This window comes from Rhizobium ruizarguesonis (genome assembly GCF_012349115.1).
Lineage (GTDB): Bacteria > Pseudomonadota > Alphaproteobacteria > Rhizobiales > Rhizobiaceae > Rhizobium > Rhizobium ruizarguesonis.
Genome location: NZ_PQIG01000082.1, coordinates 1 through 57,671, shown reverse-complemented (window position 1 = coordinate 57,671; position 57,671 = coordinate 1). Strand labels below are relative to the sequence as shown.

General features: G+C 61.8%; 49 protein-coding genes (1 of these 49 running past the window's edge). 25 read left to right on the top strand and 24 right to left on the bottom strand.

Annotated features, from left to right (window positions below; translation table 11 throughout):
- The 6 genes in view from C3Y91_RS19045 to C3Y91_RS19020 are tightly spaced (at most 40 nt apart) and all read left to right on the top strand, a layout consistent with a single transcriptional unit that may run on beyond the window.
- A protein-coding gene (locus tag C3Y91_RS19045; protein ID WP_024321421.1) for an ABC transporter ATP-binding protein crosses the window boundary here: on the top strand, window positions 1-583 show its 3' portion. The gene continues 173 nt to the left of window position 1, outside the view; 583 of the gene's 756 nt are visible here — the last part of the coding sequence; the start codon falls outside the window, past its left edge; its stop codon occupies window positions 581-583.
- The gene (locus C3Y91_RS19040; RefSeq protein ID WP_018071420.1) at window positions 580-1,308 is read left to right on the top strand and encodes an ABC transporter ATP-binding protein; all 729 of its coding nucleotides are present in this window, start codon (window positions 580-582) and stop codon (window positions 1,306-1,308) included. The genes C3Y91_RS19045 and C3Y91_RS19040 overlap by 4 nt, the downstream gene beginning before the upstream one ends.
- Entirely contained in the window at window positions 1,305-2,219 is a 915-nt protein-coding gene (locus C3Y91_RS19035; RefSeq protein WP_168575689.1) for an ABC transporter permease subunit, read from the top strand. The genes C3Y91_RS19040 and C3Y91_RS19035 overlap by 4 nt, the downstream gene beginning before the upstream one ends.
- Complete coding sequence (locus C3Y91_RS19030; protein ID WP_168575688.1) at window positions 2,216-3,253, top strand: branched-chain amino acid ABC transporter permease; 1,038 nt, start codon at window positions 2,216-2,218, stop codon at window positions 3,251-3,253. Before C3Y91_RS19035 ends, C3Y91_RS19030 begins: the two co-directional genes overlap by 4 nt.
- A gap of 40 nt (window positions 3,254-3,293) precedes the next feature.
- On the top strand, window positions 3,294-4,079 hold the full coding sequence (locus C3Y91_RS19025; protein WP_168575687.1) for a coniferyl-alcohol dehydrogenase: 786 nt from the start codon (window positions 3,294-3,296) through the stop codon (window positions 4,077-4,079).
- Between the two features lie 23 nt (window positions 4,080-4,102).
- Window positions 4,103-5,548 (top strand): aldehyde dehydrogenase, encoded by a 1,446-nt coding sequence (locus C3Y91_RS19020; RefSeq protein WP_168575686.1) that lies wholly within the window; start codon window positions 4,103-4,105, stop codon window positions 5,546-5,548.
- Between the two features lie 152 nt (window positions 5,549-5,700).
- Here C3Y91_RS19020 and C3Y91_RS37985 read toward each other — a convergent pair whose 3' ends face one another.
- The 10 genes from C3Y91_RS37985 to tssH all read right to left on the bottom strand — a co-directional run bounded on the left by C3Y91_RS37985 (window position 5,701) and on the right by tssH (window position 18,820).
- The gene (locus C3Y91_RS37985; protein WP_246780206.1) at window positions 5,701-5,991 is read right to left on the bottom strand and encodes a hypothetical protein; all 291 of its coding nucleotides are present in this window, start codon (window positions 5,989-5,991) and stop codon (window positions 5,701-5,703) included.
- Window positions 5,988-6,878 carry a hypothetical protein gene (locus C3Y91_RS19015; RefSeq protein ID WP_246780205.1) on the bottom strand — a complete coding sequence of 297 codons (891 nt, stop codon included), beginning with the start codon at window positions 6,876-6,878 and terminating at the stop codon, window positions 5,988-5,990. Before C3Y91_RS19015 ends, C3Y91_RS37985 begins: the two co-directional genes overlap by 4 nt.
- A 504-nt stretch (window positions 6,879-7,382) precedes the next feature.
- Window positions 7,383-8,432, bottom strand: coding sequence for a hypothetical protein (locus C3Y91_RS19010; protein ID WP_168575685.1), 1,050 nt, complete (start codon window positions 8,430-8,432; stop codon window positions 7,383-7,385).
- On the bottom strand, window positions 8,429-9,955 hold the full coding sequence (locus C3Y91_RS19005) for a DUF4150 domain-containing protein (protein WP_168575684.1): 1,527 nt from the start codon (window positions 9,953-9,955) through the stop codon (window positions 8,429-8,431). The genes C3Y91_RS19010 and C3Y91_RS19005 overlap by 4 nt, the downstream gene beginning before the upstream one ends.
- Window positions 9,952-11,061 carry a DUF2169 family type VI secretion system accessory protein gene (locus C3Y91_RS19000; protein ID WP_168575683.1) on the bottom strand — a complete coding sequence of 370 codons (1,110 nt, stop codon included), beginning with the start codon at window positions 11,059-11,061 and terminating at the stop codon, window positions 9,952-9,954. Before C3Y91_RS19000 ends, C3Y91_RS19005 begins: the two co-directional genes overlap by 4 nt.
- Window positions 11,062-11,071: 10 nt before the next feature.
- Window positions 11,072-13,336 (bottom strand): type VI secretion system tip protein TssI/VgrG, encoded by a 2,265-nt coding sequence (gene tssI, locus C3Y91_RS18995; protein WP_130665623.1) that lies wholly within the window; start codon window positions 13,334-13,336, stop codon window positions 11,072-11,074.
- Window positions 13,337-13,364: 28 nt separating this feature from the next.
- Window positions 13,365-14,297 (bottom strand): hypothetical protein, encoded by a 933-nt coding sequence (locus tag C3Y91_RS18990; protein WP_246780204.1) that lies wholly within the window; start codon window positions 14,295-14,297, stop codon window positions 13,365-13,367.
- A 9-nt stretch (window positions 14,298-14,306) separates the two neighbouring features.
- Window positions 14,307-15,389 carry a hypothetical protein gene (locus tag C3Y91_RS18985; protein ID WP_174827073.1) on the bottom strand — a complete coding sequence of 361 codons (1,083 nt, stop codon included), beginning with the start codon at window positions 15,387-15,389 and terminating at the stop codon, window positions 14,307-14,309.
- A 141-nt stretch (window positions 15,390-15,530) separates the two neighbouring features.
- Entirely contained in the window at window positions 15,531-16,007 is a 477-nt protein-coding gene (locus C3Y91_RS18980) for an Hcp family type VI secretion system effector (RefSeq protein ID WP_003575677.1), read from the bottom strand.
- Between the two features lie 41 nt (window positions 16,008-16,048).
- The gene (gene tssH / locus C3Y91_RS18975) at window positions 16,049-18,820 is read right to left on the bottom strand and encodes a type VI secretion system ATPase TssH (protein WP_168575682.1); all 2,772 of its coding nucleotides are present in this window, start codon (window positions 18,818-18,820) and stop codon (window positions 16,049-16,051) included.
- A 230-nt stretch (window positions 18,821-19,050) separates the two neighbouring features.
- Here tssH and tssA point away from each other — a divergent pair, with 230 nt between their 5' ends.
- The 14 genes from tssA (at window position 19,051) to C3Y91_RS18905 (ending at window position 37,720) form a co-directional block, all read left to right on the top strand.
- Window positions 19,051-20,127 (top strand): type VI secretion system protein TssA, encoded by a 1,077-nt coding sequence (gene tssA, locus C3Y91_RS18970; RefSeq protein ID WP_130665625.1) that lies wholly within the window; start codon window positions 19,051-19,053, stop codon window positions 20,125-20,127.
- 57 nt (window positions 20,128-20,184) lie between these two features.
- Entirely contained in the window at window positions 20,185-20,709 is a 525-nt protein-coding gene (gene tssB, locus C3Y91_RS18965) for a type VI secretion system contractile sheath small subunit (protein WP_168575681.1), read from the top strand.
- A gap of 130 nt (window positions 20,710-20,839) precedes the next feature.
- Window positions 20,840-22,321, top strand: a complete 1,482-nt coding sequence (tssC, locus tag C3Y91_RS18960; protein ID WP_168575680.1) for a type VI secretion system contractile sheath large subunit — start codon at window positions 20,840-20,842, stop codon at window positions 22,319-22,321.
- Between the two features lie 75 nt (window positions 22,322-22,396).
- Window positions 22,397-23,785, top strand: coding sequence for a type VI secretion system contractile sheath large subunit (tssC, locus tag C3Y91_RS18955; RefSeq protein ID WP_130665626.1), 1,389 nt, complete (start codon window positions 22,397-22,399; stop codon window positions 23,783-23,785).
- A complete protein-coding gene (locus C3Y91_RS18950; RefSeq protein WP_130656471.1) occupies window positions 23,782-24,612 on the top strand; it encodes a type VI secretion system accessory protein TagJ in 831 nt (276 codons plus the stop codon). Before tssC (C3Y91_RS18955) ends, C3Y91_RS18950 begins: the two co-directional genes overlap by 4 nt.
- Complete coding sequence (gene tssE, locus C3Y91_RS18945) at window positions 24,605-25,114, top strand: type VI secretion system baseplate subunit TssE (RefSeq protein WP_130656470.1); 510 nt, start codon at window positions 24,605-24,607, stop codon at window positions 25,112-25,114. Before C3Y91_RS18950 ends, tssE begins: the two co-directional genes overlap by 8 nt.
- The gene (tssF, locus tag C3Y91_RS18940; RefSeq protein WP_130656469.1) at window positions 25,107-26,888 is read left to right on the top strand and encodes a type VI secretion system baseplate subunit TssF; all 1,782 of its coding nucleotides are present in this window, start codon (window positions 25,107-25,109) and stop codon (window positions 26,886-26,888) included. Before tssE ends, tssF begins: the two co-directional genes overlap by 8 nt.
- A gap of 20 nt (window positions 26,889-26,908) precedes the next feature.
- Window positions 26,909-27,910, top strand: a complete 1,002-nt coding sequence (gene tssG, locus C3Y91_RS18935) for a type VI secretion system baseplate subunit TssG (protein ID WP_130656468.1) — start codon at window positions 26,909-26,911, stop codon at window positions 27,908-27,910.
- A gap of 11 nt (window positions 27,911-27,921) precedes the next feature.
- A complete protein-coding gene (locus C3Y91_RS18930) occupies window positions 27,922-29,106 on the top strand; it encodes a type VI secretion system-associated FHA domain protein (protein ID WP_168575679.1) in 1,185 nt (394 codons plus the stop codon).
- Window positions 29,096-30,436, top strand: coding sequence for a type VI secretion system baseplate subunit TssK (gene tssK / locus C3Y91_RS18925; RefSeq protein WP_130656466.1), 1,341 nt, complete (start codon window positions 29,096-29,098; stop codon window positions 30,434-30,436). The genes C3Y91_RS18930 and tssK overlap by 11 nt, the downstream gene beginning before the upstream one ends.
- Window positions 30,433-31,968 carry a type VI secretion system protein TssL, long form gene (gene tssL, locus C3Y91_RS18920; protein WP_168575678.1) on the top strand — a complete coding sequence of 512 codons (1,536 nt, stop codon included), beginning with the start codon at window positions 30,433-30,435 and terminating at the stop codon, window positions 31,966-31,968. Before tssK ends, tssL begins: the two co-directional genes overlap by 4 nt.
- Window positions 31,965-35,432 carry a type VI secretion system membrane subunit TssM gene (gene tssM, locus C3Y91_RS18915; RefSeq protein WP_168575677.1) on the top strand — a complete coding sequence of 1,156 codons (3,468 nt, stop codon included), beginning with the start codon at window positions 31,965-31,967 and terminating at the stop codon, window positions 35,430-35,432. The genes tssL and tssM overlap by 4 nt, the downstream gene beginning before the upstream one ends.
- A 10-nt stretch (window positions 35,433-35,442) precedes the next feature.
- Window positions 35,443-36,816, top strand: coding sequence for a type VI secretion system-associated protein TagF (tagF, locus tag C3Y91_RS18910; RefSeq protein WP_130665630.1), 1,374 nt, complete (start codon window positions 35,443-35,445; stop codon window positions 36,814-36,816).
- Window positions 36,806-37,720 carry a serine/threonine-protein kinase gene (locus C3Y91_RS18905; protein WP_130714241.1) on the top strand — a complete coding sequence of 305 codons (915 nt, stop codon included), beginning with the start codon at window positions 36,806-36,808 and terminating at the stop codon, window positions 37,718-37,720. The genes tagF and C3Y91_RS18905 overlap by 11 nt, the downstream gene beginning before the upstream one ends.
- On the opposite strand, the gene C3Y91_RS18900 is transcribed toward C3Y91_RS18905, so the two are convergent.
- A complete protein-coding gene (locus C3Y91_RS18900) occupies window positions 37,717-38,856 on the bottom strand; it encodes a polysaccharide biosynthesis/export family protein (protein WP_130665632.1) in 1,140 nt (379 codons plus the stop codon). The two genes, C3Y91_RS18905 and C3Y91_RS18900, sit on opposite strands and share 4 nt — an antisense overlap.
- 276 nt (window positions 38,857-39,132) lie before the next feature.
- Here C3Y91_RS18900 and C3Y91_RS18895 point away from each other — a divergent pair, with 276 nt between their 5' ends.
- The 3 genes from C3Y91_RS18895 to cysE all read left to right on the top strand — a co-directional run bounded on the left by C3Y91_RS18895 (window position 39,133) and on the right by cysE (window position 41,573).
- Window positions 39,133-39,492 (top strand): DUF488 domain-containing protein, encoded by a 360-nt coding sequence (locus C3Y91_RS18895; protein WP_130665762.1) that lies wholly within the window; start codon window positions 39,133-39,135, stop codon window positions 39,490-39,492.
- A gap of 228 nt (window positions 39,493-39,720) precedes the next feature.
- Window positions 39,721-40,674: a sulfonate ABC transporter substrate-binding protein gene (locus C3Y91_RS18890; RefSeq protein WP_081274426.1), complete on the top strand. Its 954-nt coding sequence runs from the start codon at window positions 39,721-39,723 to the stop codon at window positions 40,672-40,674.
- Window positions 40,675-40,724: 50 nt separating this feature from the next.
- Window positions 40,725-41,573, top strand: coding sequence for a serine O-acetyltransferase (gene cysE, locus C3Y91_RS18885; RefSeq protein WP_018493616.1), 849 nt, complete (start codon window positions 40,725-40,727; stop codon window positions 41,571-41,573).
- Window positions 41,574-41,681: 108 nt separating this feature from the next.
- Here cysE and C3Y91_RS18880 read toward each other — a convergent pair whose 3' ends face one another.
- Genes C3Y91_RS18880 through C3Y91_RS18855 form a run of 6 tightly spaced genes read right to left on the bottom strand, consistent with a single transcriptional unit; the run spans window position 41,682 to window position 46,713 of the window.
- The gene (locus C3Y91_RS18880; RefSeq protein ID WP_018071408.1) at window positions 41,682-41,978 is read right to left on the bottom strand and encodes a YciI family protein; all 297 of its coding nucleotides are present in this window, start codon (window positions 41,976-41,978) and stop codon (window positions 41,682-41,684) included.
- On the bottom strand, window positions 41,975-42,823 hold the full coding sequence (locus C3Y91_RS18875) for a dioxygenase family protein (protein WP_130656459.1): 849 nt from the start codon (window positions 42,821-42,823) through the stop codon (window positions 41,975-41,977). The genes C3Y91_RS18880 and C3Y91_RS18875 overlap by 4 nt, the downstream gene beginning before the upstream one ends.
- A gap of 19 nt (window positions 42,824-42,842) precedes the next feature.
- Window positions 42,843-43,901 (bottom strand): maleylacetate reductase, encoded by a 1,059-nt coding sequence (locus C3Y91_RS18870; protein ID WP_168575676.1) that lies wholly within the window; start codon window positions 43,899-43,901, stop codon window positions 42,843-42,845.
- 1 nt (window position 43,902) lies between these two features.
- On the bottom strand, window positions 43,903-44,883 hold the full coding sequence (gene tsdA / locus C3Y91_RS18865) for a gamma-resorcylate decarboxylase (protein ID WP_130656457.1): 981 nt from the start codon (window positions 44,881-44,883) through the stop codon (window positions 43,903-43,905).
- 47 nt (window positions 44,884-44,930) lie between these two features.
- Window positions 44,931-46,163: a flavin-dependent monooxygenase gene (locus C3Y91_RS18860; protein ID WP_130665633.1), complete on the bottom strand. Its 1,233-nt coding sequence runs from the start codon at window positions 46,161-46,163 to the stop codon at window positions 44,931-44,933.
- Window positions 46,164-46,173: 10 nt separating this feature from the next.
- Window positions 46,174-46,713: a flavin reductase family protein gene (locus C3Y91_RS18855; protein ID WP_130665634.1), complete on the bottom strand. Its 540-nt coding sequence runs from the start codon at window positions 46,711-46,713 to the stop codon at window positions 46,174-46,176.
- A 200-nt stretch (window positions 46,714-46,913) separates the two neighbouring features.
- Between C3Y91_RS18855 and C3Y91_RS18850 the strand changes: the two genes are divergently transcribed.
- Both C3Y91_RS18850 and C3Y91_RS18845 read left to right on the top strand, forming a co-directional pair.
- Window positions 46,914-47,366, top strand: coding sequence for a MarR family winged helix-turn-helix transcriptional regulator (locus tag C3Y91_RS18850; RefSeq protein WP_018493610.1), 453 nt, complete (start codon window positions 46,914-46,916; stop codon window positions 47,364-47,366).
- Window positions 47,367-47,548: 182 nt separating this feature from the next.
- Window positions 47,549-48,850, top strand: a complete 1,302-nt coding sequence (locus C3Y91_RS18845) for an MFS transporter (protein ID WP_018493609.1) — start codon at window positions 47,549-47,551, stop codon at window positions 48,848-48,850.
- Window positions 48,851-49,042: 192 nt separating this feature from the next.
- On the opposite strand, the gene C3Y91_RS18840 is transcribed toward C3Y91_RS18845, so the two are convergent.
- The 7 genes from C3Y91_RS18840 to ligD all read right to left on the bottom strand — a co-directional run.
- Window positions 49,043-49,942, bottom strand: a complete 900-nt coding sequence (locus C3Y91_RS18840; RefSeq protein ID WP_130765699.1) for a carbohydrate ABC transporter permease — start codon at window positions 49,940-49,942, stop codon at window positions 49,043-49,045.
- Window positions 49,943-49,982: 40 nt separating this feature from the next.
- A complete protein-coding gene (locus C3Y91_RS18835; RefSeq protein WP_018444784.1) occupies window positions 49,983-50,915 on the bottom strand; it encodes a carbohydrate ABC transporter permease in 933 nt (310 codons plus the stop codon).
- An 85-nt stretch (window positions 50,916-51,000) separates the two neighbouring features.
- The gene (locus C3Y91_RS18830; protein WP_018480286.1) at window positions 51,001-52,305 is read right to left on the bottom strand and encodes an ABC transporter substrate-binding protein; all 1,305 of its coding nucleotides are present in this window, start codon (window positions 52,303-52,305) and stop codon (window positions 51,001-51,003) included.
- Window positions 52,306-52,453: 148 nt separating this feature from the next.
- The gene (locus C3Y91_RS18825; protein WP_130665636.1) at window positions 52,454-53,521 is read right to left on the bottom strand and encodes an ABC transporter ATP-binding protein; all 1,068 of its coding nucleotides are present in this window, start codon (window positions 53,519-53,521) and stop codon (window positions 52,454-52,456) included.
- 162 nt (window positions 53,522-53,683) lie between these two features.
- Entirely contained in the window at window positions 53,684-54,670 is a 987-nt protein-coding gene (gene denD, locus C3Y91_RS18820; protein ID WP_130663172.1) for a D-erythronate dehydrogenase, read from the bottom strand.
- 88 nt (window positions 54,671-54,758) lie between these two features.
- Window positions 54,759-55,487: a FadR/GntR family transcriptional regulator gene (locus C3Y91_RS18815; RefSeq protein WP_130665637.1), complete on the bottom strand. Its 729-nt coding sequence runs from the start codon at window positions 55,485-55,487 to the stop codon at window positions 54,759-54,761.
- A gap of 122 nt (window positions 55,488-55,609) precedes the next feature.
- Window positions 55,610-57,671: DNA ligase D (gene ligD / locus C3Y91_RS18810; protein ID WP_168575675.1), on the bottom strand; the 2,062-nt coding region annotated here is incomplete at its 5' end.

Genomic DNA, 57,671 nt, shown 5'->3' with positions numbered 1-57,671 from the left:
CGTGCTTGCCGGCGCCTTCCCGCCGAGTGAGGGAAGCATCACCTTCGACGGCGTCGACGTCACGCGCCGGACGGCGGCGGAGCGCTGCCGGTCCGGGCTCGTCCGGACCCATCAGATTCCCAAGCCCTTCGGCGGCATGACGACTTTTGAGAATGTTTTCGTCGCCGCATCGCACGGCAATGCCGCTAGCCGCGACGAGGCCTATGAGCGCGTGGTGGATTCGCTTTCGCTCTGCGGCATGCTCGGAGTGGCCAACCGCCCCGCCGACACGCTTGGCCTGCTGGATCGCAAACGGCTGGAGCTTGCCCGTGCGCTTGCCACGCAGCCGAGGCTGATGCTGCTCGACGAGATCGGCGGCGGCCTGACCGATGGCGAGGCGAGCGAACTCGTCGAAACCATCCTCGAATTGCGCCGCCGCGGCATCGGCATCGTCTGGATCGAGCATATCGTTCATATCCTCCTGCAGGTGGCGGAGCGGCTGATCTGCATGGACGCCGGCAGGATCATCGCCGATGGCGAACCGAAAACGGTCATGAGCAATGCGGAGGTGGTCAAGGCCTATCTCGGAGGGACACCCGCATGAGCCTTCTCTCCATCCGCGACCTCGATGTCCGCCACGGCCTGCTCCAGGCGGTGCGCGGGGTCAGTTTCGATCTTGCCAAGGGCGAGGTACTGGCGCTGGTCGGCGCAAATGGCGCGGGCAAGACGACGCTGCTGCGCTCGATTGCCGGCGCTCATCTGCCATCCTCCGGCCGCGTCCTTCTCAACGACGAAGATCTGGCCGCCGTCCCGTCCCACAAGCGGATCGCCAAGGGCATCGCCCTGGTGCCGGAAGGCCGGCGCCTGTTTTCGCAGATGACGGTGGAAGAGAACCTGCTTCTTGGAAAGACTTCCGGCCGCAAGGGCGAGTGGAGTATCGATCGTGTCCTCGACGCCTTTCCGAACCTGAAACCCCGCCGTTACGCCAAAACAGGACATCTCTCGGGCGGGGAACAGCAGGCGACTGCGATCGGCCGGGCGCTGATGAGCAATCCCGATATTCTTCTCCTGGACGAGGTCTCGCTCGGACTTTCGCCTCTGGTCGTCGATCGCGTCTACGCCCAGCTGCAGGCGCTGCTCACCTCGGGAACGACCATCGTGCTCGTCGAGCAGGATCTCGCTCGCGCCATGAGCGTGGCAAGCCGGGTCATCTGCATGCTGGAAGGACGCATCGTCCTCGACCGGCCGGCCGCCGTCGTCACGCGCGAGCACGTCACCCAAGCCTATTTCGGATTGCACCGGGCAGCCGGCGAAAGGAGCGCACCGTGATCAACACCCTGCTCCAGGGCATTCTGCTGGGCGGCTATTACGCCGTCATCGCCTGCGGCCTGTCCTTCATGTTCTCGGTCATGCGGATCATCAATCTCGCGCATGGCAGCCTGGCGGTCGCAGCCGCTTACGGGCTGTGGCTGCTGGCCGCCAAATTCGGCATTTCGCCCTTCGCTGGCCTGCTGATCGTGTTGCCGGTCATGGCGGCGGTCGGCTGGCTGTTGCAGCGCTTCATTCTGGAACGTAGCGCCCGCGGCGGCACGCTCTTGCCGATCCTGACGACCTTCGGCCTGTCGATCGTCATCGACAACCTGCTGTTCGAGCAGTTCGGCGCCGACACCCGGTCGCTCGCGCCGTTCATCGGCAACTTGTCCTATGCATCCTGGCAACTGCCGGGCCACATCTTCGTCGGCAAGCTTGCCGTCCTGATGATGGTGACGGCAGTCCTCATTCTCGGCGGGCTGCAGTTCTTCCTGAGCCGTTTTGCCCTTGGTCGCGCGATCCGCGCCACGGCGGAAGATCCCGACACGGCAGGACTGGTCGGTATCGACGCCCGCAGGGTAAACGCCGTCGCCACCGCGATCACCATGGTCACGGTCGGGATCGCCGGTGCTTTTCTCGGGATGCGGGCAACCTTCAGCGCTTATTCCGGCGGCCCGCAGCTTCTCTTCGCCTTCGAGGCAGCCGTCATCGGCGGAGCGGGATCGCTATGGGGCACGCTTGCCGGCGGCATCGTTCTCGGCCTTGCCCAATCGCTCGGCGCCCAATTGCATCCGCAAGGCTTCCTGATCGGCGGCCATGCCGTGTTCCTGCTGGTGCTTTTCGTCAGGCTATCCCGGTTCGGCATGCCGGTTTTCGACAAACTTGGCGCCTTTCTCAAACTGCGCACCCGTCTCCGGAGCCCGACATGAGCCCCAACGCGACTCGTGCCTCCAATGGAATATCGATTGAGCGCTGGACGAAGTCATCGCGGGTGGCGCTTGGCTGCATGGCCGCGGTGCTCGTCCTGCTGATGTTTGCCCCCACTGTCCTCGGCGCCGGCGCGATCGACCGGATGACGGCCCTCTTCATCTATGTGATCCTTGCCGCCATGTGGAATGCGCTGGCCGGTTTCGGCGGGCTCGTCTCGGTCGGTCAGCAGGTGTTCTTCGGCCTCGGCGCCTATTTCACCATCCGGCTTGCGGATGCGGGGCTCAATCCCTTCGTCTCGCTCTTTGCCGCCGCGATCGTGACCGGCGCGCTGTCGATCCCACTTTCGCTGTTCATGCTGCGTCTGAAGGGCGGCGAGTTCGCAATCGGCATGTGGGTGATAGCGGAACTCGCCCACCTGCTCGTCAACCTCGACCGGCTGATCCAGGGGGAAACGGGAACCTCGCTGATCTCGCTCAACGTCTATGACGGCGCAACGCGGCGGGCAACGATCTACTGGCTCGCCTTGATGGCCATGGCCGCACTGCTCGGCGCTCTCTTCATCCTGATGCGCAGCCGCGCAGGTGCAGCCATGCAGGCGATCCGCGACAATGAGGAGGCGGCAATCTCGGTCGGCGTGCGCGTAATCGCAACGAAGAGGCTGCTCTTCGTGCTCGCCGCCTTCGGCATTGCGGTTGCCGGAGGCCTATGGCTGGCGACCGCCACCACCTTCCAGCCGAAGACCTATTTCAGCGTCCAGTGGACGGCCTACATGATCTTCATGGTGCTGGTCGGCGGGATCGGCAAGTTCGAAGGCGCGATCCTCGGCGCCATCCTGTTCTTCGTGATCGAGACCGTCTTCGGTTCAGCCGGCGTCTGGTACCTGATCGGCCTCGGCGCCACCGCCGTGATTTTCTCGCTCTACCTGCCGCGCGGCCTTTGGGGCGAAATAGAGCGTCGCTTCGATTTTCAACTTCTGCCCGTCGGCTACCGGCTGAAATTGCCCGGTCCGCATAAAGTCAAATGGGAAGAATGAGCCGGCTTATTTCCGGATTCTGTTACGAAAGGTGACGTTCATGCTTTTTGGTAAAACAATCCTGGTGACCGGCGTCGCTTCCGGCATCGGCGCCCGCACGGCGGAACTGGCCGGCCAGATGGGTGCCGAGGTCATCGGCGTCGATGTGCGCGAGCCGGTGGGTGGAAGTGCCGCCTTCATCAAGGGTGATCTTTCGACCGCCGCTGGCGTAGCCGACATCGTCGCACAGCTTCCGGCGCGCCTCGACGCGCTCGCCAATGTCGCCGGCCTTTCCGGCAACACCGGTGTCGTCTCGACGCTCGCCGTCAATTTCTACGGGCTTCGCGCCCTGTCGGAAGCCGTGGTACCCCGCCTGCGCGAAGGCGGCGCCGTCGTCAACGTCGCCTCGATTGCCGGCTACGGCTGGCGCGCCAATCTCGAGCGGGCAAAATCCTTGACCGCCATCGAAGGCTTTCCCGAAGTGGCCGCGGTTGTCGCTGAGCACAACCTCAAGGACGAGGAAGGTTACCCGCTCTCCAAGGAGCTGCTGCTGCTTTGGACCATGCGGGCGGCCCATCAGCCGCTGTTCAAGAACCGCGGCATCCGGGTGAATGCGGTCAGCCCCGGGCCGGTGGAAACGCCGATCCTCAAGCAGTTCCGCGCCGTGCTCGGCGACGCCAAAGTCGATAGCGACATTACCCGCGTCGGCCGCGCCGGCACCTCCGCCGATATTGCGCCTGCCGTGCTCTTCCTCTGCTCGGATGGCGCACGCTGGATCAATGGCGCCAATCTTGCCGTCGACGGCGGCCTCGAAGCTTCCATCAACGCCGAAGTCCTCGGCTTCTAGTTCTTGTCCCCAGGAGACCTCCGATGAATATTTCCCTCCTCATAAACGGCGCCGACCGTGCAGCCTCCGGCGGCCGGACCTATGATCGCATCGATCCCTTCACCGAGAAGCTCGCAAGCCGCGCCGCCGCGGCAAGCCTGGACGACGTTGCCGCAGCCGTTAGTGCCGCCTCCGCTGCCTTCGGCGCCTGGTCGAAGACCGGCCCCGGCCAGCGCCGCGCGATCCTGATGAAGGCTGCCGATATCATGGATTCCAAAGTCGACGAGTTTACCACTCTGATGATCGAGGAGACCGGCTCAACCGCGCCCTGGGCCGGCTTCAATGTCATGCTCGCCGCCAACATCCTGCGCGAGGCCGGCGCCATGACGACGCAGATATCAGGCGAAATCATCCCTTCCGACAAACCCGGCACGCTCGCCATGGGCGTTCGCCAGGCCGCCGGCGTCTGCCTGGCGATCGCTCCCTGGAACGCGCCCGTCATCCTCGCCACCCGCGCCATCGCCATGCCGATCGCCTGCGGCAACACCGTCGTCCTCAAGGCCTCCGAACAATGCCCCGGCACGCACCGGCTGATTGCCACAGTGCTGACCGAAGCGGGCCTGCCGGCCGGCGTCATCAACGTCCTCACCAACGCGCCTGAAGATGCGCCTGAGATCGTTGCCGCGCTGATTGCCCATCCGGCCGTCAAACGCGTGAACTTCACCGGGTCGACCAAGGTCGGCAAGATCATCGCCGAGACCTGCGGCAGGCATCTCAAGCCCGCCCTTCTTGAACTCGGCGGCAAGGCGCCGCTTGTTATCCTCGACGACGCCGATATCGACGGCGCCGTCAATGCCGCCATTTTCGGCGCCTTCATGCATCAGGGCCAGATCTGCATGTCGACGGAGCGGATCATCGTCGACGAGACGATCGCCGATCAGTTCGTCGCCAAACTGGCCGCCCGCGCCAGCCAGCTGCCGGCCGGCGATCCGCGTGGGCACGTCGTTCTCGGCTCGCTGATCAGCCTCGACGCAGCGAAGAAAATGGAAGAGCTGATCGCCGATGCGACAGCCAAGGGTGCAAAGCTCGTGGCCGGCGGCAAGCGCTCCGGCACCGTGGTCGAGGCGACGCTGCTCGATCATGTCACGCCCGAGATGCGCGTCTATGCGGAAGAATCCTTCGGCCCGGTCAAGCCGATCATTCGCGTTACCAGTGAGGAAGAAGCCATCCGCATCGCCAACGATACCGAATACGGCCTGTCCTCCGCCGTCTTCAGCCGCAATGTCCAGCGGGCAATGGCCGTTGCGGCGCGGATCGAATCCGGCATCTGCCACATCAATGGCCCGACGGTGAACGACGAGGCGCAAATGCCCTTCGGTGGCGTCAAAGGCAGCGGCTACGGCCGCTTCGGCGGCAAGGCGGCGATCGCCGAATTCACCGACCTGCGCTGGATTACGGTCGAGGATTCCGCCCAGCACTATCCCTTCTGAGCAGGTTTGACAGGCGTCACCGTGCCACGACGCCATTGCGGCCGTGGCACGGCCAACGCTCAGACCGGCGAAAGAGATTTCGCCGGTCTTGGGAAGATGCTTCAGCGCTTCGATATGCCGTGGCGGCGACCGCTACCGCAATCGATCCGAATTCAGCTCTCCAACGATTGAACGATAAGCTTGGCTGCCGCCCGCTTGCGGCCCACACGAATGTCAGCGGCGCCGGTGTCGAAATCCAGGCCGTTTTTCTCGCGCACCTGCCTCAGCCATGTCGGAAAGGCATGAAGATTTCCGCGCCCGAGAACTGGGAAACCGAGATCGTTCCGGTAGTTCTTTGTTTCGCTTTCCGAGAACTCTCCGCGCTCGGCCATGCGCGCGCTCAGCTCCCACTGCCAGTCCGGGTTCGGCCGGATCTGCAATCGCACGACGTTCTTGGCGATCACCGGATGGCCTTCGGTGCCACGCAGCGGTACCGCAATATGGATTTCCCAGTCCTCGTCATCGCCAAATGGCAGGCCCAGCTTTTGCGCCAGGGCGACGGATTCGGTGGCATTGCGGCGAGTGAGCTCAATGTCCTGAGCTGCCGCGCCAGCGAGCGGAAATGCTCTTCGTCAGGCTCGGCATCCGGCAGGACTGTCTCGACATAGCGGTGCAACATCGCACGTTGCTCGACGCGCCGCATAAGATCATATTTGCCCTCAATCATATCGGCAACAAGCTCGGCGCGAGTCGCCTTGTTGAGCAGGCAGATAAACACCATACCCCAGAAGCTGAGATTGGTGACATTATAGAGATCTTCGCCATAACGTCGGTCGTGGCGATAGCCCAGATGCTGGAAAACCTCGAGAATGCGCACCGCCTCGTCGGCAAAGGGAACAAACTTTGCCTTCTTGTCGCGCTGGGCGGGCATCGTCGTATAATTGCCGACCTGCGCGATGAGCTTGAGCCGCGCCTTCAGCGCCTTGGCCGAAATCGTCTCGCCGCTCGGCAGGGCGCCGGTATCGTCGAAACCGAACACGAACAGAAGCTTGTGCCGCCGCGACATCTGGATGACGCCGCCAAGATCGAGAAACGGCAGCATGCGCCGATAGGCCTCGAGCAGCAGCGGCATTTCCTTGTCTCCGACCAAGGGTGCGCCGCCGGCAATGCGCATGAAATGGAAATAGAAATCGATCTGCTCGTTCGGATCGAGCAGCCCGGAAACTTTGGTCGCCAGAGGCCTGATGCGATAATGATTGGCAGGCCAAAATTTCCCCTGGCGCCGATCGGCAAAGGCTTCGTTCTCGTCGGCAATGAATGTCCGCAGCAGCTTTGCGTCGGTGTCGGTCATGGTGTGTTCCTAATGAAGCTTATAGATGTCCAGGGGCACCCGACCGCATTCACTTATCTTCCCAATCCTCAAGCCCGCGTCAAAGCGGGTCTCAGCCGAGTGCATGGCTCAGCAATAGCGCGACGGCGAGCGGAACAATAAGAAAGCATACGAAAGCCGTTAGTACGCGACATTGTCGCCATGCTCATAGAACGTGAATGCATTGCCGTCGTAACGTACGATCATAATTCTTCCTCAGAGCGAACCGGCGCAGCCGGGCCTACCGGCGAACAGAGCGCAAAACATGCTCTTGCTCCACGCGGTAGCAGCCATAAGGCGAGGAAAATTACCGGACGCTACCAGCGGGGATCGTTTGGGATAGAATTTGCTGCTGTCCTCCGACTTCGACCGCAAATGAATAGTAGATCTCGTCAGGCACCCGCGAGACAGCCTCGGAAATTTTCAGTTTTTGATAATGATCAGCCGTATTTTCCCCAGCGTTCCGCCGGTGACGCAAGCCCCGCGTTAAAGATCGGGATGCTCAATCCGTTCCCATTCGCTTCCATCGAAGCGGAAAATATCCTTCTGGCCGACAACCCACAGAACATCACCGACGGCACCGGCATAGAAGATGTATTCACCGCGCAGCTTGGGGAGAGCGGGAGAGAAGCGTCGAAGATCGGAAGTGCCGGGATCGAATTCGAACAGGCCGCCGGGACGAACGCTCGAAGGCAACACAAGTTTGCCTCGATAGGGCGTGATCATGTGAAAAAGATTGAGCTGTTGACGCAGATTGACCGGCGTGAACCCGCGTGGGTTGCTGCCGTGCAGCAGCACGCCTTCGCGCCCGCAGATCCAGACGCTATCCGCATGCTCGATGTGGATGCCCGTCAGCGCGGCTTCCTCAAGATGAACCTTGAGTTCGTGAAGCGCCGAGCCGTCCCAGAAGCACAAGACAGGTTTGGTACCTTCCACGCCGCAGAGATAGATAGCATCATGGCTTAGCCCATTGATGTCGTGGAAGGATATATTCCGAGGCCTCTTCGATCTGGACTCCATAAGCCATTGCAAAAATCGCGGGTCATCTGTCGGGGGCGCCGTTTTGCTGAGACGAGCGTGAGCGTCAGGATCGAACAACAGATTATTGGTCAATATGCGCCATTGGTTCGGCTGGTTTCGCACATATATCTGCCCCCCATTGCCGGACGAATAGAGCGTATCTTCGATCCTTGCCAAGGCGAGCATGCGACCATGGCCTTTGGCACCGTCAATCCAAGTGCCGGCTCCGATCATTCTTTCGATTGCTCCACTGGAAAATACGTCAGAAATCACCTCTCCTTCCGAAGACATCACGACATAGTCATGGCTATCCGCCGAAGAAATGATTCTCTCTACATGTGCGGCAACCTTTCGATCCTCCCATTGCGATCCACCACCCGACCGGTCGTATTTCCATACGACAGAGTCTGGCTCGTAGAGGTCAGAGCTTTCCACCACCGACGATACCAGCAGCGACTGCTCGCTCGCAGCACATGCCCGCGTCAGTTCAGACTTTTCAATAAGAGCTTCCGTCATTTTTTATACTTACCGTTCGATAGGATTTTCATCGTTTCTTCCGGGATATCCTGGACGCGCTGAAGAGCCCTCAGTCGTTGGTTCTTATTACTGTTAGCGAATTCATCGTTCACAGCCTTGACAATCTGCTCAACGCAATCCGGCCGTACCGCGGACATTGCTATGATCGACTCTCGCTTCACATCGTCAAGGGTCGCCGTATAGAGAGGATTCGACGTCGCGCCAATGTTCTCGATTGCCCCATCCGCCAAATGACTTTCGTTATGCTCGGTTCCGGATGTCCGGGCATTGCCCACAACGCAGATACTCTGACCTTCCCAGTAGCCGGGCATCGTATCGATGCGCTTTGAGCCAACTATACCCTCTTCGCGTGTACCCCATCGTAAGGTCCAATCAGGCACAATATGATGGGCCTGCATGCCGATGCTCTTGCAGATCGGCTCCATCTTTTTGTAGGTGTCGACACGGCATCTTCGCTTTTCGCGGTCCTGCTCCACGCGTACGGTTTCAGGAACCGGCAAGGGTTGCGGGAGTTGTTGCTGTTCTTCCTGACTACGCTTGTGCCGTCGGTAGGCTTCAATCTGCTCGTTGTACCACCGCTGAACATCGCGATTGTAGCCATGTTCGAAAGGATCGAGAAGGGAACGTGCTCGTTCGTTAAGCTCCTTCTCGACAGGATCGGCATCTCTGGGAAGATACGGGATCAGCGGCGTGTCCCCTGACAACATCAGTGGAAGCACCAAGACACCGTATTTGCCATATCTTAGCAGATTTGGAAGAAAGCCGGTCGGCGTTTGAAGTGTCGGCGGAGGACGGGGGCTCCACGGTCCTTGAATAACATTGCCTGGCTGGCCGACGCCCGGGCGCGGAGTTGGTGACAGTCTCGTTTGCGGATTCCCAGCCGGCTGTTGCTGCGGAGCGACCTGGCGTAGAGCGCCACCGCTCGCATCGGCGTATTGAGCCCCCATCACCAGCGGTTCCGGTGACGCGTCGCTCATGATTTTGCCCTCGTCGCTGCTGTTCCAGCGCAGCGATCCTGGTATGGGATCATCGTCCTCCGGCGGAGCATATGTCTCCGTCCCGCGTACGAAAATGGCTTCCCCTTGCGTATTGCGATCATTCATCCAGAAGCGATCGAGATGACGGATGACGTGAGAACCCTCAGCCCGCACCTGATCGGCATGGCCGATGGGCTCGCACACATTTTCCACAGTTCCGGATTTGACTCCCTTTTTCGTTCCCGGTGCATCGCCGTGGACGTGCGTTGTGCGGGATCGCATGACCATGGCCTTCCTGCGGGTGAAGAAGACGGAGGGCGTATAGTCTTTGTCATGCCCGCAATAATCGACGATCGGGTATGGAATGGGAACGACAGACGAGCCTATCGGCGTCAGGCAGACATCCGGCGACAGCGAGACAACCCGCGCCTCGTCCAAATCGCGCAACCCCTCCCGCGGCCGCCTCGTCGTCCAGGGCGCCGGGTAGTCGGGCTCGCCCACGTAATTGTCGCGCGGGATGCTCATGCCGTCGCCTCGCCTGCAGCACCATCTGCCGCGATTTTGACCTGCACCCGGGTTAACGTCAGTGATGTTTCCCCGGCCTCCTGAAGTGGAAAGCGAGTCCGCCAGGTCAGCATCACCCGATCATCGTTTCGCCAGTCGAAATGCACGCCGTCGAGTGACAGCACATGCCAATCGTCGCGTCCCTGCTCGACACATCGAACCCCCAGCGTTATTGCGGGCAACCGCCCTGTGGCGCGCGCAAAGCGGGGGTGAAGATCATCCAACTGGTAATCTTCGTCCCCGGTCAGATAAGGAACTGCTATGAGATCCGGATGAGCGCATTGCCAGAAGCGTGCGTCGAAATCCTCGGGCAGAAGCGGGTGACGGTCGTTGAGCCAAGTATCATCATAGGTGCCGGCATATTGCTGGCGGGACCGCCACCAAGGCGACACGAGACCCAGCCCCTGGGGCTCGGCCGGCTCTCGCCAGTTCAGCACCTCGCCGGGAGAAGTGATTTGCGGTGCGGCGACGAACGCGTGATCCCAAGGCATGTCGAGATTGACGATGCCGCAACCGAGCGGATTGCGCGCTTCGACATCAGCGGGCGTTTCGTTTTCCGGGTCTCCGGTGCCGGGAATTTGGCCGCCATACGCCTTGCTCCAGCAAATCGGCACCGAAGACGCCGGCTCGGCTTCGGTCAGTTGCCAATCCGTCAACACGCGCTTTGCTTCCTTTGCCGAGAAGCCGGCCCATTTTTGCTTGACGACGGGGCGCCAGAAGCGCGCGCCATGGGCCTCAAGCTTTTTGGAAATCTGCCCGACTTGCAGGCCGATCTGCCATGAAGGTGCTGGAGTGCTGCCCGGCGCATAGGCATTACCGAGGAAAGTGATGTCGGTTCCGACCTTGTCTGGCGTGAGATCGGTCTGACGCAGGAGAGGGCTGGCATGGGGATCGCCGTCATAGGCGTCCTCCCACTGAAAGTCTTCCTGTTTCGAGGCGATCGCGAGCGCATCGCCCTGGCGGTGAACGAAGGTGCCGCGAACCGACACGACGCAATCCAAATCCCCGTTCGCGTCGAACTGCCGGAAGGCCATGGCCGGAAAGGGAAGCCGGTTGATCAGGTCCAAGCGAACCTCCTCAGTTCAGATCGATCGGCTTGCCGCGCATCTGGAAGTGTCCGGTCGCAACGAAGTTGAACGTCTTGCCGAGGATGATCACTTCGCCATTGGCTTTCATGATGAATTTGGAATCGCCGCACTCGATGACGAATTCCTCCCCGACGGCGATCTTCTTGAACTTGCCGACGCTCTCCAGCGATGTCTGGCCGACATTGGTCACTTTGCTGACGCCGATCTGCTCGGCGCGGGCAATGCCGATCGTGTCGGATTTGAAAGAGCCGACGATGGTGTTCATGATCCCAGGCAGCGGAAACAGGCCGGAGGCGGCATCGCCCACGCCGCTCCCTGAACCGGCAAGTGCCGTACCGGCATCGGCGCGCGGGCTTGGTCCCGAGACGACCCCCTCACGGCTGCCAAGACCACCGGCGCCTAAGAAACCGAGCGCTGAAGATGCGAGTGTGCCGGCAAAGGCCGCAAGCCCCGGCCCGCCACCGCCTGCAATTTGCCCGGCCTGCGCCAGCAGCCCCGCCGTATGCCCGGAGAGACCGCTGACCGCCCCCATCAACGCCATTGCCATCGGCCCTGTGCCGCCGACAACGGTGTTCATCGAACCGCCGACTTCGTGTTTCTGGTTGCCGCCGACCTCGACCGTCCGGTTGGCGCCGATCGCCGAAACCTCGTGCCGGTCGATGCGCTTGGTGCGGTCATTCAGAACGCGCGTCGTCTGGTCCTTCTGCGCATGGAAGAACATGTTCTCCTGGCCAGACTCGTCTTCGAAGGTCATCTCGTTGAAGCCGGTGCCCTTATGCGTGTTCGACCGCATGACCATGCGCGTCTTGTTGGCCGGCAGGTCGTAAGGAACCGTATTGCTGGGATTGGGGACCACGCCGGTGACCAGCGGCCGGTCGGGGTCGCCGTCGACGAAGGCGACCATCACCTCCATGCCGATGCGCGGAATGACCTGCGCACCCCAGGTTCCGCCGCCCCAGACCTGGCTGACGCGTACCCAGCAGGTGTCGGAACCGTCCTTCTTGGCCTTGCGGTCCCAGGGGAACCACAGCTTGATGCGGCCGTACTGGTCGGGATGGATTTCCTCGCCGGAAGGGCCGGCGACGATCGCCACCTGGGTGCCCTCGATCCGCGGCCGTTTGGTCTCGCGATGCGGCGTCATCGCCACCCGCGACGGCACCGCCTCGAAGGTGTTCGTGTATTCCGGCTCGTTGCTGTTGGTTTCGTAGGAACGATCGACGACTGTATGCACCGACTTGACCACCACATGCTCTTCATAGACGTGGTCGGGATGGGCGACCTCATAGGGGGTGAAGCGACGCCCCGCCTCCAGAATGCGGGATGTGGAGCCGCCGAAGACCCGGTCGTGATCGGCTTCGGAGGCCTGCATCCTGAGTTTTTCCGCCCGCTCCGCCTCGGCCACCGACGAAATGCGCGCCGGATATTCGTAAAGCTCGCGCTTCGTCGCTTCCGGCATCTGCACCAGCGACGGGGTCATGGTGCCGGGCACCATGCGCGGCGTCTCGAAGTTCCAGTCGGCGCCGGCCCGCTGCCCCGGCACATAGGAATAGCGCCGGCTCCACTCGTTGATATGGTTGCGGTCGGACGAGCCCTGAGCCAGGCGAACCCGCCCCTCCCCCTGCGCCGATGGCGATGGGCCGAGCCAGGATCTTGCGCCGTCTGCCACATGCAGCTTGTGTTTTCCGTCCTCATGGGAAAACCAGTAGAACAGGCCGTCTTCCTCGAAACGGCGCGTGAGATAGGCAAGGTCCGTTTCGTTCCACTGCACCGAATAATGCTGCGGCGGCGGTGGCGTGATCACGCCTGACGTATCGGGCGCCGGGATGCCGTGTTCGGAAAACAGCGTCTCGACGATATCGACAGAGGTCTTGTCCATCCAGATGCGGCAGTCGGAACGGCGCGAAAGCAGCCACATCTGCGGCCGCAGCACCATGGAATAGGATCTGAGGCCGCGCGTGATGGGCGGTCCCTCGTTGAGTTCGGTCACCAGGCCGTTGAACGGCCGGCGCACGCCGCCGCCATCGTCACCCTGCTGCACCTCGACGGAGACATCCATCAGCCGGCCGATCAGTTCCTCCGGCTTGACGGATGGTTTCTTGGCGCGGGCCGAGAGCTTGATTTCAAAGAGCGACGAAATCCCTTCCTCGATCGTCACCCGCTCCGGCAGAAGCTGGTCCTCGCCGAGCGGCGAGACGATCTTCAGAATACGGTTCGCCTGGATGAAATCGGCGGCGAGGGATTGCAAATCGTCCATAACATCACGTTCCGTCTTGGGAGCCGAATTACTGCTGCTGTTGCGGCCGAGGATGGGTTTTGAGATAATCCGCCAGCGCCTGGAAATATTGCCCCAGCATTTCGGTATTGGCCTGGTCGGACGCCTGCCTGTAACTTGCGATGAGCGCGTCGCGCTTGGCCTTTCCACCCGGGCTCTCGTAGAAATCCGTCAACACCGAGACGTCTTCCGGAGACAGAGTGGCCAGCACAAAGGTCAGGCGCGTCTTTTCGTTCGCCCGCGCTATGTCCTTGGGAACCGGCTTTTCGTTCTCGCTTTTCGAACGCAGCGACGAGATCACGCCCTGCATTTCGGATTGCAGCTTGTCCTTTGAAGCGGACGCCAGTGTCTCGACATCGGAATTGGAAAGAGCCTCAAGGCAGAGATACATGAGCTGTGCCGTGAAAGCGGTGTCCACGGCGAGATCCGGGCCGGCCATCAAATCGGCGAGCTGACTGATACGCGGACCGTTGTCCGGGTTGGCAAGACGCATTTCGATGTCTTTCGCCGCTGTTTGGTCCTGTGCCTCGTACATGCGCGCAATCTTCGCCTGCCCCGCTTCCAATGCCGCTGCCACTTTGGCGAAGGCTTTCGGATCGACGGCATCGTCGCCTGCCTCACCCACGGCTTTCGATATTTCGGCAAACATGCTGTCCACCTTGAAGGAAGACCGCGCAGCCGTTTCAAGCAGAGGCTGCGCATCCGAAGTTGCGGAAATGCCCCGATCGGCCGCAGCCTTCGCGACATTTTCGACAGCGGCAGGCGTGCCGGAAAGGCGCGACGCCACCTGCTCGATCTGAAGCAGGGATTGATCGGTGGTATCAGACGCGCCAACCATGCCGGCAGCACTTGCGGCCATGGCGCAGACGAGAGCGGCCGCAATAAGCGGCCAGCGCATGCGACCCATCAATCCGTGCGGCTTCAGGAGATCCGTCAACAGCATCGACACCCCTCAGATCATCCTGACGTCGGTGAGCTGCTTGGGCCGCGCTTCGGTGGACAGACGGTTGATGATCTGCTCCGCCTTCGCCAGTTGCGTGCTGCCTGTGGGGTCGATCAGCAGCTTTTCGGCAAAATTCTGCTCGGGATAGAAGGATGAATTGCCGCTAAGACGGCTGAGCGTGTTGATGCGATCCCGCACGACCGATCCGATATTGTCGTATTCGACACGCTGACCGGGTTCGAAAGGCTGGAGCGGCCGGCCGATAAAGCGGGGCGAAGTGGCCTTCGGATAATCCGTTGCCGAAGGCAGCTGCGGAATGGCATTCTTGCTGTATTCGATATCCCGGCCCATGCCGCCGACGGTCCCGCCGGTGGCCGGCACATAGGTCACGAGCTTGTCGGAATCCAGAACCGCGCTCATGTAGAACAAGAGCTCCATCTTCCGGGACAGGCGGTTTTCGTCGACGCGCCGGCTCTCCGGCGGATTGCAGAACGGCGTCTTGCCGACCAGATCGGCAAGCCTGGATTTGTTGGCCTCGCTGATCGAATTATCCTGCTGCACGCCCCTGACGAAATCATGCACGCAGATGTGGTTGGTGTCGATGAAATCGGCGATCCGCGTCATGAAATTGAGGGCGGTCGGCGCAGAGGCGATCGGCGCGCTGCTCGTCAGCTTTTCCGCAGCGCTGGTCACCTGCTTGTTGGCGAGCTTTTTGGCCTCGTCGAGCACGCCACCGAGTGCAAACATCACCGGCTTGCTGGTGGCGGCGGCATGCATCAGGTCGAAGGTGCGGTTGAGATTGTTGTTGCAGATCACGCGCAGCGCCGTGCGCCCCGCCAGCACACGCACCGAGGTCGTGGCGAAGGCGGCCATCATGATGCTGCCCGTCAGGACCGAGGCAGAAAATACGAAGAGCTCGGCCAGCATCCGGTCGCGGGCTTCCTGGGCCTTTGTGGTTTTCTGGTAATTGTCGATGGCGAGATCGTAAGCCCGCACATAGGGATTGGCGACATTCGTCTCCCATTGGGATTTGTACTTGGGCAATTCTATAAGAATATCGTTCAAACGATCAGTTGCAGCCGACACGATCATCTCCATTGTCTAAAGCGCAAGGATGTCTCTCAACTCATCTGCGAAACCAGCTGTTGATTGCCCTTCCCCGAGATGAGAAAGGCAACCGAAAACATGAGGTGCAGTGCCAGCCAGGGCTGGCACTGCCTGTGTCGGGAAACCTTAAGCGGCCTTGGTGGTCGCGAGATCGTAAGAGGCGATCATCGGCGACTGCGGCGAGTGCTTGTCGTCGTACGGCGTGTACTTCACTTCCATCTTGGTGAAGTTCAGCTTGATCGTCTCGACCGGCCGGTCGCCGTTGGAATCGATCGAGTAGCTGGCGATCAGCGTGTTCTCGAGGGAATACTCGATGTAGGTGTCGCCGGGATTGCCCGTGGTGACGAGATGGATAACGGAGCGCTTGCCGGTGCGGCCCGAGCAGGCTTCCTGGAAGAGCTTGGTCGACGAGGAGTCGCTGACCTTGGTGAGGATTACTTCCGAAACGGTCGGCTCGGAAGCTTCGCGGTTTGCCGCCGAACCGGCGGAGGTGTTCATGTTGCGGGCGACGTTCCAGTGAATGGCTTCGATGTCCATCCATTTGCGATGCTGCTCGTGGGTCGCATCCCCCTGGATACCGTCGATCTGAAGATAAATCGGCATGCTGTCAGCTCTCCTGTTGGCGGTTGAGTGCCTAGTTGCTTCTAAGGCGTAGTTGCCTTTCTTCTCGCTGCTCCCCGAGTGCGCTTGCGGCTCGGGGTTACTTCATCCGACAACCGGTTTTCCCCCGGCGTGTCGAATTCCTGTGGGGCGGCCTCTTCGGCATCGAGGCCGAAGCGATGGCCGTCGTATCCGATGGTGACCCCGGTAATTTTCTTTCCCTGCCCAACGGCATCGAGGAAAAAGGTCGAAAGCACAGGCAAGAGGTCGCGGGCGATCATGACCTCGATCGCGCGGGCGCCCACCTCGCTGGTGCGCGCGCGCGAAATCAGCGCGTCGCGGGCTTCCGGTGATAGTGAAAGCGTGGTCCCGTAGGTGGCCTCGACCCGGTCGCGAATCCGGCCGATCTGGATATCGACGATGCCCGAAAGCGTCTCGTTACCAAGCGGCATGAAGGGCAGCACGGTGGTGCGGCCCAGGAAAGCCGGCTTGAAATGCTTCTGCAATTCCGGCGCCAGCAGCGCTTCGAGCGCGTCGGCCTCCGGCATCGTGTCGGGATCGGCGGCAAGTGTCGCGATCATCTCCGAACCGGTATTCGCCGTCATCACGATGGTGGTGTTCTTGAAATCGATGTCCCGGCCTTCGCCGTCGCGCAGCGTTCCCTTGTCGAACACCTGATAGAAGATTTCCTGGACACCCGGATGCGCCTTGTCGATCTCGTCGAGCAGCAGCACTCCATAGGGCCTGCGCCTCACTGCCTCGGTGAGCACGCCGCCTTCGCCGTAACCGACATAACCGGGGGGCGAGCCGAGGAGCATGGAAATCTTATGCTCCTCCTTGAACTCGGACATGTTGATGGTCGTGAGGTACCGGCTGCCGCCATAGAGCATATCGGCGAGCGAAAGCGCAGTTTCGGTCTTGCCGGTGCCGGACATGCCGACCAGCAGGAAGACGGCCGGCGGCCGCCGCGGATCGGAAAGCCCGGCGCGGGCGGCCCGCATGGCCGAAGCGATCCGCTCGATCGCCGCGTCCTGGCCAAGCACCCTCTCCTTCAGTCGGGCATCGAGCGTCTTGACGGTCTCGATCTGGTCCGACAGCAGCTTGCCGACGGGAATTCCGGTCCAGCGGGCAACGACGGCGGCAACGATTTCCTTGTCGACGACGCGCGGCAGGAGAGGCGTTTGGTCCGCCACTGTCGCCAGGCTCCGTTCGGTGACAGCAAGTGCAGCGCGTGCGCCTTCCGCCGTCATCGCCTGCGAAGGGAATGGCGCCACATTCGTACCGTCGCCTGTCTTGTCGGCCGGCGCCAGCGGGACGACGGCGTCGTCGGGCGAGAAGAATTCCTCCAGCCGGTCAGCCTCCCGGACGAGCCGGTTTTCTTCATCGAATTTCGATCGGAGCGCCTCGATCTCGAGGGCGATATCCTGCTGCTTGCCTGCGATTTCGCCGAGCCGGGCGCGCTTTTCCGGCGTCTCCGGTTCGCGTGCGAGCCAGTTCGCCTCGGTTTCCAGAAGATCGCGCTCGTCGGCGAGCAGCTTCAGCGCCTCCGGCGTCGTCTGGCGCGCCAGCGCCACCGCAGCCGCTGCCGTGTCGATCAGGCTGATTGCCTTGTCTGGAAGTTGCCGGTCCGGCAGATATCTCGCAGAAAGCCGGACGGCGGCGACGATCGCCTCGTCACGGATGCGGACCTTGTGATGGGTTTTCAGACCTTCCGCCACGCCGCGCAGCATGCGGATGGCGGCGTCTTCGTCCGGCTCGCGCACATGCACGGTCTGGAAGCGGCGGGTGAGTGCGGCATCCTTTTCGATGAAGCGCTTGTATTCGCTCCAGGTCGTTGCCGCGATCGTCCGCAGTTCCCCGCGCGCCAAAGCGGGCTTCAGGATATTGGCGGCATCGCCCTGCCCTGCCTGTCCGCCGGCGCCGATCAGCCCATGCGCCTCGTCTATGAACAGAATGATCGGCTCCGGTGACGTCTTCACCGCATCGACCACGCCATGCAGCCGCCGTTCGAACTCGCCTTTGACGCCGGCACCGGCCTGCAGCAGGCTCAGGTCCAAGAGCAGCAGCTTCACGTCCTTCAACCGGACCGGCACATTGCCGGCGGCGATCTCCAGCGCAAGAGCTTCCGCCACCGCGGTCTTGCCGACACCTGCCTCGCCGACGAGGATCGGATTGTTCTGCCGCCGGCGCATCAGGATATCGATCAACTGCCGCAGCTCGCGATCGCGACCGATGACCGGGTCGGTTCGGCCCGCACGGGCGTCCGCGGTCATGTCGTGGGTGTAGAGCCGCAGGAATTCATTGTCCCCAGAGAAGTTCGCAGACGCGGCGGCGGGCACGGAAAGCTCGCCCGACGGGCCTGGCGCCGTATCCAGCAACTTGTCGAGCGTCGCCCTGTCGAGATTGCGCATCGACGGGGCAATGCCGCGCGTCACCGCCCGCAATGCCGGCTCGTTGATCAGCGCGGCAAGCAGATCGGCCAAAAGCACGACATTCCGCCCACATTGCAGCGATGCAACCAGAAAGGATTCCCTCCCAAGGGCGAGCAGGTTCGGGGAGAGCGCAAGCGAGGCACCATCCTCTCGCGGGATGTCGGCGATCGCTGCGTCGAGCTCCATTCTCAGCATCTCGGAGGAGAGCTTGAGTTCTTCGAAAACGGCAGAAAATCCTGCGATATCAAGAAGGGAGCGAAGCCAATGGGCGATATCGACGACGGCGTGCTGATGACGGACGGCTAGCGAAGCCGCTGTCTCAAGACCGACACGTAGATTGGGCTCAAGCGTTCTTATCAGACGATTGAGATCGATATGGGACATTCGCAAGTCCTGTCTTTACGTCGAAATTCAGTACGCTCACCCGATGCGAAGAAACAACTAGGGCGCTCATAAACCCTTGTCCAGAAGAAAAACGACTCTATTTTGAAAAATGAGCATATCGAAAGTCGTCATAAATCCGTCATCATCCTTCTATGGTTGACAAGCCAATATGAGCCGCCCAAAATGACCAATCTTTGCATTATGCTCTGCCTTTTGAGGAATTTAACCGCGTGAATGTTCTCGAAATTATAGATCCACTTGAACAAAATCATCCGTGCGGAGAAAACGTGCGGAGTAATACTGTATCTCGTGAAATATACTATAGAATTAAGGACGCGAGAAACGCCGCGCGTACAGCCGAACGTAGTATTATCCCGGGTGAAACTATTGCGATTGCACCTGCATGGCACGATGTTAGCAATCTTGGATTGCAGATCCTTTCTTCAAAGAGCAAGGATATCGAAGTATTGGCATGGCTCGCTGAAGCGCAGCTGCGGCTGCGGGGGTTCTCAGGATTGCATGACGTCTACGTCGCAACCGTGTCGCTTTTAGACAAGCATTTCGACGCTTTGCATTCGATCGGAGATGGTGACGTCGAGGAACGGTTTGCGCCGTTTGCGGGGCTGAACGGCGTCGGCGGCGAAGGAACGCTTATCCAGGCTATTCGTTTGACATCATTGATCCCGGGCGGAAAATTCGCCCAGTTTTCGCTTTGGGATTTCCAGCTTTCGCAGCGGCCGAACGAAACCGAGCGGCGCAAGGAATTGCAGCAGGCGGCGGCGGAAGCCGGTGTCGCTCAGATGTCAGCCTATCTCGGCGTGCTGACCGAGTGCATCGCCGCTTTCGATCGCATGGTCGAAATACTTGACATACACTGCGGCGACCAGGCGCCACCGAGTTCGAATACACGCAATGTGTTGCAGGAGGCGGCATCTGCAATCCGGATGCTGGCAGGAATCGAAGCGCCGACCGAAGCGCCCTTGGCCGCTCCGCAAGCCCTTGCCTCGCAAGGATCCGAGCCACTGCGGGCAGTTGAAACCGACGAGTCCGAAGCCATCGGCCTGCGGCCTGTCAGCGCCGAGATGATTCGTTCGCGGGAAGAGGCCTTCGAACTTCTGATCGCCGTTGCGCGCTATTTCCGCCGCACGGAGCCCCATTCACCGATCTCCATGTCGATCGAAACGCTGGTGCGTCGCGGCCGCATGGATTTTTTCGAGCTTCTTGCCGAGCTCCTGCCCGAACAGCAGACGCGCAACGCGGTGCTGACGGCAGCCGGCATCCAGCCCGTAGCCGACAAGGGAGGCTAACGGCACGCCGCAGCATCCTCAATTGACAATCCGCCGATGAGACGAAGGAGAATCTCGATGGCAAGTGTGCATGAGAAACTGGAACGGGTTCGCAAACCGCGAGTCCACATCAAATACGAAGTTGAAACCGAAGGCGCGATGGTGGTGAAGGAACTGCCCTTCGTCGTCGGCGTGCTCGGCGATTTCTCCGGAAATCCCACGCAGCAGCTCAAGCCTTTCGGCGAGCGCAAGTTCGTGCAGGTCGACCGCGACAACTTCGACGACGTCATGCGCCGCATGACGCCGGGCCTCACCCTGTCGGTCGAGAACACTCTCGAGAAGCACGGAACAGAGCTTCCCGTTTCGCTGAAATTCGAAAGCATGGCCGATTTCGAACCCGGCGCGGTCGTCGATCAGGTGCCGGCGCTGAAGGCCCTGCTCAACGCGCGCAACCAGCTGCGCGACCTGATGAGTAAGGCGGACCGCTCCGAAGAGCTCGAGCGCCTGCTCGAGGATATCCTGCAGAACAAGGCCGATCTCTCGCAGCTGGTGGCCCAGCTTGGCGGCGACAAAGCCGAAGAGGCCAAGGACGCATTGAACTGAGTGCTTGGGATCGCGGACCGATCGCGGCCCGCGCTCTCCATTCCTGAAGAGTCGTTGTCCGGCAGCGGCCCCTTTTGAAGGGAACCCCTCATGCTTCGAGGGCCGCCGCTTTCGCAAAAAGGATCGATAGATGACCGCCGAAACGCAATTGCAAACAAAGGAAGAAGTAGGCTTCGCGTCTGATGAAAACCTGCTCTCGAAGGTCGTTGCAGCGACCCGCCAGACCGAGCCCGACCGTGCCCAGGACCTTCTGCGCACGCTCACCGATCAAGCCCTGAAGGGCACCGTCACCTATGATCGCAACCTGACGATCACCTTGAACAATGCCATTGCCGAGATCGACAAGGCGATATCAGGTCAGCTCGCCGCCATCATGCAGTCGCCTGAGTTCACCAAGCTCGAAGGCGCCTGGCGCGGCCTGAATTATCTCGTCAAGAACAGCGAGACCAGCGCCAATCTGAAGATCCGTGTGCTCAATGCATCCAAGCGCGATGTCGCCAAGGATCTGGCAAAGGCCGTCGAATTCGACCAGTCGCGCCTCTTCAAGTCGGTCTATGAAGACGAATTCGGCACGCCGGGCGGCGAACCGATGGGCGTGCTGATCGGCGATTACGAATTCGACAATTCCTTCGACGACGTCCAGCTTCTGCAGGGTGTGTCGATGATCGCCGCAGCCGCTTTCGCCCCGTTCATCTCAGCCGCCAGCCCGCGCATGTTCGGCTTCGAGGATTTCCGGGAGCTCGCAAAACCCCGCGATCTCGAGAAGATCTTCGAGACGGTTGAATACGCCAAGTGGCGCAGCCTGCGTGACAGCGATGATTCCCGCTTCGTGACGCTCGCCATGCCGCGTGTGCTCGCCCGCATGCCCTATGGCCCGAAGACCAGCCCGATCGAGGAGTTCAACTTCGACGAAACCGGCGGCTCCAAGACCGGCGAGCTATCGCACGGTTCCTACTGCTGGATGAACGCAGCCTATGTGATGGGCACGCGTCTGACCGAGGCCTTTTCCAAGAACGGCTGGTGCACCGCCATTCGCGGGGCGGAAAACGGCGGCAAGGTCGAAGGGCTGCCGATGCACATCTTCTCGAGCGACGACGGCGATCTGGACCTGAAATGCCCGACGGAAGTCGGCATCACCGATCGCCGCGACGCCGAACTCGGCAAGCTCGGCTTCCTGCCGCTCTGCCATTACAAGAATACGGACTATGCCGTGTTCTTCGGGGCGCAGACCGCGCATAAGCCGAAGCTCTACGACCGGCCCGAGGCGACTGCGAACGCGGCCGTCTCAGCCCGCCTGCCCTATATGATGGCGACCTCGCGCTTCGCCCATTATCTCAAGGTCATGGGCCGCGACAAGATCGGCTCCTTCATGGAGGCGGAAGATTGCGAGGCCTGGCTCAATCGCTGGATCTCCAACTATGTCAACGCCAATGACGACGCCGGCGAAGAGTCGCGGGCGAAATATCCGCTGCGCGAGGCAAAAGTCACCGTCCAGGAAATCCCCGGCAGGCCTGGCGCTTACAACGCCGTGGCATGGATGCGTCCGTGGTTGCAGATGGAGGAATTGACCACCTCGCTGCGCATGGTCGCCCGGATTCCCTCGAAGAACTGATGAAAGCAGGTCCAAGCGCGGCGGGTTGCCGCCGCGCTTGGACCTTGCGTTCGAAACATTTGTGTCAGGTTGACGATGGGTTCCAGCACTGAATGGCGGCGCCGGGCGGATCAGCTGATTACGCTGATCGACGAAGCGCTGAACAAGCAAGTCAATGCCATCCTCCACCATCCCGATTTTCAGGCGATGGAGGCGAGATGGCGTGGCCTCGCCATGCTCGTGCGCGAGGCAAGCCGCTGCGGCGAGGTCAAGGTCAAGCTTCTCGGCGTCAGCTGGAGCGAGCTCACGCGGAGCATGGAGCGTGCCAGCGACTTCGACCAAAGCCACCTCTTCGAACTGATCTATAGCCGCGAGTTCGGCATGCCGGGCGGCGAACCCTTCGGTCTGCTGGTCGGCGACTATTATCTTTCTCCGGCCGATCCGGCCGGCGGCGATCCGGTCAGCACGCTGTCGCAGATCGGCATGGTGGCGGCGGCCGCCTTCTGCCCCTTCATCGCAGGCGCCTCACCGCTGGCGATCGGGCTTGAAGACTTTCACGAGCTGAATCGGGTCAACGACTTTTCCTGGCTTGCCAATGAGACGACCCGCATCCGCTGGAATGGTCTCCGCGCACGTGAGGATTCGCGTTTCCTCGGACTTGTCGCGCCGCGCATCCTGATGCGCTCGCCGCTCACGCCTCATGCACGCAATCGCAACGACGGCTTTCCCTTCCGTGAAAGCATTGCTAGCGACGGCAGTTCGCTTCTCTGGGGCAACGCCGCTTTCGCTTTTGCGACCGTCGTCATCCGAAATTTCATCGATTCCGGCTGGTTCGCGGATATCCGCGGCGTTACGCAGGATGCCATCGACGGCGGCCTGCTGAGCGCAACCGAGCTTCCACCTTATGATTTCGGCACCGAAAGCAACGGACTATCAGCCCAGGCGCCGGTGGAAGTCCATCTGACCAGCGGCCAGCAGCAGCAGTTCTGCGAGCTCGGCATCATCCCTGCCGCGACTACCTATCTCTCCTCTTCGGCGATTTTCAATTCCAACCAGTCGCTGCATGCGCCGCCGCACTATTCCAACGAACATGCGCGCCAGAACGCCCGCCTCGCCGCCATGCTGCAATATGTGCTCTGCGCGTCGCGCTTCTCGCATTATCTCAAGGTCATCATGCGCGACGAAATCGGCCAGCTTGCCGATGCGATCTCGATCGAGCGGAAGCTGGCGGACTGGCTGACCGCCTATACGCTCGGCAACGACGACGCCGACATCGCGCTGCGTACTCGCTTTCCCCTGCGCTCGGCCGGCATCGGCGTCGCCGAGATTCCGGGCAAGCCCGGCAGCTTCTCCTGCACGGTCCGGCTGCAGCCGCATTTCCAGCTCGATGACGTTGCCACGAGCTTCCATCTCATCGCCGAGACCGCGACCACGGGCCAGATCCTGAGCCGCCCCGTTGCCATACCCGAGAGGATGTCCGCATGACGCTTTCCGCCAGCATCGCCCAATCGCTCAGCGACAACGCCCTCGATGACGCGATCGAGCAGGTCAAGGCGCATCTGAAGGTCAAGCCCTCGGATCAGGAGGCGCGGCATCTCTATATCGATCTCCTCGTGCTTGCCGGTGACTACCAGCGGGCGGACAATCAGTGCAGCCTTGCTGCCACCCTCTCTCCCGACGCGACGATGGGCTTCGCCTTGCTGCGCAACGAGCTTCGGGCGATGGCGGCGCGCGACGCCTGGTTCGAAAGCAGCGCCCTGCCGGAATTTCCGCAGGGGCCGAGCGAACTCGACAAGCTCGCCGTCCGCCTCGGCATCGCCCATCGCGACGACAACGCGGATGAGGCGAGGACCACGCTCGATGCGCTCGAGAAGCTGAGGGGCGAACGTCCGCTGATCTGGAACGGCAAGGCGGTGTCCGATTTCCGCGACCTCGACGACCGCACGCCGCATGCTCTCGAAGTCATCATGACCGGTGGCGGCTATCTCTGGATCGATTTTTCCAAGATCGCAGCGCTCTCGATAGAGCCGATTGCCCGTCCGCGCGATCTGGCCTTCCGCCGCGCCGAGCTCTCCCTGATCGATGGCGCAGCCGCGTCGGTGCTTCTGCCGGCGATCTATCATGGCACCGGCAAGGATGCGACGCTCAGGCTTGGCCGCGAGACCGAATGGATCGAGGAACCCACCGGCATCACCACCGGCCGTGGCCAGCGCTGCTACCTCGCCGGCGACGAGTTGGTTTCCTTCCATGACACCCAAAGTCTGGAGATCGTGCCGGCAACGGCTGCCGGCAGGCAGGTTGCGCATGGTTGATCCCCTTGAACGCTACCGGCTGCGCGACCGCGTCCTCGCCCGCTCGATCCTCGACAGGTTGATCGACGAGGCTCCGGATCGCACCGTCGATCCGCCGATGAGCTTCGTCGACCAGGTCCGCGACGTCAGGGAGGCGATCCGCCGCGATCTCGAAGCGCTGCTCAACACGCGGCGCTGCCCGACGACGCCGCCGGCAGCACTTTCCGAACTCAGGGACGCCCTGGTGAGCTATGGCGTCGACGGAATCGTCTCGGCAAATCTGATGACCGACCAGGCCAAGCTCAAGCTTGCGCAAGCGATCGAGCGGCGGATTGCGCTTTTCGAAACGCGGCTGTCCGATGTGCGGGTGACGATCCTCAAGAGCCGGACGATGACCGAACGGGCGTTGCGCATGCGCATCCAGGCGACCTTCCGCCTGCATGAAGGCATGCCGCCGATCAGCTTCGAGTCGACCATCGATCCCTCGACCCAGCGCTTCCTCGTGGAGGCGGCGCATGGCTGAAGGTTTCCTGCACCGTTACAATGAGGAATTGCTGGCGCTCCGCCGCCGGGCCGCGCGCTTTGCCGATGCCTTCCCGAAGATCGCCGGCCGGCTGCGCATGACCGGCGACGTCGCCGACGACCCGCATGTGGAACGCCTGATCCAGAGTTTTGCCTATTCGGCCGCCCGCGTCCGCCAGAAGCTGGACGACGAGTTTCCCGAGCTCACCGACGGCCTGCTCGAAACGCTCTATCCCCATTATCTGGCGCCGCTGCCCTCGATGAGCATCGTCAAGTTCCGCCCAGCCGACACGCTCGCCTCTGTCCAGATCGTGCCGCGCCATACGGAAGTCCTGGCCGAGCCGGTGAGAGGCGAAGCTTGCCGCTTCCGCACCACGCAGGAAGTCGAGATCGCGCCGATCGAAATCACCGGTGCTGAACTTTCCGGCCAGCCGATCAATGCGCCGCTTTCGCCCTATGCCGGCGTTGCCGGTTGCCTGAGGCTGTCCATCCGCTCTCTCGATGCCCGAAAGCCGCTTGGCGGCCTTGGCATGAGCCGGCTGCGCCTGCACATTCCATCCCCCTGGCAGCAGGCGGTGGCGATCTACGAACTGCTTGCCAATCACACGCTCGGCATCGCACTTGCCAAACATGCGGACGACCGTTCGCCGGTCTTCCTGCCGGCGGGCAATCTCAAACCGGTCGGCTTCGAACCTGAAGAGGCCATGCTGCCCTATCCGGCGCCGAGCTTCATCGGCTACCGGCTGCTGACCGAATTTTTCGCTCTGCCGCGGAAGTTTCTTTTTCTCGACGTCGAAGGGCTCGACGCCTGGCGGGGGGAGACGCTGGAGCTCTTCGTCTACCTCGGGGAAAGCGACGCCAAGCTCGAACGCGCAGTCTCGGTCCGCGACTTCGCACTCAATGCGACGCCCGTCGTCAATCTCTTCCGCCAGGTCTGCGAGCCGATTGCCATCGACGGCACTCGTACCGAATACCGTCTCCTGCCGGATGCACGGCGCCAGAAGACCCGCGAGATCTATTCGATCGACCGCGTTCTGCTGACCGGATCACGCGGGCAGGAGGAATTCTGCCAGCCCTTCTTCGGACGGTCGCAGCGGGCAGGCACGAGCGCGACCTACTGGCAGGCCTATCGCCGTTTCGACGAAGACGACCGAACCAGCGACATGGACATCGCCTTCGTCGACAGGCAGCGACGCTCCATGGGTCCCGTCGATGCGGTCGCAAGCGTCGATACGCTCTGCCTCAACCGCGACCTGCCGGAACAGCTTCCCTTCGGCGGCGGCCATCCTTTTCTGCAGCTCGCCTCCGGCCATGAGGCGGTCGCCAGCGTTGAAGCCCTGATCCCGCCGACGCCGTCGGTCAGGATGAACGATCAGGAAGGGCGGAACTGGCGGCTGATGTCGCATCTCATTCTCAACCACCTGTCGCTCTTCGACAATGACGGTGCTGCGCTGAAGGATATCCTGTCGCTCTACGCTTTCCGGGACAGCCCCGAGACCAAACAATTCGTCGATGCGCTCGTCCGGATCAAGGCGGGCAATTCGACCGCCCGTCTCGGCAGCGGCGGCATGGTGCCCGGCACCGAGATCGCGCTTGAATTCGATCCGGCCGCCATTGACCGGCCCTCGGCCTTCCTGTTCGGAAGCGTGCTCGACCGCTTCTTCAGTCTCTACACCTCGGTCAACAGCTTCACCCGGCTCACCATCGGGATGAAGGGCCAATCGAAGCCGATCGCCCGGTGGCCGGCACGCGCCGCCGAACGCCCGCTTCTCTAAGGAAGGATCGCTATTAAACCATGGATCTCCCCGTCGCCCGCAAGCCAGACGCCCTTGCCGATCTACTCGAACGCGACCCCGGCCGCTTCGAGCCGGTGACGGCCTTTCGCGTCGCACAGGCTTCGGTGGGAGAAGGACGGCTTGATGTCGCCTCGCATGTCGGCGTCTCGCCGGCGCCTCTTGCCGTCAGCGGATACAAGCGCAAGGGCGGCGGCGCCGTCGTCCGCAGTGCGCTTGCCGGTCTCGTCGGGGTGCTCGGCTCGATGCCGTCGGCCTACAACGACCTCGTCATGCGCGAGGAACGCAACAGGTCGCGGGCGCTGGCGGGCTTCTTCGACCTGTTTAGCGCGCGGATGGCGGAACTCTTCGCTGACGCCTGCGAGAAATACCGCATCGCCCGGCGGCTGCGCTGGGGCGGAACATGGGCAAACAACGCCTTCGTCACCACGCTCCTGTCGCTGACCGGCTTCGGCACCAAGCGTCTCGTCGAAAAGAGCGGCGTCGACGAGGAACTGATCCTGCGTTTCTCGGGCTTCTTTGCCGCGCGCAACCGCAATGCCGTCAATCTCCGGGCCATGCTCTGCGAATTCAGTGGCCTGCCGGTGGAGATCGAATTGTTCCGCGGCCGCTGGCTGACCATCCCGGTCGAGGAGCGCAGCCGCATGGGCCAGCCCCAGGGCGTCCAGCTTGGCGTCAATGCGACGGCAGGTGCGGCGATCCACGATTTCAGCGGCGGCTTTCGCATCGTCATCGGTCCACTCGGTTATGCCGACTACCTCTCGCTCGCGCCGGGCGCCCGCGCCATCACCGAGCTCTTCGCCCTGACGCGGCTCTATGTCGGTGCGGCGCTCGAATTCGACATACAGGCGATCCTGAAGAAGGAGGACGTTCCCTTCTGCCAGCTCGGACAGGCGGGCGATCCGCCGCGGCTTGGCTGGAACAGTTGGGCGAGGGTCGCGCCGGCTGTAAGCGACAGCGGCGATGCAGTGATCGTCGAGCGCCTGTCGGTTCAGGCGCGGTGAGGAGACGAGGAATGCGGCTTGAACTGAAAGAGATCACCAGTGACGCGACGGCGCCAGCAGGCCAGTCGAAATGGTTCTTCGAACGTGGCCGGCGAACGCTCGGCCGGGCACCGGATTGCGACTGGCGGCTGCCGGAGGATCGGCGCTCCGTTTCGAAGCTCCATTGCATCATCGAGCGCGACCGCGAAGGCTTCCTGCTGCGCGACCAGAGCGCAAACGGCTCCCGGGTCGATGGCGTCGCCGTGCATGACGGCCAGATCGTGCGGCTTTCCGACAGGTCGCGACTGGAGATGGGCGGGCTTGCCTTTTCCGTCCACATATCAGGCGAGAAAGACCGCGAGATTGAGGATCCCGATGCCGGTCTCATGCTGAGTGACGAACCGCTGACCATTTCCGCCATCCTGGCCGATATCGCTCCGGGCGGTCGCACTGCAAACGGTATCCTTGGCGAACGTGCCAGCGATGACTGGGCTTTTCCCGAAACGGGCGGCAAGAAAACAACCGCCTCATCCCGCGATGTCGAGATCGGCTGGAGCGGCCCTCCGGAGATCCGCTCAGTCACCCAGCTTCTGCCGGAGGACTGGAATTCGGAAGAGACCGAATATGGCAGCCACCTGGAACATGGTTCCGCCACCCATGTCTCCGCGCCCATCGTTCAGCGCCGGCCGGCACCGGTGATCGAGATCGTCAACGACAACGATCCGGAGGCCGAGGAGTTTCCGGCGCTGACGATCGGCCGGCCCGAAGACTTGGCCGATCGCCTGGAGCCGCTGCTTACCCGGCTCGAAGAGGCTGTCCAGAATAGCTACGCCGTTTTCGAGCTGAATGCGCCGTCCGCCGCCAGCGAGCCGGATTTCCTGGCCGGCGGCAGGGAGGAAGCGCTTCTTTCCCGCATCGAAGCCCTGCTCGGGCAACAGCTCAAGCTCAATTCCGCGCTTGAGGCTCTCGTTCAGGCGGCGGGCCGGCTGGAGCCGCGCATGCTGGAGGCGCGGGTCGAGACGGGCGCCTGGCGCCTGCCCTGGGGCAGAGACCAGGCCTACTGGCGCGCCTTCCGGGCACAATTCGAACAGGACGGCAAGAGCCGGTCAATCCAGGACGTTTTCCGCCACGCAATGACGAGGGCGGTGAACGGCACGCAGGCAGGGCCTCGTCCGCAAGACGGGCAGGAAGGAAAAGACGCGCATCATGAGGAATGAAAACCGGGTGGCCTGGAGCGAAGGCATGTTCCTTCGCGTGCAGCATTTTCAGCAGGCGGACCGCTGGACCGAGCGGCTCGTGCGCACGGCGACGCACGGCCTGTCGCCCTATCCCTGGGGGGTGGCGGAGATCGGCATCGACCGCGGCGCACTGGCGATCGGCCAATTCGCGCTGTCGAACCTGCGCGGCGTATTGCCGGACGGAACGCCGTTCGAAGCCCCTGTTGATACCGACCTGCCGCCACCGCTCGATCTCGACGAGAACACCAAGAATGCGGTCGTCTATCTCGCACTTCCCTCCCGTCAGCCGGGCAAGGCCGATGTGGCGCTGAACGGCGGTGCTTCGCGCAATAGCGTCCGGCTCATCGCTTCGCCCTATGAAGCGCCGGATGCCAATGTCGAGACCGATTTCATGGCGCCGATCGATGTCGGCCGTCTCAGCCTGCGTTATCTCAGGACCGGCGATGAACTCGCCGGCTACGAGCTCATCGGACTTGCCCGCATCATCGAGGTGCGTTCCGACAGGGCCGTGATCCTCGATCCGGATTATATCGTGCCGAGCCTCAACTGTACGGCTGCTGCACGGCTCGGCGAGCTGATCACCGAGCTGCTCGGCATCGTGCGCCACCGTGCGGAGGCGATCGCCGAACGGATCGGTGATCCCACCATTCGAGGAACGGCAGAAGTCGGCGACTACCTGCTCTTACAGATGCTCAACCGCGCGGATCCGATGCTGAAACACATTTCGGCGAACGCGACGCGGCTCCACCCCATCACCTTTTACGAGATCTGCATCCAGCTTGCCGGCGAGCTCGCCACCTTCACGACCGATCGCAAACGTGCCAGCGACTTCCCGCCTTACCGCCACGACGACCTCAAGGCGACGTTCGCGGCCGTCTTCGACGATCTGCGCGCCTCGCTGTCATCCGTGCTCGAACAGGCAGCCGTGGCGATCGAGCTCGCCGAACGCCGGCATGGCGTCAGGATCGGCACGATCAACGACCGTTCGCTGCTGAGAGATGCCGGCTTCGTGCTGGCGGTCCGGGCCGAGATGCCGGCCGAAGACGTGCGCCGCAAGCTGCCGGCGCAGATCAAGATCGGCCCGGTTGAGCGCATCGCCGACCTCGTCAACGTCGCGCTGCCGGGCATCCCCGTCCGGCCGCTGCCGGTGCTGCCACGCCAGCTCCCCTATCGCTCCGGCACCATCTACTTCGAACTCGACACCAAGAACCCGCTTTGGAAACAACTCGACACTTCGGGCGCCATCGCCGTGCACCTCGCCGGCGATTTTCCCGGGCTCGAAATAGAACTGTGGGCCCTTAGAGAATGAAGACCGAACCCGCCTCCACCTGGCAGAACCTGCCGACCATCGTCGAACTCACCGAGGACGGCACTCGGAAAAAGCAATCCGCCCGCAAGATGGCGGAGATGCTGGATGACGTCCTCGACTTTCCCGAAAGCGAGGGCGGAAAGACGCCGGCGGGATCGCGTCCGAAGGGCGCAGTGTCCGTCGAAACGCTCGTCCGGGATTTTCGCTTCGGAGCCGAAGACGTGCCGACCCTGGTGCGCTCGGCCGCACCCCTCCTCAACCTTGCTCATGGCCTGCGCTACACGGAAGAACAGCCTGATATCGACGAACTGCGCCAGGTGGCGATCGAGGCCGTCGGCCGCTACGAACGCGATCTGGCGAGCGCCCGCATCAGCCCCGAACGCGCACGTGCCGCCCATTACGTCGTCTGCGCGACGGTCGACGATGTCGTGCTCAGCAAGGCCTGGGGCGTTCGTGCCGGCTGGGCCCGTTCGGGTCTCGTCTCCACCTTCCATATGGACGTGACCGGCGGCGAACGGGTGTTCGACCTGCTCGACCATTTCCACCAGAGCCCCGGCGCCAACAAGGACCTGCTTCTCCTCATCTATCTCTGCCTGTCGCTTGCCTTCGAGGGCCGCACCCGCGTTTCACCGCGTGGCGGGCTGGAGCTCGGCCGCATCCGCGACGGCCTTTACAAAACGCTGCTTGGCCAGTACGGCGTCTTCGAACGAGAGCTTTCTCCCCACTGGAAGGGCGTTTCGGCCCGGCATCAGCCGTTGCGCACCGCGGCCGCGATCTGGACGCTTCTTTCCCTTCTGACGCTGATCCTGGCGCTCGGCTACCTCTTCTTCACGCTTTCGCTCAATCGCGCCTCCGACGGAACGTTCGAGCGGCTTGCCAGGCTGCCGCCGCGCGATATGCCGAGCGTACTGGTCAAGGTTCCGGAGCCTCCCCGGCAGCCGCCGCCTGTTGTCGTCGCCGAAACGCCCCCACCGCCCCCACCGCCGCAGCAAGTGAAACCACCGAGCCGGCTCGACAATCTGCTCGCCTTCCTCCAGCCGGAGGTCGAGAAGAAGCTCGTCACACTCTCGGATTCGAATGGCAGGCTGCTGGTGCGGATCAGCAATTCCGGCCTGTTTGCCACCGGCAGCGCGGAGGTCAGCCAGAAATTCCACGATCTCCTCCAGCGGATCGGCGGTGCGTTGGCCGCGGAGAACTTCCGCGCCGTGGTGGTGGGTTATACCGACAATGTGCCGATCCGCACTGTGCAGTTCCCCTCCAACTGGCATCTTTCCGAAGCCCGCGCCAAGGCGGTCGGCGAAATACTCAGTTCATTCACCGGGCCGGGTGCGATCCTTACCGAGGGGCGTGCCGACACCGACCCGATCACCGCCAACGATACGCCGGAGGGCCGGGAGATGAACCGCCGCACCGAGATCCTGGTCCTGACCGATCCGAGCGAGCGGCTGAACGATGCGGGTTTGACGACGCCGCGTCAGGCCGAAATGCCGGATGAACCGACGGCGCCCGCCGCAGGAGGTGGTTCGCGATGAACCCGCTCAGTTATTTCTATACGCTCCGCTCCTATGTGGAGGCCTATGCCGGCCTCATCGGCCGCCGCTTCATCTCGATCATCTGGGTGGCGGCAATCTGTGTCGTCATCTGGTTCTACGGCTATCTCGCCGCCTATGGCGACTTCAAGCCGCTGGCGAGCGCCAGCGCGCGGCTGACGCTGATCGGCATCATCCTCGCAGTCTGGCTCGCCTATCTCGTCTTCACGACCATCCGCGACCGCCGCCGCGACAAGCAGCTCGTCGATGGTATCGAGCGGGACGCGGAGGCCGAAGCCGCGGCCAGCCAGCAGGCCGAGGTCGGCGAGATCCACGGTCGGCTCAAGGAAGCGCTGCAGCTGCTCCGCCGCATCACCAAGAAGCGCTTCGGCTATATCTACGAGCTGCCGTGGTACGTCATCTTCGGCGCGCCGGGTTCCGGCAAGACGACGGCGCTCACCAATTCCGGCCTCAAATTCCCGCTCGGCGATGCGCTCGGCAGCAATTCGGTGCAGGGGATCGGCGGTACGCGCAACTGCAACTGGTGGTTCACCGACGAGGCCATCCTCATCGATACGGCCGGCCGCTACACGACGCAGGACGATCTGAACGGCACCGCCAAGGCCGGCTGGGAGGGATTCCTCGGCCTGCTGCGCAAGTACCGGCGTTCCCAGCCGATCAACGGCGCGCTGGTGACGCTGTCGATCGGCGATCTGCTGACGCGGGATCCGGAGGCGCAGCGCGAGGAAATCCGGGCGATCCGCCAGCGGCTTTCCGAACTCGATGAACTCCTGCATGCGCGTGTGCCGGTCTATCTGCTGCTGACCAAGACCGATCTGCTGACCGGCTTCGTGGAGTTTTTCGACGGCTTCAACAAAAGCGACCGCGAACAGGTCTGGGGCACGACGTTCGGCCTCGACGAGAGCTACAAGGCGGCAAATTTGCCGGAACGCTTCATCGAGGAATTCACCCTGCTGCAGCAACGCGTCGATACCATGCTGATCGAACGCCTGCAGCAGGAGCCCAATCCCGAATTGCGCGGCCGCATCTTCCGTTTCCCGGCCGAGCTCAACTCTTTGAAGGAGCGTCTGCACGAGGTCGTCACCGAGCTTTGCTCGGGTTCGAAGCTGGTGGAGGCGCCGCTGCTGCGCGGCATTTATTTCGCCTCCAGCACCCAGCGGGAGGAGACGGTCACCGTCCCCCGCATGCGGCGCAGCTATTTCCTCTCGCGCCTCTTCAAGGAGGTGATCTTCGGCGAGGCCTCGCTGGTCGCCCGCGACAAGCGGCTTTCGGGGCGGCAGCTGCTCTTCCGCCGCGCGGCCTATGCGAGCGCGGTCCTGCTGCTTGCCGTGGTGCTGACGAGCTGGACGGCCACCTACATCCAGAACACAACGGCGCTGGCCGGCGCGGAAAGACGCATCGACGCCTACGAACAACTGGTGCGCGGCGTGCCGGTTCGCGACGTTTCGGATGCGGATTTCCTGCGCATCCTGCCAGCGCTCGACAATCTCGCCGCCGTCACCACCGACTTCTCGAAGACCCGCATCTGGCCGATAAGCCTCGGCCTCGACCAGGAAGGCAAGGTCGCCAGCCGGCAGCGCGAGGCCTATCAGCGGGCGCTGAACACGCCGCGCATGCTGGTGCAGCTCCAGAAGGACATGACCGAGACCACCGACGTCACCCGAACCTTCGACGCGTTGAAGCTCTACGGCATGCTCGGCGGCCTCGGCCCGGTGAATGCGGACTTTGCCGCGCTGGAAGCAGAAGAGATGTTCACGAGACTCTATCCAGACGAAGGCAGGGCCGCGGCCCGGCAGGCGCTGATTGACCATGCCGATGTCATGGCGCGCGGCGCGCTGCCACCGATCGAGCTCGACAAGGCGCTGATCGCCAAGACGCGCGCGGTCATCCACTCGCAGAACATCGCCAACCGCGCCTATGACATCCTGGCGGAATATCGCGCGTCCCGCGCGCTTGCCGCCTGGAGCCCGGCAGGCGCGCTGGGTCCGCTTGGCGAACAGGCTTTCGAGCGGAAATCGAAGGCGCCGCTCAACGAAGGCATTCCCGGCCTCTTCTCCGCGACCGGCTATCGCACCGCCGTTCTGCCCGGGATCACCGACGCCGCGCGCGACGCGCTCGACGAGCAATGGGTCCGCGGCGATCCCAATCCCGCCGGCGTCACGGTCGACACGATCGCCCAGGCGACGCTGCAGCTCTACTTCGACGCTTTCGAGCAGCGCTGGTCGACGATCCTCACCGATATCAGGGTGAAGCCTTCCCAGACGATTAGCGATGCGGCGGAAACCACCCGCGTCCTGGGGAGCGAGCCCGGTCCGGTCGAGACGATCACCAAATCGATCGTTGCTGCCACCGATCTGCGCACGCCCGGGGCGGAAATCGCCTCGGCCGCTGGCGACAACCTTCCCGCCTCGACCACGGCGCTTGCGAGTGCGGCGAATGCGCCCGATCCCTTCGGCCGTCTGCGCGAAGCGCTGAAGGCGCCGGCCGGCCAATCGTCGCCTGCCGACGAGCCGAAGGATGCGCCGCGATCGGAGATCGGGCAGCTCGAACCGATCCTGCAGAGGGTCCAGGAGCAGCTTTCGCGCGCCACGACGTCGACCGCCGAAGTTGCGAAAGTCTTCGACGTCGACAGCCAGCTCACCGACGCCAACCAGGACCTGCTGCAGCAGGCCCGCAAGCTGCCGGCGCCTGTCGATACCTGGATGGCGGGGCTGGCTGCGGATGTCGGATCGCTGGCGGTCAAATCCGCCCGTTCGCGCATCAGCGGCGCCTGGGCCGCCGAAGGCGCGGGCTTCTGCTCGAATGTCGTCGCCGGTCGTTATCCCTTCGACCGGAAATCTCCGCGCGACGTGGCGATGAGCGATTTCATCAGGCTTTTCGGACCGGAGGGGCTGTTCAAGACCTTCTTCAAGGAAAAGCTCGAAGCCTTCGTCGACACCAGCGCCTCGCCATGGGGCTGGAAGGGCACGTTCGGCGCAGCGAGCATCCCGAGTGCGGCGATTGCCCAGTTCGAGAATGCCGACAAGATCAACCGCGCCTTCTTCCCGGCCGGCAGCGAGAACCCGTCGATTTCAATCAACGTCAAGCCGGTATCGCTGACCGAGGCGGCCAGCGCCGTGATGCTGGAGATCGAGGGCGAACGCGTGGTCTATTTCCACGGGCCCATCCAATCGAAATCGATCACCTGGCCGTCGACGGACGCCAGCAGCGTTTCGCGCCTCGCCTTCCAGCCGGGCGGCTGGCAGCAGGCCCTGACGGAGAACGGCGACTGGTCGCCCTTCCGGCTCTTCGACGATGCCGATCTCGCCATACAGGGCGACGACCTCTTCCGGGCAAAGTTCCAGCAGAACGGCCAGGCGGCGGAGTTCGACGTGCAGTTCGGTTCGGTACTCAATCCATTCCGGCTGGAGGCGCTCGGCGCCTTCTCATGTCCGGCACAATTCTGACCGGTCTGATATGAACGAGCGCGCCACCCTGGACCGAAGCCCGACCGAAGCCGACAGGATCGGCTTCTTCGGCAAGTTGCCGAGCCACGGCGATTTCGTTTCGATGGGACTGGGCCGCACCCTGCAGGCGTCGCTCGACGCCTGGCTGCAGTCGGGGCTGCAAGCGGCGCAGCGGGAACTCGGCGGGGATTGGGAACGCCGATTTCGCATGATGCCGGCATGGCGTTTTATCGTCGAACGCGGTCTTTGGGGATCGGCCACCATAGCCGGCGTTCTACTTCCGAGCCTCGACCGCGTCGGGCGCAGTTTTCCGCTCGTTATCGCCGCCCAGCTTCACGGCTTTGCCGAGCATCCGCGTCAGCTCTACCTCGACGACACCTGGTTCACGGCTGCCGAAGCGATCGGCGAAAGCTCGGCCAAGCGGGATTTCGACATCAATCATTTCACCGCGAGCCTGAAGCGGCTGCGGACCCTGCGCCCGGCCGACCTGGCGGAAAACGAGACGCTCCAGGACAATGCTTCCGGCCGCGGCACGCTCTGGTGGCGGATCAGCCCCGAGGATCGACGAGCCAAGGGGTTTCGTGTCGGCGGCGCCCCGGACCCTGAGGATTTTCCGAAGCTGCTGCACGACAATTCCCCTGCGGCTTCGGCACGGCCGCAACCCGAAACGGCCGAGACGCCGCGCCCTGTTGTCGTCGAACCGCATCATCCTCTGGTGATCCGCCACAGCCATGCCACGCATCCCGGCACACGGCTGAGCGTCAACGCCGATGCGCTGCTCGTTTCGGAAACGCCCTCGCTCTTTGCCGTCGCCGATGGTGTCGGCGAAGGCAACGCAGCTGCCGAAGTCGGCAAGATCGCCGTTCACATGCTGGCTGAGACCGGCGACCAGCAGTCGATCGAAGCTCTGGTGCAGGACATCAAAGGCAAGCTCGGCCGAGCCCACGGCCTGCTTCAGTCGGCCTATCTCTCCTCAGATCGCGAGCCGTCGGTCGCGAGCATTGTCGTGCTGGCCACGCTTGATGAGAGCTGCGCTCTGCTCTGGGTCGGTGACGCCCGCTGCTATCTTCTGCGGGACGGCATGATGCGCTGCCTCACGCGCGACCATGTGGAGATCGGCCTGCGGCGCACGCTTTCGCGCGCCATCGGCATGCGCGGACATCTCATCCCCGAAGTCCGTTCCGGCGGATTGCAGGCCGGCGACAGGCTGCTGCTCTGCAGCGCGCCGCTGCCGAGCGCCGTCCCCGAGCGGAGCATCGCCGAAATCCTCCTTTCCGCAAAAATCGAAAACGCGGCCGATATCCTCGTCCAGGAGGGGCTGATTGCCAATTGCCGCGAAAACCTCAGCGCGGTCGTGATCGATGTGAAGACCGATGACAGATGATCATCCTGCGGATTTCGAAGAGATCGCCCGACGTTTTTCGCATCTCTGGCAGGCGTTGAATCACGGTTCACCCGAGACCCGGCAAATCCTGGTAGACCGCGTCCGGGACGCGCTCGATCGAGGCGAGGCCCGGCTCCGCGACGCGGATTGCGAGATCGTCGCCAACAGCTTCATGCTCGAGGCGCTGATCCATGACGGCGCGGCCACCCAGGTCTTTCGCGCCCGCCATCGCGATCTTGGAACGTTTCATGCCATCAAGCTGCCGCGGCCTGACCAGACCGACGATCCCGTGCTCAGGAAACTGATGCTGCGCGAGGCGGAAATCGGCATGGGGCTCCGCCATCCCCGCATTGTCGCGACCCAGACCGTTCTGCGCCTTGCCGATGGGCGTCCTGCCCTGGTCATGGAATGGATCGGCAGCCGCCTAGCGAGGCTTTTGCACGAACGGCCATTATCCCTCGGCGAGATCACTTTAGTGATGACCTCGGTGCTTTCAGGCCTGGAGGCCATCCATGCCGGCGGTTTCGTGCATTGTGACCTGTCGCCGTCCAACCTTCTCGCCGACGGCGACCTCTCCCGCTTGAAGATCGCCGATTTCGGCATCGCGCTTGAGCGCGGATGCCGGCACGGTCAATTCGATCTTGCCTTTGCCGGCCAGCCGGATTTCGCATCTCCTGAACAGATGGCCGGTCAACCGCTCGACGAACGATCCGATCTCTACGCAGCCGGGTGTCTTCTGTCCTTGCTGCTTAGCCATTGCGACGAGGAGAGCGATGGATCCGAAGCCCTGAAGGTACTGGCGAACCGCCTGTCCCAACAGGCCCCGCGGGACAGGCCCGAAAATGCAAGAGCCGCCTTGCATCTGCTCGGCGGCTCCGCAAAATCTTCTGCTGTCGATGCTTAATTGCCGCTCGACCCCGGGATCGGTGCTGCGGCCGTCGGCACGCTTTTCTGGTACACGTTGAAGAGCTTGGCAAAATCCACCAGGCTGGCGTTGCTGGCGTAGATGATATCCCCATCCATCATCTGGAACCGCTGCATCAGCGCGAGATTGGAAACGTCCTTCAGATTGACGCGGTAGATCACCGGCTTGGTGCTCACCACAGCCGGTACGGGGGTCTTGGCATTTGCGGCCGCAACCTGCGTATAGACCGGCTGGTTGCGCAGCACATAGAAATTGCGCGCATCGGCACGATCGTCGAGCAGGCCTCCGGCTCGCCCGAGCGCCTGGGCAAGCGTCAGCCTGCCCGGCTCGAATTCGAACTCGCCGACACTCTTGAAGGCGCCGAAAGCGGTGAAGGTCGGTGCATCCTTGTCGATATAGATCTGGTCGTCGGGCAGCAGGTAGACATTCTGCTTGTTGTCATCGATGACGCGCTGAAGCGGCACGGTCGCACGCTGCTTGCCGCGCATCAGCGTGACGGTCGCCGAGCCGGGGGCAGAGGATGCGCCGCCGGCGAGTGCTACCGCATCAAGCACACGCTCCTTGCGTGCGGTGAGCGGGAAGCGACCGGCGGAACGTACGTCGCCATTGACGGTGATACCGCTGGAGGGCCTGTCGACCACGGTGACGACAGCCTGCGGATTGACCGCCGACCCCTTCAAGCCGGTGACGATGCGCGTCTGCAGCGCCTCGGTCGAGGAGTCCACAACCCGCTGCTTGCCGACGAAGGGAAGGGTCACGTTGCCCGTGGAATCGACGGTGAAGCGACCGAGGTTGAGGGTCTTGCTCTGGGTCGAGGAGAAAAGGCCTTCTTCGCCGGTGTCGAGGATCGTCACCTCGATCACATCGCCGCGCCGCAGCCTCGTATCGGCAAATCCGCTCGAGCGCATGAGGCTGAGCCCGGGATCGGTGGCCGCATAGGCAAGCGGAGTGACCGTAACCGGCCTCATCGGCGCTTCCGAGAGCCTGACGACCGGAATCCGCTCGTTAGTCTGAGGGGCGGTGGCGTTGTAGAAACCACCGGCGGTTGGGCCATCCGAAGGCCGAGCGCATGCGGTGAGAACTGCGACAAGGACGAGCGGCGCCAACTTTCGCATCAGGTATCCTTTTGGCAATATTGGGAGAATCGAAAAATATCAGCGGTGAACGACCGAGCAATACCAGTTGCGCGGGAAAAATCAATTATGACAGTCCGGAGGTAGGCGAGTGTGGCTAATCGGCAACCATATTGCCTAAATCGGGCGCGGCGGATGCCTGTTTGAAGAGGTTCTGGCACCTGTTCAAGCTGCTCCCTGGGAGCTCCAGCCTGGAACCAAAACCTTGTCACGCGTATTCGGTCGAGAATGGCTTTCGACCTTATGGCGGGTGAGCAAATGGCCTTGAACATCAAACGAATCTACGAGCCGAAAGACGATAAGGACGGCATGCGCATCCTGGTCGACAGGCTATGGCCTCGCGGGTTGAACAAACAGGATGCAGCAGTCGATATCTGGTTGAAGGATATCGCGCCAAGCCCGACGCTACGCCGTTGGTTCGGCCACGACCCCGCCAAATGGACAGAGTTCCAGCGCCGCTATCGGGACGAGTTGGAAAAGAACCCATCGACCGTCGAGGAACTGAAACGCCAGATTGGGCAATCGGACGCGACGCTTCTCTACGCTGCGAAAGACCTGCACCACAATCACGCTATCGTTCTTCAGCACTTCGTCGGCGAAGACTCGCGAGCACCGTGAATATCGCCAGACTGCAGCCGATGGTGGAAAAGCTCTGCTCAATCCTCAATCTCCTGAAACGCGGAAACGACGTGCGTCGGGAACTGAATCACCAGGCGCAGTTCTTTTTGCTCGCTGCCGGGACAGAACAAAAAAGCGAATCCCGGAGAAGCGGGCTCAGGAGTACGTATAATCTAGTAAAAATGTAGAGACACTTTAATTTGGCGTCGTCTTATTCCGGAGGGTATGATGAAGATCACAAGACGCGCTTTCACTGCACTGGTCGCAGGTGCCATCGCGACACCTTTGACGCATGTTCGACCGGCTGGCGCGGCTGACAAGGTCGTGCGTATCGGCTACCAGAAATATGGAACTCTGGTGCTTCTCAAGGGCAAAGGCTTGCTGGAGAAGAAGCTTAAATCCATCGACTACACGGTTGAATGGACCGAATTTCCGGGCGGCCCCCAGCTCCTCGAGGCCCTGAACGCTGGTGCTGTCGATTTCGGATCGACCGGCGAAACGCCACCGATCTTCGCCCAGGCCGCGAACGCTCCGCTTGTCTATATCGCACATGAGCCGCCCGCCCCGCGCGGCGAAGCCATATTGGTCCCTAGGGATAGTCCCATAAAATCGGTCGCAGAGCTGAAGGGCAAGAAGGTCGCCTTCAACAAGGGCTCGAACGTGCATTACCTGCTCGTTAAGGCGCTCGAAGAAGCCGGCTTGACCTATGAGGACGTGGAGCCATCCTTCCTCGCCCCAGCCGACGGCCGCGCAGCTTTCGAAAAGGGCGCGGTGGATGCATGGGTCATCTGGGATCCCTTCCAGGCTGCTGCGGAAGTGGCGATCGAAGCGAGAGAGCTCAGAAACGGCGAGGGCATCGTTCCCAATCACCAGTTCTATCTCGGCACGAGTGCGCTGGTTGACGGCCACGCCCAGGCGATCGATGTCTTGATCGACGCCATTTCCGAGATCGACGAATGGACCAAGTCCGACACCGCGGCTGCGGCTGCAGAGCTATCACCGTCGGTCGGCATCCCCGAACCTGTCCTCGTCAAGGCGCTCGAACGTCAGTCCTATGGGATCAAGAGCCTGGATGACTCCGTCGTCGCGCAGCAGCAGAGCATCGCCGACACCTTTTTCAAACTCAAGCTCATTCCCAAGGAGGTGACGATTGCGGACGTTGTCCGCAAGGGCAAGGCGTAGCGCTCATCGACATGGAAGACGCGGATGTCCGCCTGTAGAAGGAAGGTAGCATGACGGTTCCACTGGTCAGCTTAAGCAATCTGTCGACCGAGCCATCCCCCTCGCCTCAGGTTGCCGCGATATGGGCGGCTCTTTGCGCGGAGGCCGTCAATGCTTCCGCCAAGGATGCAGCACTCACGCGCGCCATGAATTCAGCAGTGCTTTATCATGCGAGTTTCGCCCAGGCACTCGCTCAGCGGGTCGCGATCAAACTGGCCAATCACGATCTCGACCATGACGAGCTGCTGGCGGTGATTGCGCAGGCGTTCGTCGGCAATCGCAATATTGTCGCCGATGCCGCCGCCGACCTGACAGCGATCAAGGCACGTGATCCGTCGAACACGGAAATCCTGACGCCATTCCTTTATTTCAAGGGCTTTGTGGCTTTGCAGGGACAACGGGTCGCCCACTGGCTTTGGCATCATGACCGGCTCCACTTGGCGCGCCACATCCAGAGCCGAATTTCTGAGGTTTTCGGCGTCGACATTCATCCCGCCGCGAAGATGGGAAAGAGCATCATGCTCGACCATGGGAGCGGCCTGGTGATCGGCGAGACGGCGGTCGTCGAAGACGACGTATCCATACTTCAGAATGTCACATTGGGAGGGACGGGCAAGGAGGCCGGCGACCGGCACCCCAAGGTACGGCGCGGCGCTCTTATCGGAGCCGGAGCCAAGATTCTCGGCAACATCGAAATTGGCGTCGGCGCCAAGGTGGGTGCAGGCAGCGTGGTCATAAATGCTGTTGCAGATTACACATCGGTCGCCGGCATTCCGGCGAGGCAGGTGGGCAAGCGCCACTTCAACCTCCCGGGCATCACGATGGACCAAACCTTGTCCGAACCGGAGTATACGATCTAAGACGTGGGTATGCTTGTCCTGGATATCACCCTTGCAGCGCCGGTCGCGCCAAGCTTTCCGACAGCGCATCCTGCTGGCTCTGATCAGTACCGACGGTCAAAACGCGGATCAGAGCCCCTCTAGAAGAAGCCCCAAAGTGGGCCGCCATTCGAATAGATCGATGCTACGGTAGACACCGGAGCGGACGAAGGGATCTGCTGCGCTGAACGCCTCGAACTCGGCGAGCGTTTCGACCTCGGCGATCACGACGGCGGTCGAACCCTTGCCCTCTGCCGGCGGCGCAGAAGGTCCGGAAAGCAAGATGCGGATCGCCGCGCCATGCAGATAGGCCTTGTGCTCCTCGAGCAATCGGGAACGTTCGCCAGCCTTGCCGGGGTCGGATACCGCATAGCGGGCAACGATCATTGTCTATTCTCCACTGGCGTCAGCACGAAATCGAAATCGGAGCGCCAGACCGTCGCACGATCGACACGCTCGAAAGGCGCGACCAGGCTCCTTTTCACACCAAACACCGTATCGGATTCCAGATAGGGATCGTCGCCGACAAAAGTGTGGGTTACGAGCTTCTGATAGCCTGAAGCCTTGATTAGGTAATGGGTATGGGCAGGACGGTAGGGATGGCGACCGAGGGACGTCAGCATCTGGCCGACCGGGCCATCATCCGGGATCGGATAGGAAACCGGCTTTATGCCGACGAAACTATAGGTGCCATCTGCGCCGGTGACGAAGATGCCCCGGTTGTTCCACTTCGGCTGGATATCCGGTTGCTGGACGTCGTAGAAGCCATCGGAATTATCCGACCATACATCGATCCGGGCTCTCTCGATCGGATTGCCGTTGAGATCCAGCACGCGCCCGATGAAGAGACAGCTCTCACCCTTGCCGTCGAGCGAGATGTTTTCACCCATCTGCCGTACGGGCGCCCCTTCGACATGGAACGGTCCAAACACGGTATTTTCCGTAGCGCCTGGCGGGCGCCGGTTGTTGATCGCATCCACCAGCATCGACAAACCCAGCGTATCGCTGAGCAGGATGAACTCCTGTCGCTCGTCATGACAGAGATGGCCGGTTCGGGTCAGGAAGCCGATGGCCAGCTCCCATTCCTCCTGGGTCAGGCTGATATCCTTGGCAAAGGCATGCAGGTGCTTGACAAGCGACGCCATGATTTCGGCCAGGCGTGGATTAATGTCCTGCCCCATCCGCGAGTTGACGGCTTCGGCGGATCTCTCTTCGCTGAAATATTCAGGCACGTGGCCATCCTCCTAAGCATTAACGCGGCCGTGCGCCCTCCCAGGCGCTCTGCAACAAAGCCCGGATCGCTTCCCGTTCGATCGGGCGCGGGTTCCAGTAGGGGTTCTGGGCGGCGAGTTCCGCCGCACGGTCCAGATCGGCTTCCTTCATACCCAGATCTCGCAGCGCCATGGGGGCGCCGATCGAAGCGGCAAAATCATAGAGACCGCTGCCCAGCGAGCCGCCGAAAAGATCGGCAGCGGGCTTTAGCGCATCCGCTGCGGCCTGCGCGTTGTAGGCAGCAGAATGGGGAAGAATGACCGCATGGGTTTCCGCATGCGGCAGATCGAAGCTACCGCCCAGCGTATGGCAAAGCTTGTGATGCAAGGCCATTCCAACCGCTCCGAGCACCGTGCCGCACAGCCAGGAGCCGTAAAGCGCTTCGCTTCGCGGCTCGACATCCCCAGGTGCATTGACGATGTGAGGTAAAGCCAGCTTCAGCGCGCGCAGGCCCTCGACCGCCATCATCGACGAAATGGGATTGCGATCCTGTGCGTAGAGACCTTCGACCGCGTGCGCCATTGCATTCAGCCCACTGCTGACGCTGATGTTGACCGGCAATCCCAATGTCAATTCAGGGTCGTAGATCACCACTTCGGGCAGGATGCCGGGCCCGCGGACCGTCGTCTTCTGCCCGTTTTCTGTCTGGCCAAGGATCGGTGTAACCTCCGACCCTGCATAGGTCGTCGCCACGACGATTTGTGGCGCGTCGTTGCGGTAGGCGATCGCCTTGCCGAGACCGATCGTCGATCCGCCGCCGATCGCGACGACGCAATCGGCATCGGCTCCGTGGTATGCCGCCATCGCGCGCTCGGTCACATCGACCGGCGTATGCATCGTCGCATCGTGGAACAGTCGCGCCGCAAGCGGGCCGAGGGAAGCAGCGATGCGTTCAGCCTCCGCTTTCTGGTGCGGGGTCGAAAGGATCAGGGCGCGCTTGCCGCCCTGCCCTGCAATCGCCTCGGCGAGACGATTCAACGAGCCGCTCCCGAAGAAGATCTGGGCCGCGCTGGCCGTGTATCTGAAAAGTGCAACCATGCTATCGATCGAGTTTGAAGAGTGAAACTGCGTTGGTGCGACCGATCTTCAGACGGTCGGCTTCGGAGATGGTCGTGTTGTCGAACCAGTTTGCAGCATGGTCGACGTTCTCGAATGGCCAGTCTGTCGAGAACAGAATTCGGTCCGCGCCAATTTCCAGCATCGCATCGATAAGCGATTGCGTGCGGAAGTTCCCCGACGTCGTGATATAGAAATTCTCGTTGAAATAATCGGCAATCGGGCGTTTGGCGGGATAGTTCTTTTCCACCTTGACCCACGCATTCCGGTTGTCGATGCGCCACATCATGTATGGCAGCCCCTCGCCCATGTGACCAACGATGATCCGCAAAGCCGGATGTTCGTCAAACAGGCCGGATCCCATCAAGCGCAGCGCGTGAACAGCGGTCTCCTGCGCGAACGCCCATGTCGGACCCATCAGCCAGGAATGGCCAGCATAGATCCGGCTATCCTGCGGCAGCGGGTTGCGCGGATGCAGATAGAAGGGAACGTTGAGTTTTTCGACTTCGGCCCAGAACGGACGATATTGCGGCAGGTCGTAATAGAGCGGTGTCGTTCCGTCGCCTTCCTGCGAGAAGCCATTGACCAGTGCGCCGACGAAACCCAGCGTTGTCACACAGCGCTGCAATTCCTGCGCAGCCGCATCCGCATCCTGCAGGGGCAAAGCTGCAAATCCCAGGAAACGGTTCGGGTTCTTGACGCATTGCTCTGCTAGAAAGTCGTTGGCGCGCCGGGAAATCTCCAGGGCCTTTGCCTTATCCGGGATCGCCTGCACGGCCGGAGCATTCAACGACAGGATCATTTTTTCGATGCCGTGGGCATCCATCAGCCGCAGACGCTTGTCCTGGATATCCAGAAGACGGGCGGACAGTTCGGTCCAGTAGTCGCCCGGCACGAATCCAGCCGAATCCTGCAGCGTCTCGGGAATGGCGAAATGTTCTTCAAGCGCGATCTTGCCTTGCACGATATGCTCTCTTTCCTGTCTTAAATCGAAATAATGCGGATGGCGGATCAGAATTGTCCCTTGGGCGGAAGGCCGAGCAGCTGCTGGCCGACCATGGTGCCCACGGCATCCCAGTTCATGGAAATGTGGCGCCCGACGGCATTTGCATCGCGCCATGCCCGCTGGACGGGGTTGGACATTTGGAGGCCGAGGCCGCCTGTCGATGCATTGAGTGCCTCCACGGCCCGAAGGGCCAGGCTGACCGCAAAAGACTGGCTGCGACGGGCGAGAATCCGATCTTCTTCGGTGATCTCGCCGGTGCCATCCTCACGGGCCTGGGCCAGTTGCTGCGCCCGGGCAATATCCCGCAGAATGATTTCGCGGGCGGCATCCACGGATGCGGAGGCTTCCGCCACGCGAAGCTGGATCGTCGGAAATTCTGCAATCTTGTTGTTGCCGCCGGCCACTGCACCGCGTGTCACACGGGCCCCCATGTGGTCGATATAGCTTTCCAGGGCGCCCTTCGCCGCACCGACGGCTGCGCTGCCGAGGCAGAACGGAACCCCCATGAGCAGCGGAATGTTGAAAAGGCCGATACCTTTGTAGCCACGTCCGCCCGGCGTTCTGCCCGAGGTCGCATCCGGAAAGCTCAGCATGCGGTATTCCGGAACGAAGACATCCTTGAGGATCAGGCTTTTTGAGCCGGTGCCCGCGAGGCCGACCACATCCCAGGTCTCGGCAATGGTATAATCGCTGGCGGGAACCAGCAGGAACGCAGGTACAGGACGCTCCCGCTCGCCGTCTGGCGGAATGATCGCCGCGCAGAGCGCCCACTGGGCATTTTCGCATCCGCTCGCAAAGGCCCAATCGCCGGATAACCGGAAACCGCCCTTGACGCATTCCGCCATGCGGACCGGCGCATAGGAACCGCAGAGCAGCGCATCCGGATTGCTGCCCCACACCTCCTGCTGAACCCTTTCATCGAACATGGCGAGCAGCCATTGATGCGCGGAAAGGAGGCCGGCAACCCAGCCGGTGGAGGCGCAGGCCGACGACAGTTCGATATTTGCATCGACAAGCTCGGCAAACGATCCTTGGTCGCCACCGAAACGGGCTGGCTTGACGACATCGAAATAGCCGGCGGAGCGCAGCAGATCGATATTGCGCGCCGGCACGCGGCCGGATTTTTCGGTATCACGCGCGCCGGCCCGGATCTCGTCGAGCACCGGGGCGATACGATCTGCAAGACATGCGGTCTCAACCCGCGCCGAGGCGGGAAACAGGGCAGCTGTATTGTTCATGGAACTACCTTCAGTTCTGGGATGCAGGAAGCGCGTGCTGTGGCGCGCAATATTTCGAGTTCTCGTACATCAGCGCGGTCGTGTCGTCGGAATGGCGTGTATCCACCACCTGCCCGATGAAGATCGTGTGCGTCCCATAGGGAACTGCGCCCATGCGGCGGCAGACAACCGCGGCATGAGCGGAACCCAGCACCATCATGCCGCGCTCATGGCGAACCCAATCGGCAGCATCGAAGCGACGCTCAGGCGCAATCTTGCCGCTGAAACCTTCCGACACGGCGGCCTGCCTGTCGGTCAGAACGCTGACGGCGAATTCCGGCACCTCAAGCAGCATGTCATGCAGGTAGGTGCGATTGTTCAGGCAGATGATAAGAGATGGCGGATCCATCGAAAGTGATGTGACGGCGGTGGCCGTCATTCCATGATCCGCACCGTTGCGACAAGCAGAAATGACCGTCACCGTCGCCGGGAAACGGCGCATGGTCGATCGAAACGCATCCCTGATCGGTGCGGGGGCCGGCGCTATGCCGAGGGCAGTAGTGGCAGACATGATTTCCTCCCGTGTCTCCTTGGTATCTAGATTATTGCATTTGCAACTGTTGTCAACGCAAATTTAAAAATCAACGGGAAAATGCTTGATCTACCCAGCCGTTATCGGCGGCTGAAAGCCAATCGTGTTGTCATCCCGGTAATTTAGGTGCATGTCGGAGAGAGCCCTCAGCAAGCCGAATCCCGCCAGCAGACAGAGACATGTACAAACTTACCGATTCCGTTCCCTATCTTCTCAATCGCGCCGGCGTGCGGATAGCCGAGGTGTTCTCGCAGAGAATTGCCGAAGACAATCTCAGCGTGGCGATGTACCGGGTTCTGGCCATGCTCAAGGAGCGCCGGGAGAGCACCCTTGGGGATCTCGCCGACGTCGTCTCTGTCGAAATTTCGACGCTTTCGCGCCTCGTCGGCACACTGGCCAAGCGCAAGCTGGTGTCGCGAACACGTCCGGAAGATAATGGCCGTATCGTCATCGTCAGGCTGACCCCGCAGGGTGAGGCGCTGACGGAAAGGCTTATGCCGCTTGCCGTGGAGCTTGAACGCACCGCGGTTCAAGACATGTCGGACGAGGAGGTCGCAGCCCTGAAGAAGGCGCTGCGCCGCATGCACAGCAACCTGCCGGCAATATCCGGAAAGGGAAAAGTTGCCAGCTGAAAAGTTTGCAGTTGCAAATATTTTATTCGCAAGTATTTATTAGCGTGTCATCGTTGTCTTGACATCGCCCGCCTGCGGGTGAGTCTGGCGCTGGGAGGAACCACGCCGGCAACGATCCAGGAGGATTTGTACATGGATCGACGCGGACCTGCCGCTGGCAGGAGCGTACTACCTGTACGCAAATGTATGGGGAGGGAAAATTGGCCATACAAGATCTCGCTATTATCAAGGAACACGTTCGCAGCCCGAATATCATCATCGCCCTTTGCGGTCTGCTGATCCTGTTCGACGGCTATGACCTGATCGTCTACGGCGCAGTCGCGCCGGCATTGCTCGGTGAAGCCAGCTGGGGCCTGACGCCCGGTCTGGTCGGACGCGCGGCCTCCATCACCCTGTTCGGGATGTTGCTGGGCGCTCTCGTTGCCGGAACACTCGCTGACAGGATAGGTCGTCGCAAGGTCATCATCGGCAGTCTGCTGAGCTTTTCCGTGATGATGATCGGGAGCGGTCTTGCGCCGAACTTTCTTGTTTTCGAGGGAACACGTTTTCTCGCCGGCCTGGGCCTTGGCGCTCTTTTTCCCACGGTAACCGCTTTGATCATCGAGTTTTCTCCGCCGAAACGGAAGGCGATAGCCTATTCGATTGCGCTTCTGGGTTATCTGGCCGGCGGCATCATCTCGGGTATCCTCGGAATGCTGCTGATACAGACATATGGCTGGCGCCCACTGATGATCATCGGCGGCGCACCGATCTTGCTTCTGCCTTTCTTCATCCGGCTCATCCCCGAATCCCCCGAATGGCTGGCAACGAAGAACCGCCAGACCGAAGCCAATCAGATCGCAAACCAGTACGGGCTGCCCGATCCCCTAGCCAGGCCTGCGGCGCAACGCCAGGTCGGCATCCGGTCGCTGTTTTCCGAAGGTCGCCTGCTGCCGACATTGAACGCATGGGGCATCCATTTCTGTTCGCTTCTGCTCACATTCGGCATGGTCAACTGGCTTCCGACCATCATGAACAAGATGGGCTATGACCTCGGTTCTGCTCTCCTCTTCTCCGTAACGCTCAATCTCGGAGCCGCCGTCGGACTGCTGATCGGCGCAAGGATTGCCGACCGCGGAAATGTCAAAATTGTCGTGGCAGGTATGTTTCTTCTCGGAGCCTGCTCGATCTGGTTGCTGACGCAGGTGGATCAGGGCCTCCAGGTCTATGGTCTCGTCGCACTTGCCGGTACGGGAACGATCGGCACGCAGATCCTCGCCAACGTTCTCGTTGGAAATCTCTATCCTGTCGAAATCCGTGGAACCGGCCTTGGCTTCTCGCTCGGCATCGGCCGTATCGGAGGCATGATAGGACCGGCTATCGGCGGTGCGGTTCTGGGTGCGGGCCTGGCTCCGCAGTGGAACTTCTACATCTTCGCATCGGTAGGAGCCTTGGGATGCGTGCTCGCACTCATGACGTTGCTATATCGCAAAAAGGCTGATTGACGGCCAGATTGTCGGCAGGTCTGGCATTCGGAACCTGCCGGCAATGCAAACTTTGTGAAGCCAAATTCAGCTTGTTTCCAGTAAGCGAGGCTGCCGTGCTGGAATGCCGGTCAACAAGCGGCGCGAGCAGGCGGTGTGGCCGTGCCCATGCTGCGGGCAGCGCGCCGACCGTCAACAAAATCCAGCCACCTGTTATTCCTTCACCGCACCGGTCATCGATGAGACGTAGTAGTCCACGAAGAACGAGTAGAGGATGACCACCGGAAGCGAGCCGAACAGCGCGCCCGCCATTAGCGATCCCCATTCGAAGACGTCACCGCGCACCAGTTCGGTCAGCACGCCGACCGGAATGGTTTTGTTTTCCGACGACTGAATGAAAGTCAGCGCATAGATGAATTCGTTCCAGGAGAGCGTGAAGGCGAAGATCCCGGCGGAAATCAGCCCGGGGACTGCGAGCGGCAGGATGATCTTGGTGAGAATCTGCCATCTGTTGGCGCCATCCACCAGCGCGCTTTCCTCCAGCTCGAAGGGGATCGAGCGGAAGTAGCCCATCAGCAGCCAGGTGCAGAAGGGAATGAGGAAGGTCGGGTAGGTGAAGATCAGCGCCAACCGCGAGTCGTAAATCCCAAGCTTGAAGACAATGAAGGCAAGCGGGATGAAGAGGATCGACGGAGGCACGAGATAGGCAAGGAAGATCACCAGGCCGACCGAACGGGAGCCGGTGAAGCGGACGCGCTCGATGGCATAGGCGCCGAAGACTGAGGCCACTAGCGAGAGAAAGGTGGAGCAGACCGCGACCAGCATCGTGTTCCACAGCCAACCCGGATAGGATGTCTCGAGGAACAGGTATTTGATGTGCTCGAGTGTCGGCCCCACCACCCAGAAGGGGCTGTAGTTGCTATAGTCGGTCAGTTGATCGTTCGGCTTCACCGCGGTGATCGCCATCCAATAGAACGGGAAGAGCAGCACAAAGACGAAGACGGCCATCGGCAGGTAGAGCATCACGATCCGCCGCGGCAGGCGGTTCAGATAACTCATGCCGTCGGCATTGTCGGTCACGACCTGATCGGCGGCGTTTGAATTTATCGACATCATCACTCTCCCTAACCCCAATTTGGCTCTAACCCTGGCCTTAATCCTGGCCGCCCTGTTGCCATTTGCGCCGCTGCAGGCCGAAGAAGCTGAACATGATCGCGCCGAGCAGGAAGGGCACCATGGCGACCGCGATGGCCGCACCCTCGCCGAGCTGCCCGCCGGGAATGCCGCGCTGGAAGGATAGCGTCGCCATCAGATGCGTCGCGTTGACGGGGCCACCTTTGGTCAGCACGTAGATGAGCTGGAAATCGGTAAAGGTGAAGAGCACCGAGAAGGTCATGACGACGGCGATGATCGGCGTCAGCATCGGCAGCGTCACATAGCGAAAACGCTGCCAGCTCGTGGCGCCGTCGAGCGAGGCTGCCTCCTGCAGCGATGCCGGAATCGTCTGCAGGCCGGCAAGCAGCGAGATCGCCACAAAGGGAATGCCGCGCCAGACGTTGGCGACGATGACGGATATGCGCGCATTGATCGGATCGCCGAGGAAGTTGATCGGCCCGCTGATCAGTCCCAGCTGCATTAGCGACCAGGAGATGATCGAGAATTGGGAATCGTAGATCCACCAGAAGGCCAGCGCCGAAAGCACCGTCGGCACCACCCAGGGAAGCAGCACGATTGCCCGGAAGAAGGATTTGAACGGCAGGTGCTGGTTGAGCAGCATCGCCAGCCAAAGGCCGAGCGCGAATTTCAGCACCGAGGCGACGGAGGTGTAAAGAATGGTGTTGAAGACCGACAGCCAAAAGACGCTGTCGTCCATCAGGAACTGGTAGTTCTCCAGCCCGATGAAGACGCCGTCGCGGCCGATCCTCGTATCGGTGAAGCCGAGCCAGACGCCAAGCCCCAGCGGATAGGTGAGAAAGCAGACGAGGAAGACGGCCGCCGGTAGCATGAACAGGAAGCCGAGCACATTGTTGTTCTGCAGGAGCGAAGAGATCGGCCCGCGCCTGTCCTCCGAATTCACCATCGACATTGCCTATCTCCCAGATTGCGTTTGAACTCGCAGAGGACTTGCGGCATGCCGAGGGGCCGGCATGCCGCTTGTTTTGAGGCGTGGGTCAGACCCGATAGTAGCGGTTTGCCCGGCGTTCAGCTTCCTTCATCGCATCCTCGGGTGACATCTGGCCGGTGACGGCGGCCGCATACATGTCGACCAGGACGTAGTCGGCCATGGTCGCTGCCGAGGCATAACCGAGGGGTCCGGCATAGCCGTTCGGACGCAGCTTTTCCGAGGCACGCGCATAAGGCGCGTGGATCGGGTCGGATGTCCAGATCGGGTTCTTGGCGAAGGCCTTGAGCGGCTGGCAGCAATAGGCGCTGGAGCCCTGGATCCAGGCATTCATCTGGTCGGCTTCCATCATGAACTTGATGTAGGCCTTCGCCGCTTCCGGATACTTCGTATGCTTGAAGAGAAGCAGTGAGCTCGTCTGGAAAAGCTCGACGCTCTGGCCAACCGGGCCGACCGGGAAATTCGTCGTGCGGATGTCCTTGGCGATCTCGGCGAGCTTCGGGTCGTTCTTGGCCGTGTAATAGACCGACACGCCGTTGGCGATCAGCGAAACCTGGCCGGCGAGGAAGGCGCGGTTGTTGTTGACGTCCTGCCAGCTTTCCGTGCCCGGAATGAAGGTCGCATAGAGCTCCTTGGCGTAGTTGATAGACGCCAGCGTTTCCGGGCTGTTGATCGTTACCTTGCCGCCTTCGTCGACCATCTTGCCGCCATGGCTCCAAAGCAGCCAATGGGCGTAGTTGTTGCCGTCACCGACGGCCTTGCCATGCGGGAAGCCGGCCGGCGTGCCCTTGGCTTTCATCGCCTTGCAAAGCTCGAGGAAGCCTGCCGTATCCTTCGGGAACTCGCTGAAACCGGCCGCCTTCACGTGAGTGTCGCGATAGACCACCGCATTGCCGATTGCCGTCAGCGGCATGGCGATGAAGGTGTCGCCGCGCGCCGCATAGCCCTTCACACCGTCATACCAGCCGCCATATTTGTTGCCGAGATAGTTGGCGAGCTCGGTCAGATCGACCAGCTTGTCGGGATACTGGTGAGCGTCGTCGAACCAGCACATGATGAGGTCCGGGCCGGAGCCGACATTGGCCGCGACGGCCGCCTTTGGGCGGATATCTTCCCAGCTTTCCTTGTCGATGCGTACCTGGACGCCGGTCGCGTCTATGAATTTCTTGGTGTTTGCAAGCCAGGCCTCCTCGTCGCCCTTGACGAAAGGGGTCCAGCGCAGCAGCCGCAGGCTAGCACCGCTTTCCGGTGTGTAGGTCGGTTCGGCCTGCGCGAAGGTCGGCCGGATGCCGAGGCCGGCGGCGCCGGCAACGGCAGCCGAGGCGGCAAGAAAGTCACGTCTCTTAAACCTCATGATATTCCTCCTCTTCAAAAAAGCGGGTGCGAACTCCCCGGCATTCACCTCCCGCTTGGTGAACGACGGTCCTTGCATCCCTGAACCGGGGTGCTGCCAACCTGCGGGTCACTGGGGCTCCTCCGCCCCATGCAGCCGCCGGTCGGCGTCAGTCGGTCAATCTCCGGCCGCTCTCGGCATCGAAGAGATGAACATGCGCGGCGTCGATCGCAACGCGCAGGGTCTCGCCCGGCCGCGCGCTGACGCGTTCGCGGAAGACGCAGCTGAGGTCGCTGCCGCCGAGCTTGAGGATGAGATGCGTCTCATAGCCGGTCGGCTCGATCACCACGATTTCACCCGGCAGACCATTGGCATCGAGCAGGATGTATTCCGGGCGAAGCCCATAGACGAGGTCGCGGCCGATGGCGCCGGCAGGTGGATTGGAAACCGGGAGCGCCGTGCCGTCCGGCGCCTTGAAACTTGTCGGGTTTTCAGGGTCGAGCCGGCCCTTGATCATGTTCATCGCCGGTGAACCGATGAAACCGCCAACGAAGAGATTGGCGGGCTTGTCGTAAAGCTCGAGCGGCGTGCCGATCTGCTCGACGACGCCGTCATGCATGACGACGATCTTGTCGGCCATGGTCATGGCCTCGATCTGGTCGTGGGTGACGTAGACCGTCGTCGTTTTCAGCCGCTGGTGCAGTTCCTTGATCTCGGCGCGCATGGCAACGCGCAGCTTTGCATCGAGGTTGGACAGCGGTTCGTCGAACAGGAAGACTTCCGGATCGCGCACGATCGCCCGCCCCATGGCGACACGCTGGCGCTGGCCGCCGGAAAGCTGGCGCGGATAACGGTCGAGCAATTTGTCGAGACCGAGGATGCCGGCGGCATATTTCACCCGCTTCTCGGCTTCCGCCTTCGGCGCCTTGTTGAGCATCAGCGAGAAACCCATGTTCTGCTGCACCGTCATATGCGGATAGAGCGCATAGTTCTGGAACACCATGGCGATGTCGCGGTCCTTGGGCGGCAGCGTGTTGACGACACGCCCACCGATCTTGATCTCACCGCCGGAAATGTTCTCAAGTCCCGCCAGCATCCGCAGAAGAGTGGATTTGCCGCAACCCGACGGGCCGACCAGGATCACGAATTCCCCGTCGGCAATGTCGATATCCACGCCTTTGATGACCGGAAATGCACCGAATGATTTCCGCACATCCGCGAATTGAACGCCTGCCATATTCACTCCTCCCAGAAATCGAGCGCTACATGCTATGTATTCGTATTTTCGTATATCTCGGCCGCGGCCGTCATCTCCTCAGGTCCCTCGGCCGCTGCAATCCCGCATCTGTGGGCGTGCCCGGGATCCTCCTCCCATGCGACGGTGTGGCCCAGCTTGATCTCATCCGGGCGCACCCGGAGCGTCTTCGGCGAGGTACACCTCAATCAACTCATCGACGGTGGTTTCGGCGACGAAACCCAGTTGCACCGCGCGTTCCGGCACAAAGGATTTCGGCCATCCGGCGACGATCCCTTCGATGACCTCGTCGCGGCGGCGATCGATCAAGTCCGCCGCCTCGGGACCAGCAGCACGGCGCAAGGCGGCAATCTGGTCGGCAACGGTGGCGGCGACTCCTGGCATGGTGAGCGTGCGCCGAACACCCAGCGCCGCCGTGTCGAGCGTCGCAGCATGGATCAGGAATTTGATGGCGGAACGCGGGCTTGCCAGCCAGTGCTTGACGGTCTCTTCGACCGGAAGAACAGCCCGCTGGCCTGCAAGCGGCTCACGCAGGATCCCAGAAAAGAAACCTGATGCGGCAGCGTTCGGCGCACCCGGCCGGATCACGATGGTCGGCAGCCGAATTCCGACGCCGTCAATGAAGCCGCGCCGCGAATAGTCGGCCAGCAGAAGCTCGGATATTGCCTTCTGTACGCCGTAGCTGGTGAGAGGTGCGAGCACGTAGTCGTCGGGAATCGGATCCGGAAACGGCGAGCCATACACCGCGATCGACGAGGAGAATACGAACCGGGGAATATAGGCTTGGCGGGTTCCTTCCCGGCGGATCGCCTCCAACAGCGATCGCGTGCCATCGAGATTGACCCGGTAGCCGAGTTCGAAATTGCGCTCGGCTTCGCCGGAAACGATCGCCGCGAGATGGAAGATCACATCGGCCCGGCGAGCCGCCAGGGCTTCCGCCATACTGCTTTCGGAAATATCGGCAGCCAGCGCTTCCACCGGCCAGGAGACGCCTGTCGGTACCGGCGGCGGCGTGACATCGGCGAGCGTCATGCGCGTGATCGCATGGCCGCCGAGGGACCCGCTGCGCCCCAGTGTGGCAGCGAGCTTGCGGCCGATCATTCCTCCCGCCCCGATGATGAGAATATGCATTGTGTTCCGTTCCTGTCTTGGACGTCTCCGGCTCAGCGGCCGGAGCGTTTCTTCATGCAAAGCAGATCGCGCTTCGCCTGGCTGCGCGCTACGAAAAGAGCAGTTTGGTCGTCGTATAAATACGGGTTTCGTGGATCGCGAAGGCGGCGGATGCGGCGTCAGGATCCCGCGTCTCCAAGCCAGCGAGGATCATCCGGTGATCGGCAATGCTCGAGGCGATGCTCCCGGGCTGCGAAACGACCCGCCTTCGATGGCTCAACAGATAGGAGTAAAGGTCGGCGGCCACATCAGCCAGCACCGCGTTGCCGCTGGAACGGTAGATAGCCGTGTGAAATTCCCGGTCGCAAATCAAAAAACGGACAGGATCGTCACACGCGGCCTCCTGTGCTGCAATCGACTTGTGCAGATACTCAAGCGTTGAAGGCTCGATCTTGACGGCTGCGGCCCTTGCGACCTGTGCTTCGATAAGAAGCCGCGCCTCATGAACGTCGTCAAGATTGTAGGCCGCAATGTCGCGATACCGCGCAGCTTGGACAGCCAGTTCGCCGACGTCCACCGATGCCACCACGGTTCGCATTCCATGCGCAACGGAGAGGATTCCGCGGGTGGAAAGGATGAGGATCGCGCCACGGACGGTTTCGCGGCTGACCGAGAGCGCGGAAGCCAGTTCGCGCTCACCTGGCAGCGGATCGCCCACCTTGAGAATGCCTGTTGCAATGAATGTTGTGATCTTCTGGACGACGAAGTCTTTCGTCGAGGTCTTCGGCGCCCCGCCGAGCGTTGCAACGTCGTCTTCGAGCATCGCTCGGACATCCATTGCTTTCCCCTCCTCGCCCATGGCTCTACTGGTCCGGTTAGTGGACCAGTAGAGCTGAGCTTACGAAGGTTGTCAACGCTTCATGTCCGCAACCTGGTCAATCGATATCATCAGCACCGAGTTCAAGCCGCTTTGGATATTCTGCCGAGGCGCTTGATCGCCTGTTCCAGCGGACGTTTGCCGTCACCGTAATTTTCCCAGGCAGAGGACTTCGACAGCAGCGCCGGGACGGTGCGGATGGTGAACCGCTTGGGATCCAGATCCGATTTGACCTGTGCCCAGGTCAGCGGCATCGAGACCGTGGCACCGGGCCGGGCACGCGGCGACAAAGGTGCTACTGCCGTCGCCATGCGGTCATTGCGCAGGTAGTCGAGGAAGATCCGGCCATCCCTCAGGCTCTTCGTCATCTTGATCAGATAAAGCTCGGGATTGTCGCGCGCCATTTGCTGGCAGACGTCATGCGCAAAGCCCTTTGCTTCCGCCCACGAAAGCGGCTTGCGCTTGTTGATCGCAAGCGGAGTGACAACGTGCAGACCCTTGCCGCCGGTCGTCTTGCAAAAGCTGATCAGGCCAAGCGCGTCGAGACGGTCCCGCATTTCCCGGGCCGCTGAAACGACCGCGGAGAATGGCACATCCGGACCTGGATCAAGGTCGAAGACGAGCCGGCCCGGCACCTCAGGCTTGTGCGGTTCGCAATTCCAGGGGTGCAGCTCGACGGCGCCGATCTGCGCGACGGCAGCAAGGCCTTCGACACGGTCGATCTGCAGATAGGGCTTTTTGTCGCCAAAGACCTTGACCAGTTCGAGAAGGTTCGAGGTGCCGGGCATCGCATGGCGCTGGAAAAATTGCTCGCCGCCGATCCCGTCGGGCGTCCGGATGATGGAACAAGGACGTCCCTTGATGTGCTCGATCAGCCAGGAACCGACGGCTTCGTAGTAGCGGGCCAGTTCCTCCTTGGTGACGGGTTTGCCGTCATTGGCATCCGGCCATAGCGGCTTGTCCGGATTGGAGATCAGCACGCCCATGACCTCGGCCTTGGCGCCTTTTCCGCGAACCGCCCTGGCCTTCACCTCCGCCGCCGGCTGCGGCAGGTCAGTCCGTGCGGACTTTGCCGGCCGTTCGGCCCTGACCTCCCTGGCCGGCTTGTCTTCCCGCAGTCCCTTGAAGGCGGCCTGCCGGACAATACCATCAGCGGTCCAGCCCGCGAATTCGATTTCCGCCACGAGCTCGGGCTTCAGCCAGGTAACCTCCGGCTCTTTCTTCGGCGCGCCGTTGCCGGTGAAAGGCGACTTGGTCGTCTCCAGCGCCCGCAGCTTCGGAAGCAGGGCCTCCACCTTGTTCGCACCATAGCCGGTGCCGACGCGGCCGACATAGACGAAATGATCGCCGCGGTAGACCCCGACCAACAGGGATCGGAATTTCCCGTTGGTCTTGGCATAGGCGCCGATCACCACCTCATGGCCGGCGCGGCATTTCGACTTCGCCCAGCTTTCGGTGCGGCCGGATTGATAAGGTGCGTCCGCCTGTTTGGAGACGATGCCTTCCAGTGAGAGCTTGCAGGCAGACCGGAGAACTGCATCACCGCCGGTGTCGAAATGCTCGACGAAACGGATGCGCAGATCATTGCCGGCGTCGGACAGTAGGCTTTCAAGCCGCGCCTTGCGCTCGACGAGCGGCAAAGATCGCAAATCCTCGCCTCCCTCATAGAGTAGATCAAATGCGAAATAGACGAGCTCGCCGGTCTTGCCTTCCGAAAGGGCCGCCTGCAGGGCTGCGAAATCCGGTGCGCCATTGTCGCCGAGGGCGCAGATCTCGCCATCGATGATCGCATCGGGCAGTGTCGATGCCGCCTCGGCGATCTCGGGATATTTGCCCGTCCAGTCGAGTCCCTTCCTCGTCTTCAGCGTCGCCTCGCCATCCAGCGCACGCAACTGGATCCGGTAGCCGTCGAACTTGATCTCGTGAATCCAACCGGTGCCGGCGGGCGGACGCTCCAGGGTCTGGCAGAGCTGCGGCGCAATGAAATCCGGCAGATCGACCGTGGTGGCCGGTTTCGATTTCCGGCCGGCTCTGGCGTCCTCTTTTCGCTCTTCGGCAGCCAGTCCGCGGTTGCTATCCCAGACCGCATCAGCCTGAACATCGCCGCCCTCGACCATGAAAGGCTTGGGCTTTCGGCCCTTGCCG

Coding starts and splice junctions, on each gene's coding strand:
- C3Y91_RS19040 (WP_018071420.1), top strand. CDS start 580: ATGAGCCTTCTCTCCATCCGCGACCTCGATGTCCGCCACGGCCTGCTC.
- C3Y91_RS19030 (WP_168575688.1), top strand. CDS start 2,216: ATGAGCCCCAACGCGACTCGTGCCTCCAATGGAATATCGATTGAGCGC.
- C3Y91_RS19025 (WP_168575687.1), top strand. CDS start 3,294: ATGCTTTTTGGTAAAACAATCCTGGTGACCGGCGTCGCTTCCGGCATC.
- C3Y91_RS19020 (WP_168575686.1), top strand. CDS start 4,103: ATGAATATTTCCCTCCTCATAAACGGCGCCGACCGTGCAGCCTCCGGC.
- C3Y91_RS19015 (WP_246780205.1), bottom strand. CDS start 6,878: ATGACCGACACCGACGCAAAGCTGCTGCGGACATTCATTGCCGACGAG.
- C3Y91_RS19010 (WP_168575685.1), bottom strand. CDS start 8,432: ATGACGGAAGCTCTTATTGAAAAGTCTGAACTGACGCGGGCATGTGCT.
- C3Y91_RS19005 (WP_168575684.1), bottom strand. CDS start 9,955: ATGAGCATCCCGCGCGACAATTACGTGGGCGAGCCCGACTACCCGGCG.
- tssI (WP_130665623.1), bottom strand. CDS start 13,336: ATGGACGATTTGCAATCCCTCGCCGCCGATTTCATCCAGGCGAACCGT.
- C3Y91_RS18990 (WP_246780204.1), bottom strand. CDS start 14,297: ATGCTGTTGACGGATCTCCTGAAGCCGCACGGATTGATGGGTCGCATG.
- C3Y91_RS18985 (WP_174827073.1), bottom strand. CDS start 15,389: ATGATCGTGTCGGCTGCAACTGATCGTTTGAACGATATTCTTATAGAA.
- C3Y91_RS18980 (WP_003575677.1), bottom strand. CDS start 16,007: ATGCCGATTTATCTTCAGATCGACGGTATCCAGGGGGATGCGACCCAC.
- tssH (WP_168575682.1), bottom strand. CDS start 18,820: ATGTCCCATATCGATCTCAATCGTCTGATAAGAACGCTTGAGCCCAAT.
- tssB (WP_168575681.1), top strand. CDS start 20,185: ATGGCAAGTGTGCATGAGAAACTGGAACGGGTTCGCAAACCGCGAGTC.
- tssC (WP_168575680.1), top strand. CDS start 20,840: ATGACCGCCGAAACGCAATTGCAAACAAAGGAAGAAGTAGGCTTCGCG.
- tssC (WP_130665626.1), top strand. CDS start 22,397: ATGGGTTCCAGCACTGAATGGCGGCGCCGGGCGGATCAGCTGATTACG.
- C3Y91_RS18950 (WP_130656471.1), top strand. CDS start 23,782: ATGACGCTTTCCGCCAGCATCGCCCAATCGCTCAGCGACAACGCCCTC.
- tssE (WP_130656470.1), top strand. CDS start 24,605: ATGGTTGATCCCCTTGAACGCTACCGGCTGCGCGACCGCGTCCTCGCC.
- tssF (WP_130656469.1), top strand. CDS start 25,107: ATGGCTGAAGGTTTCCTGCACCGTTACAATGAGGAATTGCTGGCGCTC.
- tssG (WP_130656468.1), top strand. CDS start 26,909: ATGGATCTCCCCGTCGCCCGCAAGCCAGACGCCCTTGCCGATCTACTC.
- C3Y91_RS18930 (WP_168575679.1), top strand. CDS start 27,922: ATGCGGCTTGAACTGAAAGAGATCACCAGTGACGCGACGGCGCCAGCA.
- tssK (WP_130656466.1), top strand. CDS start 29,096: ATGAGGAATGAAAACCGGGTGGCCTGGAGCGAAGGCATGTTCCTTCGC.
- tssL (WP_168575678.1), top strand. CDS start 30,433: ATGAAGACCGAACCCGCCTCCACCTGGCAGAACCTGCCGACCATCGTC.
- tssM (WP_168575677.1), top strand. CDS start 31,965: ATGAACCCGCTCAGTTATTTCTATACGCTCCGCTCCTATGTGGAGGCC.
- tagF (WP_130665630.1), top strand. CDS start 35,443: ATGAACGAGCGCGCCACCCTGGACCGAAGCCCGACCGAAGCCGACAGG.
- C3Y91_RS18905 (WP_130714241.1), top strand. CDS start 36,806: ATGACAGATGATCATCCTGCGGATTTCGAAGAGATCGCCCGACGTTTT.
- C3Y91_RS18900 (WP_130665632.1), bottom strand. CDS start 38,856: ATGCGAAAGTTGGCGCCGCTCGTCCTTGTCGCAGTTCTCACCGCATGC.
- C3Y91_RS18895 (WP_130665762.1), top strand. CDS start 39,133: ATGGCCTTGAACATCAAACGAATCTACGAGCCGAAAGACGATAAGGAC.
- C3Y91_RS18890 (WP_081274426.1), top strand. CDS start 39,721: ATGAAGATCACAAGACGCGCTTTCACTGCACTGGTCGCAGGTGCCATC.
- cysE (WP_018493616.1), top strand. CDS start 40,725: ATGACGGTTCCACTGGTCAGCTTAAGCAATCTGTCGACCGAGCCATCC.
- C3Y91_RS18880 (WP_018071408.1), bottom strand. CDS start 41,978: ATGATCGTTGCCCGCTATGCGGTATCCGACCCCGGCAAGGCTGGCGAA.
- C3Y91_RS18870 (WP_168575676.1), bottom strand. CDS start 43,901: ATGGTTGCACTTTTCAGATACACGGCCAGCGCGGCCCAGATCTTCTTC.
- C3Y91_RS18860 (WP_130665633.1), bottom strand. CDS start 46,163: ATGAACAATACAGCTGCCCTGTTTCCCGCCTCGGCGCGGGTTGAGACC.
- C3Y91_RS18855 (WP_130665634.1), bottom strand. CDS start 46,713: ATGTCTGCCACTACTGCCCTCGGCATAGCGCCGGCCCCCGCACCGATC.
- C3Y91_RS18850 (WP_018493610.1), top strand. CDS start 46,914: ATGTACAAACTTACCGATTCCGTTCCCTATCTTCTCAATCGCGCCGGC.
- C3Y91_RS18845 (WP_018493609.1), top strand. CDS start 47,549: ATGTATGGGGAGGGAAAATTGGCCATACAAGATCTCGCTATTATCAAG.
- C3Y91_RS18840 (WP_130765699.1), bottom strand. CDS start 49,942: ATGTCGATAAATTCAAACGCCGCCGATCAGGTCGTGACCGACAATGCC.
- C3Y91_RS18835 (WP_018444784.1), bottom strand. CDS start 50,915: ATGTCGATGGTGAATTCGGAGGACAGGCGCGGGCCGATCTCTTCGCTC.
- C3Y91_RS18830 (WP_018480286.1), bottom strand. CDS start 52,305: ATGAGGTTTAAGAGACGTGACTTTCTTGCCGCCTCGGCTGCCGTTGCC.
- C3Y91_RS18825 (WP_130665636.1), bottom strand. CDS start 53,521: ATGGCAGGCGTTCAATTCGCGGATGTGCGGAAATCATTCGGTGCATTT.
- denD (WP_130663172.1), bottom strand. CDS start 54,670: ATGCATATTCTCATCATCGGGGCGGGAGGAATGATCGGCCGCAAGCTC.
- C3Y91_RS18815 (WP_130665637.1), bottom strand. CDS start 55,487: ATGGATGTCCGAGCGATGCTCGAAGACGACGTTGCAACGCTCGGCGGG.